Source organism: Actinotalea ferrariae, assembly GCF_019733465.1.
Taxonomy (GTDB): Bacteria; Actinomycetota; Actinomycetes; order Actinomycetales; family Cellulomonadaceae; genus Actinotalea; species Actinotalea ferrariae_A.
In genome coordinates this window covers 1-55969 of the sequence record NZ_JACVQL010000019.1, presented here as the reverse complement: position 1 = coordinate 55969, position 55969 = coordinate 1, and the positions used below count along the sequence as shown (strand labels likewise).

At 73.5% G+C, this 55969-nt stretch carries 54 protein-coding genes, 1 other RNA gene and 2 pseudogenes (1 of these 57 cut by a window edge); 38 read left to right on the top strand and 19 right to left on the bottom strand.

What is annotated here, in order from left to right:
• The 3 genes from ICW40_RS01925 to ICW40_RS01915 all read right to left on the bottom strand — a co-directional run.
• Positions 1-310: the start of a carbohydrate ABC transporter permease gene (locus ICW40_RS01925; RefSeq protein WP_221652135.1), read on the bottom strand. 737 nt of this gene lie to the left of the window's left edge; only the first 310 of its 1047 coding nucleotides appear in the window; the start codon lies at positions 308-310; the stop codon falls past the left edge of the window.
• A 162-nt stretch (positions 311-472) separates the two neighbouring features.
• Positions 473-1780, bottom strand: coding sequence for an ABC transporter substrate-binding protein (locus ICW40_RS01920; protein ID WP_221652134.1), 1308 nt, complete (start codon positions 1778-1780; stop codon positions 473-475).
• A 177-nt stretch (positions 1781-1957) separates the two neighbouring features.
• Positions 1958-4540, bottom strand: coding sequence for a glycoside hydrolase family 2 protein (locus ICW40_RS01915; protein ID WP_221652133.1), 2583 nt, complete (start codon positions 4538-4540; stop codon positions 1958-1960).
• A 108-nt stretch (positions 4541-4648) separates the two neighbouring features.
• On the opposite strand from ICW40_RS01915, the gene prfB reads away from it, so the two are divergent.
• The 7 genes from prfB (at position 4649) to ssrA (ending at position 10991) form a co-directional block, all read left to right on the top strand.
• Positions 4649-5761 carry a peptide chain release factor 2 gene (prfB, locus tag ICW40_RS01910; protein WP_221652132.1) on the top strand — a complete coding sequence of 371 codons (1113 nt, stop codon included), beginning with the start codon at positions 4649-4651 and terminating at the stop codon, positions 5759-5761.
• A gap of 173 nt (positions 5762-5934) precedes the next feature.
• Positions 5935-6624 (top strand): cell division ATP-binding protein FtsE, encoded by a 690-nt coding sequence (ftsE, locus tag ICW40_RS01905; RefSeq protein ID WP_221652131.1) that lies wholly within the window; start codon positions 5935-5937, stop codon positions 6622-6624.
• Between the two features lie 6 nt (positions 6625-6630).
• On the top strand, positions 6631-7545 hold the full coding sequence (ftsX, locus tag ICW40_RS01900) for a permease-like cell division protein FtsX (RefSeq protein ID WP_221652130.1): 915 nt from the start codon (positions 6631-6633) through the stop codon (positions 7543-7545).
• Between the two features lie 88 nt (positions 7546-7633).
• On the top strand, positions 7634-8902 hold the full coding sequence (locus ICW40_RS01895) for a M23 family metallopeptidase (RefSeq protein WP_221652129.1): 1269 nt from the start codon (positions 7634-7636) through the stop codon (positions 8900-8902).
• A 45-nt stretch (positions 8903-8947) separates the two neighbouring features.
• Complete coding sequence (gene smpB / locus ICW40_RS01890; protein ID WP_221652128.1) at positions 8948-9418, top strand: SsrA-binding protein SmpB; 471 nt, start codon at positions 8948-8950, stop codon at positions 9416-9418.
• Between the two features lie 126 nt (positions 9419-9544).
• A complete protein-coding gene (locus tag ICW40_RS21345) occupies positions 9545-10477 on the top strand; it encodes a GGDEF domain-containing protein (protein WP_221652127.1) in 933 nt (310 codons plus the stop codon).
• 146 nt (positions 10478-10623) lie between these two features.
• Positions 10624-10991: a transfer-messenger RNA gene (ssrA, locus tag ICW40_RS01880) on the top strand.
• Between the two features lie 192 nt (positions 10992-11183).
• On the opposite strand, the gene ICW40_RS01875 is transcribed toward ssrA, so the two are convergent.
• Together ICW40_RS01875 and ggt are read right to left on the bottom strand one after the other, a co-directional pair.
• The gene (locus ICW40_RS01875) at positions 11184-12062 is read right to left on the bottom strand and encodes an alpha/beta fold hydrolase (RefSeq protein ID WP_221652126.1); all 879 of its coding nucleotides are present in this window, start codon (positions 12060-12062) and stop codon (positions 11184-11186) included.
• A gap of 90 nt (positions 12063-12152) precedes the next feature.
• Positions 12153-13943 (bottom strand): gamma-glutamyltransferase, encoded by a 1791-nt coding sequence (gene ggt, locus ICW40_RS01870; protein WP_221652125.1) that lies wholly within the window; start codon positions 13941-13943, stop codon positions 12153-12155.
• A gap of 216 nt (positions 13944-14159) precedes the next feature.
• Here ggt and ICW40_RS01865 point away from each other — a divergent pair, with 216 nt between their 5' ends.
• The 7 genes and pseudogenes from ICW40_RS01865 to ICW40_RS01835 all read left to right on the top strand — a co-directional run bounded on the left by ICW40_RS01865 (position 14160) and on the right by ICW40_RS01835 (position 22262).
• Positions 14160-15650 carry a peroxidase family protein gene (locus tag ICW40_RS01865; RefSeq protein WP_221652124.1) on the top strand — a complete coding sequence of 497 codons (1491 nt, stop codon included), beginning with the start codon at positions 14160-14162 and terminating at the stop codon, positions 15648-15650.
• A gap of 104 nt (positions 15651-15754) precedes the next feature.
• Complete coding sequence (locus ICW40_RS01860) at positions 15755-16738, top strand: hypothetical protein (protein ID WP_221652123.1); 984 nt, start codon at positions 15755-15757, stop codon at positions 16736-16738.
• A gap of 106 nt (positions 16739-16844) precedes the next feature.
• Positions 16845-17723: an alpha/beta hydrolase gene (locus ICW40_RS01855; protein ID WP_221652122.1), complete on the top strand. Its 879-nt coding sequence runs from the start codon at positions 16845-16847 to the stop codon at positions 17721-17723.
• Between the two features lie 76 nt (positions 17724-17799).
• Complete coding sequence (locus ICW40_RS01850) at positions 17800-19446, top strand: helix-turn-helix transcriptional regulator (protein WP_221652121.1); 1647 nt, start codon at positions 17800-17802, stop codon at positions 19444-19446.
• Positions 19443-20156, top strand: a pseudogene (locus ICW40_RS21730) (FAD-binding oxidoreductase); the annotation flags it as partial. The gene ICW40_RS01850 and the pseudogene ICW40_RS21730, both read left to right, overlap by 4 nt.
• Before the next feature lie 427 nt (positions 20157-20583).
• Positions 20584-21090 (top strand): BBE domain-containing protein, encoded by a 507-nt coding sequence (locus ICW40_RS01840; RefSeq protein WP_221652120.1) that lies wholly within the window; start codon positions 20584-20586, stop codon positions 21088-21090.
• Positions 21087-22262 carry an FAD-dependent oxidoreductase gene (locus ICW40_RS01835; protein ID WP_221652149.1) on the top strand — a complete coding sequence of 392 codons (1176 nt, stop codon included), beginning with the start codon at positions 21087-21089 and terminating at the stop codon, positions 22260-22262. Before ICW40_RS01840 ends, ICW40_RS01835 begins: the two co-directional genes overlap by 4 nt.
• Positions 22263-22276: 14 nt before the next feature.
• On the opposite strand, the gene ICW40_RS01830 is transcribed toward ICW40_RS01835, so the two are convergent.
• Positions 22277-22957: an alpha/beta fold hydrolase gene (locus ICW40_RS01830; protein WP_221652119.1), complete on the bottom strand. Its 681-nt coding sequence runs from the start codon at positions 22955-22957 to the stop codon at positions 22277-22279.
• A gap of 258 nt (positions 22958-23215) precedes the next feature.
• Between ICW40_RS01830 and ICW40_RS01825 the strand changes: the two genes are divergently transcribed.
• The 6 genes from ICW40_RS01825 (at position 23216) to ICW40_RS01800 (ending at position 28245) form a co-directional block, all read left to right on the top strand.
• The gene (locus tag ICW40_RS01825; protein ID WP_221652118.1) at positions 23216-24424 is read left to right on the top strand and encodes an SHOCT domain-containing protein; all 1209 of its coding nucleotides are present in this window, start codon (positions 23216-23218) and stop codon (positions 24422-24424) included.
• 8 nt (positions 24425-24432) lie between these two features.
• Positions 24433-25680, top strand: a complete 1248-nt coding sequence (locus tag ICW40_RS01820) for a TFIIB-type zinc ribbon-containing protein (protein ID WP_260458633.1) — start codon at positions 24433-24435, stop codon at positions 25678-25680.
• Positions 25673-26002 carry a hypothetical protein gene (locus ICW40_RS01815; RefSeq protein ID WP_221652117.1) on the top strand — a complete coding sequence of 110 codons (330 nt, stop codon included), beginning with the start codon at positions 25673-25675 and terminating at the stop codon, positions 26000-26002. Before ICW40_RS01820 ends, ICW40_RS01815 begins: the two co-directional genes overlap by 8 nt.
• 61 nt (positions 26003-26063) lie before the next feature.
• Entirely contained in the window at positions 26064-26486 is a 423-nt protein-coding gene (locus ICW40_RS01810) for a hypothetical protein (protein ID WP_221652116.1), read from the top strand.
• A 120-nt stretch (positions 26487-26606) separates the two neighbouring features.
• The gene (locus ICW40_RS01805) at positions 26607-27719 is read left to right on the top strand and encodes a pirin family protein (protein ID WP_221652147.1); all 1113 of its coding nucleotides are present in this window, start codon (positions 26607-26609) and stop codon (positions 27717-27719) included.
• Positions 27720-27783: 64 nt separating this feature from the next.
• Positions 27784-28245 carry a hypothetical protein gene (locus tag ICW40_RS01800; protein ID WP_221652115.1) on the top strand — a complete coding sequence of 154 codons (462 nt, stop codon included), beginning with the start codon at positions 27784-27786 and terminating at the stop codon, positions 28243-28245.
• Between the two features lie 10 nt (positions 28246-28255).
• On the opposite strand, the gene ICW40_RS01795 is transcribed toward ICW40_RS01800, so the two are convergent.
• Positions 28256-29137, bottom strand: a complete 882-nt coding sequence (locus tag ICW40_RS01795) for a class I SAM-dependent methyltransferase (protein ID WP_221652114.1) — start codon at positions 29135-29137, stop codon at positions 28256-28258.
• A gap of 165 nt (positions 29138-29302) precedes the next feature.
• Here ICW40_RS01795 and ICW40_RS01790 point away from each other — a divergent pair, with 165 nt between their 5' ends.
• A complete protein-coding gene (locus ICW40_RS01790; protein ID WP_221652113.1) occupies positions 29303-30004 on the top strand; it encodes a winged helix-turn-helix transcriptional regulator in 702 nt (233 codons plus the stop codon).
• Between the two features lie 213 nt (positions 30005-30217).
• On the top strand, positions 30218-30808 hold the full coding sequence (locus ICW40_RS01785; RefSeq protein WP_221652112.1) for a dienelactone hydrolase family protein: 591 nt from the start codon (positions 30218-30220) through the stop codon (positions 30806-30808).
• Between the two features lie 72 nt (positions 30809-30880).
• On the opposite strand, the gene ICW40_RS01780 is transcribed toward ICW40_RS01785, so the two are convergent.
• The 4 genes from ICW40_RS01780 to ICW40_RS01765 all read right to left on the bottom strand — a co-directional run bounded on the left by ICW40_RS01780 (position 30881) and on the right by ICW40_RS01765 (position 35358).
• Positions 30881-31741 (bottom strand): SDR family NAD(P)-dependent oxidoreductase, encoded by an 861-nt coding sequence (locus ICW40_RS01780; protein ID WP_221652111.1) that lies wholly within the window; start codon positions 31739-31741, stop codon positions 30881-30883.
• A 111-nt stretch (positions 31742-31852) separates the two neighbouring features.
• Positions 31853-33064 carry a DNA polymerase IV gene (gene dinB / locus ICW40_RS01775; protein WP_221652110.1) on the bottom strand — a complete coding sequence of 404 codons (1212 nt, stop codon included), beginning with the start codon at positions 33062-33064 and terminating at the stop codon, positions 31853-31855.
• 35 nt (positions 33065-33099) lie between these two features.
• Entirely contained in the window at positions 33100-34260 is a 1161-nt protein-coding gene (locus tag ICW40_RS01770; RefSeq protein ID WP_308121565.1) for a winged helix DNA-binding domain-containing protein, read from the bottom strand.
• A gap of 39 nt (positions 34261-34299) precedes the next feature.
• Complete coding sequence (locus ICW40_RS01765) at positions 34300-35358, bottom strand: Gfo/Idh/MocA family protein (protein ID WP_221652109.1); 1059 nt, start codon at positions 35356-35358, stop codon at positions 34300-34302.
• 113 nt (positions 35359-35471) lie between these two features.
• Here ICW40_RS01765 and ICW40_RS01760 point away from each other — a divergent pair, with 113 nt between their 5' ends.
• The 4 genes from ICW40_RS01760 (at position 35472) to ICW40_RS01745 (ending at position 38722) form a co-directional block, all read left to right on the top strand.
• Positions 35472-35915, top strand: a complete 444-nt coding sequence (locus tag ICW40_RS01760; RefSeq protein ID WP_308121564.1) for an SRPBCC domain-containing protein — start codon at positions 35472-35474, stop codon at positions 35913-35915.
• Positions 35912-36499, top strand: coding sequence for a GNAT family N-acetyltransferase (locus ICW40_RS01755; protein ID WP_308121563.1), 588 nt, complete (start codon positions 35912-35914; stop codon positions 36497-36499). The genes ICW40_RS01760 and ICW40_RS01755 overlap by 4 nt, the downstream gene beginning before the upstream one ends.
• A gap of 50 nt (positions 36500-36549) precedes the next feature.
• Entirely contained in the window at positions 36550-37200 is a 651-nt protein-coding gene (locus tag ICW40_RS01750) for an MBL fold metallo-hydrolase (protein ID WP_221652107.1), read from the top strand.
• Positions 37201-37264: 64 nt separating this feature from the next.
• Positions 37265-38722, top strand: a complete 1458-nt coding sequence (locus tag ICW40_RS01745) for an alanine/glycine:cation symporter family protein (RefSeq protein ID WP_221652106.1) — start codon at positions 37265-37267, stop codon at positions 38720-38722.
• Positions 38723-38726: 4 nt separating this feature from the next.
• Here the strand turns inward: ICW40_RS01745 and ICW40_RS01740 are convergent, their stop codons facing one another.
• Together ICW40_RS01740 and ICW40_RS01735 are read right to left on the bottom strand one after the other, a co-directional pair.
• On the bottom strand, positions 38727-39503 hold the full coding sequence (locus ICW40_RS01740) for a PIG-L deacetylase family protein (RefSeq protein ID WP_221652105.1): 777 nt from the start codon (positions 39501-39503) through the stop codon (positions 38727-38729).
• A 66-nt stretch (positions 39504-39569) separates the two neighbouring features.
• A complete protein-coding gene (locus tag ICW40_RS01735) occupies positions 39570-39926 on the bottom strand; it encodes a DUF3140 domain-containing protein (RefSeq protein WP_221652104.1) in 357 nt (118 codons plus the stop codon).
• A gap of 145 nt (positions 39927-40071) precedes the next feature.
• Here ICW40_RS01735 and ICW40_RS01730 point away from each other — a divergent pair, with 145 nt between their 5' ends.
• From ICW40_RS01730 to ICW40_RS01705, 6 genes are all read left to right on the top strand, one after another.
• Positions 40072-41037 (top strand): S1C family serine protease, encoded by a 966-nt coding sequence (locus ICW40_RS01730; protein WP_221652103.1) that lies wholly within the window; start codon positions 40072-40074, stop codon positions 41035-41037.
• Positions 41038-41195: 158 nt separating this feature from the next.
• Positions 41196-42245 (top strand): spore photoproduct lyase family protein, encoded by a 1050-nt coding sequence (locus ICW40_RS01725; RefSeq protein ID WP_221652144.1) that lies wholly within the window; start codon positions 41196-41198, stop codon positions 42243-42245.
• Between the two features lie 119 nt (positions 42246-42364).
• Positions 42365-43441, top strand: coding sequence for a glycosyltransferase family 4 protein (locus tag ICW40_RS21340; RefSeq protein ID WP_221652102.1), 1077 nt, complete (start codon positions 42365-42367; stop codon positions 43439-43441).
• An 11-nt stretch (positions 43442-43452) separates the two neighbouring features.
• On the top strand, positions 43453-44616 hold the full coding sequence (gene rlmC / locus ICW40_RS01715; protein WP_221652101.1) for a 23S rRNA (uracil(747)-C(5))-methyltransferase RlmC: 1164 nt from the start codon (positions 43453-43455) through the stop codon (positions 44614-44616).
• Entirely contained in the window at positions 44613-44948 is a 336-nt protein-coding gene (locus tag ICW40_RS01710; RefSeq protein WP_221652100.1) for a DUF1905 domain-containing protein, read from the top strand. Before rlmC ends, ICW40_RS01710 begins: the two co-directional genes overlap by 4 nt.
• Positions 44949-44988: 40 nt before the next feature.
• Positions 44989-45777, top strand: coding sequence for a class I SAM-dependent methyltransferase (locus ICW40_RS01705; protein WP_221652099.1), 789 nt, complete (start codon positions 44989-44991; stop codon positions 45775-45777).
• An 8-nt stretch (positions 45778-45785) separates the two neighbouring features.
• Here the strand turns inward: ICW40_RS01705 and ICW40_RS01700 are convergent, their stop codons facing one another.
• Positions 45786-46067 carry a hypothetical protein gene (locus ICW40_RS01700; RefSeq protein WP_221652098.1) on the bottom strand — a complete coding sequence of 94 codons (282 nt, stop codon included), beginning with the start codon at positions 46065-46067 and terminating at the stop codon, positions 45786-45788.
• A 75-nt stretch (positions 46068-46142) separates the two neighbouring features.
• On the opposite strand from ICW40_RS01700, the gene ICW40_RS01695 reads away from it, so the two are divergent.
• From ICW40_RS01695 to ICW40_RS01680, 4 genes are read left to right on the top strand one after another with little or no spacing between them, the layout of a single operon-like run.
• Positions 46143-46529, top strand: coding sequence for a bleomycin resistance protein (locus tag ICW40_RS01695; protein ID WP_221652097.1), 387 nt, complete (start codon positions 46143-46145; stop codon positions 46527-46529).
• Between the two features lie 9 nt (positions 46530-46538).
• A complete protein-coding gene (locus tag ICW40_RS01690) occupies positions 46539-47831 on the top strand; it encodes an MFS transporter (protein WP_221652096.1) in 1293 nt (430 codons plus the stop codon).
• A gap of 55 nt (positions 47832-47886) precedes the next feature.
• The gene (locus ICW40_RS01685; RefSeq protein WP_221652095.1) at positions 47887-49107 is read left to right on the top strand and encodes a M20 metallopeptidase family protein; all 1221 of its coding nucleotides are present in this window, start codon (positions 47887-47889) and stop codon (positions 49105-49107) included.
• A 3-nt stretch (positions 49108-49110) separates the two neighbouring features.
• Positions 49111-49866, top strand: coding sequence for a trimeric intracellular cation channel family protein (locus ICW40_RS01680; protein WP_221652094.1), 756 nt, complete (start codon positions 49111-49113; stop codon positions 49864-49866).
• A gap of 12 nt (positions 49867-49878) precedes the next feature.
• On the opposite strand, the gene ICW40_RS01675 is transcribed toward ICW40_RS01680, so the two are convergent.
• The 3 genes from ICW40_RS01675 to ICW40_RS01665 form a co-directional block, all read right to left on the bottom strand.
• A complete protein-coding gene (locus ICW40_RS01675; protein WP_221652093.1) occupies positions 49879-50499 on the bottom strand; it encodes a DUF998 domain-containing protein in 621 nt (206 codons plus the stop codon).
• Positions 50496-51338, bottom strand: a complete 843-nt coding sequence (locus ICW40_RS01670; protein ID WP_221652092.1) for an SMP-30/gluconolactonase/LRE family protein — start codon at positions 51336-51338, stop codon at positions 50496-50498. Before ICW40_RS01670 ends, ICW40_RS01675 begins: the two co-directional genes overlap by 4 nt.
• 71 nt (positions 51339-51409) lie before the next feature.
• Positions 51410-51763 carry a VOC family protein gene (locus tag ICW40_RS01665; RefSeq protein ID WP_221652091.1) on the bottom strand — a complete coding sequence of 118 codons (354 nt, stop codon included), beginning with the start codon at positions 51761-51763 and terminating at the stop codon, positions 51410-51412.
• Between the two features lie 159 nt (positions 51764-51922).
• On the opposite strand from ICW40_RS01665, the gene ICW40_RS01660 reads away from it, so the two are divergent.
• Positions 51923-53356, top strand: a complete 1434-nt coding sequence (locus tag ICW40_RS01660; protein WP_221652090.1) for an HNH endonuclease signature motif containing protein — start codon at positions 51923-51925, stop codon at positions 53354-53356.
• A 94-nt stretch (positions 53357-53450) separates the two neighbouring features.
• On the opposite strand, the gene ICW40_RS01655 is transcribed toward ICW40_RS01660, so the two are convergent.
• Entirely contained in the window at positions 53451-54101 is a 651-nt protein-coding gene (locus ICW40_RS01655) for a helix-turn-helix domain-containing protein (protein ID WP_221652089.1), read from the bottom strand.
• 88 nt (positions 54102-54189) lie between these two features.
• Between ICW40_RS01655 and ICW40_RS01650 the strand changes: the two genes are divergently transcribed.
• Positions 54190-55224, top strand: a complete 1035-nt coding sequence (locus tag ICW40_RS01650; RefSeq protein ID WP_260458632.1) for an NAD(P)/FAD-dependent oxidoreductase — start codon at positions 54190-54192, stop codon at positions 55222-55224.
• Between the two features lie 6 nt (positions 55225-55230).
• Here ICW40_RS01650 and ICW40_RS01645 read toward each other — a convergent pair.
• Positions 55231-55969 (bottom strand): annotated as a pseudogene (locus tag ICW40_RS01645) (hypothetical protein); the annotation flags it as partial.

The following is a 55969-nucleotide window of genomic DNA, read 5'->3' as shown; positions in this document are numbered from 1 at the left end:
ACTTGTCGTCCTCGAGCAGCCTCGCGAAGTTGGCGAAGCCCGCCCACCCGTCGTTCGCGGGGTCGAGGAGGCTCCAGTTCCGGAAGGCCACGACGCCGTTGTAGAGCAGCGGGAAGAGGCCGAACACGGCGAACAGGATGAAGAACGGCGAGATGAGCAGGTAGGGCACGACCTTGTGGTCGAACCGCCCCCAGAACCGGTGCCATCCGCCGACGTCGTGCGACGGCGGGGTCGGGCTGCTGCTCCTGCTCTCGCTCCCGGTGGTGCGCGGGGCGACGGCCGTCGCCTTCACGCCACTGGTGGCGGACATGGGACCTCCTGAAGGGACCGGTCGAGGCAACCGGCTGCTGCGGGCTGGTGTCGGTGCGGCCGCGGTGGACCCGGTGAGGTCCGCGCGGCGCTGGGCGGGACGGGCACGAGACCCGTCCCGCCCAGCGGCTGCGTGCGCGTCAGGGTCGACGCGCGGGCTGCGTCAGCCCTGTGCGGCGAGCTCGGCCTCGGAGACCGCGCGCTCCCAGGCCTCGGCACCCGTCGAGAGGTTGCCCGCCTGGATGTCGTTCAGGACGTTCTCCACGGCGACCCGGACCGGACCGTTGCGCTTGCCCAGGTACTGGGGCTCCAGCTCGAGCGCGGTCTTCGAGAAGATCTGACCCGTCGGGGCGTTGTTGAAGAACTCGTCGACCCGCTCCTGGATCTTCGGGTCCTCGTAGAGCGCCGGCTGCGAGGGCAGGTTGCCGACCGTCTCGAAGACGGCGATCTGCTGCTCGGGCTGCACGAGCCAGGAGAGGAGCTTCCACGCCTCCTCCTGGTTCTCGCTCTGCTCGGGGATCGTCAGGAACGAGCCACCCCAGTTGCCGCCGCCGCCGGGGATGGCGGCGATGTCCCAGAGGCCTGCCTTGTCGGGCGCCTGGTTGCGGATGTGGCCGGTCATCCAGGCCGGGCAGGCGAGGACGGCGAACGCGTCGTTCGCGAAGCCCGCGTTCCACTCGTCGGACCAGGCGGCGATGTTGGCCGACAGGCCCGCGTCGATGACCTGCTCGGTGATCTCGAAGGCGGCCTTCGGGCCGGGCTCCGGCGTGAGCTCCTCGTTCTCGTTGAAGAAGCTGTGCTCCTGCTGCGCCAGGGCCGGGCTGAAGATCTGTGTGGCGTTGTCGACGAACTTCTTGCCCGAGTTGGCGACGTAGGTCTCGCCCGCGGCGATGAAGCCGTCCCAGCCCTCGTCGTCCCAGAGCGCCGAGACCTCGTCGCGGTCGGTCGGGAGACCGGCGGCCGCGAACAGGTCGTGGCGGTAGCACATGGCCTGGCCGCCCACGTCGGTGCCCAGGCCGATCTGCGTCGCGCCGTCGGCCGAGAGCGACTGCTGCCACTTCCAGGGGAGGTAGCGCTCCTCGTAGTCGGCCGCGCCGAGGTCGAGGAGGTTGACGAACTTGTCGGGCTGGTTGCGGAACTGGACGATGAAGCCCTCGTCGATCGCGACGATGTCCGCGGCGCCCGAGCCGGCGATGAGCTGCTGCTGGAGCGCCTCGTGCTGGGCGTTGAACTCGCCCTCGACGAGCGTGATGGTGACGCCCGGGTTCTCCTCCTCGTACTGCTCGGCGAGCTGGGTGAAGCCCATGTCGCCCCAGAAGTGGATGGAGAGGTCGACGGACTCGGAGCCGCCGTCGCCGTCGTCGCCCTCACCGGGCTCGGTGCCGCCGCCCGTGCTGCAGGCGGTGAGCAGAAGAGCAGATGCTGCGCCGGCCGCGAGGAAGCTCGCCGACCGGGATCGAGACCACTTCATGCCATATCCCCTTTGGTGGCTGTGGGTGCGCTCCCACGTTGGAGCGTTCCCACAATGTAGTGCGGGTCACATGCCACGGACAGAGCCCGCGGTCACGAGTTGATTACGATCGGATGACGAAGTAAGTCCCACCGTGACCTGGTTCGGGCGCGGTCACCGTCGTCCGGCCGGCGCCGGTCACCCGACCGGCGCAGCGCCCGCCCGCGACCCGGTGACGAGGGCGTTCGCGCTCCGCAGCACCCGCGGGTCGAGGAACGCCGACCCGTCGCCGGCGAGCTTGCTCCTGACCCGCAGGACGCGCGTCTCCCCTGGTAGGAGCGTCACGAGCTGGTCGTCGACCTGTGCAAGCGCGTCCACCTTGTCGACGAGCAGTGCCACGTCCCGGACCAGGGACCGCGCGGTGAGCGTGACGGCGAAGCCGCCCTCGACGGGCTCGACCGAGACGTCCAGCACGTCGTCCTCGTAGGCCAGCTCCGTGTCCTCCACCCAGGTGTGCACCGCCCGGACCTCGCGTCCGTCGCCCGCCGGGCCTGCGTCACCCACTCGGACCACGAGGACCTCGCGCGACGGGTGCGCCACCGCGAGCACGTCGTCGGGCAAGTGGAGCACCGTCACCGAGCGAGGTTCCACGCGCAGTTCGATGGAAGCGCTCGCATGCACCCGGCCGTCGAGGCCCGTGCGGGTCGCGACCGCGACGCCCGTCCACTCCGCGTCCGTGTCGTTGACCGCCACGGCGGCAGCCCGTCCGTCACGCGGCTGGACCGTCAGCAGCCGGTCCGCGTAGGCGGCGCGCAGCGCGAACCACAGGGGCTTGGGCCGCTCGTCGCCGTCGATCGCCGCCCACGACGTCACGGGCCAGCAGTCGTTGAGCTGCCACACGATGCTGCCCGCCGTCCGCGGCCACCACGACCGGTAGTGCTCGACGGCGAACGCGACGGCGCGCGCCTGGTTGAGCGAGGTCGCCCAGTGCCAGTCCTCGAAGTCCTCGGGCACGGGCAGGTGCGGCTCGAGCCCGCGGTCGAGCTTGCCGTTGCCGTCCTCCGCCTTCTGGTGGAGCAGGAAGGCCTCCGACTCCTTGACCAGTGCGTCCGCCGGCAGGGCTCGCGCGAGCGTCGCCCAGGTGGCGGGGCCCTGCCAGCCGAACTCCGAGCAGAACCGCGGCACGTCGTCGCGGTAGTGGACGTAGTCGCGCCGGTTCCAGCACTCCCACTCGTGGTGGGTCCCGTGGTCGGGATGGTTGGGGTGCGTGCCCTCCGCGTCGGACCCGGGCGTGTACGGGCTGTTCATGGAGTACGGGCGCGTGGGGTCGAGGTCGGCGACGACGCCGGGCAGCAGCTCGGTGTAGTAGCCGAGGCCCCACGTGCGCCCCTCGAGCTGCTCGGGCCAGCCCCAGTCGCGGTAGCCCCAGACGTTCTCGTTGGCGCCGTTCCACAGCACGAGCGACGGGTGGCTCATGAGCCGCACGACGTTCTCGCGCGCCTCCGCCTCGACCTCGCCGCGGATCGGCTCCTCCTCCGCGTACGCCGCGCACGCGAAGAGGAAGTCCTGCCAGACGAGGACCCCGGCCTCGTCGCACACGTCGTAGAAGTCGTGCTGCTCGTAGATCCCGCCGCCCCAGATCCGGAGCAGGTTGATGTTCGCGTCGGTCGCCTGCGTCACGCGCCGGGCGTACCGGTCGCGGTCCACGCGCGTGAGGAGGTGGTCGTCGGGGATCCAGTTCGCGCCCCGGACGAACACCGGGCGCCCGTTGACGACGACGGTGAAGGACGTGCCGTGCTCGTCGGGCGTGCGGTCGACCTCGACGGTGCGGAAGCCGATCCGGCGCTCGACCCGGGCGAGCACCTCACCACCCGGCCGAGCCAGCTCGACGACCAGGTCGTACAGCGGCTGCTGGCCGTACCCGCGCGGCCACCACAGGTCGACGTCGGGCACCGTCACCTCGACGACCGCGCTCACGTCGCTGCCGCCCACCTCGCGGCCGCTGCCGCCCCGCGGCACGACGACCTCGGCCGAGCGGCCCGCGACCTCCGCGCGCAGCACGAGGTCGACGTCGTCGTCCCCGAGGCCCGAGCGCTCGACCTCCACGTGGACCCGCACGACGCCCGCGGTGCCGTCCACGGTGACGAGCGGACGCACCTGGGCGAGGCGCGCGACGCGCCACCGCTCGAGCGCGACGGGGCGCCAGATCCCCGCGGTCTGCAGGTCGGGGCCCCAGTCCCAGCCGAAGGAGCACGCCATCTTGCGCACCATGTTGAACGGGTGCGGGTACACGTGGTCCCGCCGGCCGAGGTCGCGCTCGACCTCCTCCGCGTGCTCGAGGGCCGAGCGGATGTCGACGGTCAGGGCGTTCTCGCCGTCGGCGACGAGCTCACGCACGTCGACCCGGTAGCTGCGGTGCTGGTTGGCGGTGCGCGCGACCTCGGTGCCGTTGAGGTCCACGGTCGCGACCGTGTCCAGTCCCTGCAGCACGAGGTCCACCCGCTCGTCCGGGGCGGCGGCGGTCGTCGTGAAGGCAGTCGTCCAGCGCCAGTCCGTGCGGTGCGCCCACGCGAGAGCCGTCTCGTTGCGGTCGAGGTACGGGTCGGGGATGAGGCCGGCGGCGAGGAGGTCCGTGTGGGCGCTGCCCGGGACCGTCGCGGGCACGGTCCGGTCGACCAGCTCCGGCGGCACAGGTCCGTCCACCGCCTGGAGCGACCATCCGTCGTGGAGGTGCTCGGAGGCCGGCACCACGGTGCCCGGGACATGGGTGCGGTCGGTCATCTCGTTCGTCCTCGACTCGAGTACGGCCGGGCGGGACACGACTTTGTTCGCCCGCCGAAGATCCTAGTGGTGCGCCCGGCCCGCACGCCTCGGATAGCCTGGACCGTCGTGGCAGCCACCGACTTCCCCTCCGAGATCGCCGCCCTGCGGTCCACGCTCGGCACCATCAGCGCGGTCAGCGATCCCGAGGCGCTGCGTGCCCGCATCGCCGACCTGTCCGAGAAGGCCTCCGCCCCGGACCTGTGGGACGACGCCGACGCGGCGCAGAAGGTCACCTCGGCGCTCTCGCACGCGCAGTCGGAGCTCGACCGCATCGCCGAGCTCGAGCAGCGGCTCGAGGACCTCGAGACGCTCGTCGAGATGGCGCAGGAGGAGGACGACGCCGACACGCTCGCCGACGCCGAGGCCGAGCTCACCTCGCTGCGCAAGGACCTCGGCGCGCTCGAGGTCCGCACGCTCCTCAACGGCGAGTACGACTCGCGCGAGGCCGTCGTGACGATCCGCGCGGGCGCCGGCGGCGTCGACGCGGCGGACTTCGCGGAGATGCTGCTGCGCATGTACCTGCGCTGGGCCGAGCGCCACGGCTACCCCACCTCGGTCCTCGACACCTCGTACGCGGAGGAGGCCGGTCTCAAGTCGGCGACCTTCGAGGTCAAGGTGCCCTATGCCTTCGGGAACCTCTCGGTCGAGGCCGGGACGCACCGGCTCGTCCGCATCTCGCCGTTCGACAACCAGGGCCGCCGTCAGACGTCGTTCGCCGCCGTCGAGGTCGTCCCCCTCATCGAGCAGACGGACCACATCGACATCCCGGAGAACGAGCTCAAGGTCGACGTCTTCCGCTCGTCCGGCCCCGGCGGCCAGTCGGTCAACACGACCGACTCGGCGGTGCGCCTCACCCACCTGCCGACCGGGACCGTCGTCTCGATGCAGAACGAGAAGAGCCAGATCCAGAACCGCGCCGCCGCGCTGCGCGTCCTCCAGTCGCGCCTCCTCCTGCTGCGCCAGGCCGAGGAGAAGGCCACGCAGAAGGAGCTCGCGGGCGACATCAAGGCGAGCTGGGGCGACCAGATGCGCTCGTACGTGCTGCAGCCGTACCAGATGGTCAAGGACCTGCGGACGGAGCACGAGGTCGGCAACCCGGCGGCGGTCTTCGACGGCGACATCGACGACTTCATCGAGGCCGGCATCCGCTGGCGTCGCCGGGGCGGCGCGGACGCGTGATGTCCGGTTCGTCCCGGTCGGAGGCGTGCGCAGCGGCCTGACCAGCCCTCTGGTCGCGCGACGGCGGCGTGTCCCGCCCTGGCCCGCGGCAGGGCCTGCCTAGTCTCGAAACGGTGCGGTCGTCTGCCGACGGCCGGCGTGTCCCCCGACCCCGACGACTTGGCCTCAACGCTGTGATCCGATTCGAGAACGTCACCAAGGTCTACGCGCGCGGCGCCCGTCCGGCGCTCGACGCCGTCGACCTCGAGGTCGAGCGAGGTGAGTTCGTCTTCCTCGTCGGCGCGTCCGGCTCCGGGAAGTCGACCTTCCTGCGGCTGGTCCTGCGCGAGGAGCGCCCGACCGCGGGCAAGGTCTTCGTCGCCGGCCGCGACCTGTCGACCCTCTCGACGTGGAAGGTGCCCCACCTGCGCCGGCAGATCGGCGCCGTCTTCCAGGACTTCCGCCTGCTGCCCAACAAGACCGTGTTCGAGAACGTGGCGTTCGCGCTCCAGGTCATCGGCAAGCCGCGGCACCACATCATGACCACGGTGCCCGACACCCTCGAGCTGGTCGGCCTGGGGGGCAAGGAGAAGCGTCGCCCGCACGAGCTCTCCGGCGGTGAGCAGCAGCGCGTCGCGATCGCGCGCGCCTTCGTCAACCGGCCGTCGATCCTGCTGTGCGACGAGCCCACCGGGAACCTGGACCCGACCACGTCGGTCGGCATCATGCGCCTGCTCGACCGCATCAACCGGACGGGCACCACCGTGGTGATGGCCACGCACGACGACGAGATCGTCGACCAGATGCGCAAGCGCGTCATCGAGCTGGACAACGGGCAGCTCGTCCGGGACCAGTCGCGCGGCGTCTACGGATCGACCCGCTGAGGAACCATGCGACTCCAGTTCATCCTGTCCGAGATCGGTCTCGGGCTGCGCCGCAACCTGTCGATGACGATCTCCGTCGTCCTCGTGACCTTCGTGTCGCTCACGTTCGTCGGCGCCGCCGGCCTCCTCCAGCTGCAGATCGACCAGATGAAGGACGACTGGTACGACAAGGTCGAGGTCTCGATCTTCCTGTGCCCGAGCGACTCCGACGCACCCACGTGCGTGGGCGGCGAGGCGACCGCGGATCAGACCGAGGCGCTCCGCGAGCAGCTCGAGTCCGAGGCCCTGGAGCCCTACGTCGAGCAGGTGTTCTACGAGAGCAAGGACGACGCGTACGTCGCCTTCCAGGAACGGTTCGCCGACGAGTGGTGGGCGCAGGGCGTCACCGCCGACCAGCTGCAGGCCTCGTTCCGCGTCGCGCTCGTGGACCCCGAGCAGTACCAGGTGGTCTCCGACGCCTTCACGGGCGTGACCGGCGTGGAGGAGGTGCGTGACCAGCGCCAGGTGATCGAGCCGCTGATCCTCGTCCTCAACCGCTCGAGCCTCGTCGCTGCCGGGCTCGCCGCCGTGATGCTCCTCGCCGCCGTGCTGCTCATCACGACGACGATCCGCCTGTCGGCGATGAGCCGGCGCCGCGAGACCGGCATCATGCGCCTCGTCGGCGCCTCGAACCTCTTCATCCAGCTGCCGTTCATGCTCGAGGGCGCGATCGCCGCGACCATCGGCGCTGCCCTGTCGGTCGCAGGCCTGTGGTTCGGCGTGCGCTACCTGGTCGAGGACTGGCTGGCCGGCGAGGTGCAGTTCGTCCAGTACATCGGCACCGACGCCGTCTGGACGATCGCCCCGATCCTGCTCGTCGTCGCGATCGGGCTGGCCGCGGTGTCAAGCGTCGTGACCCTGAGCCGATACACGAAGGTATGAGCACCATGGCGACCTCGCTCCCCCGGCGGCCGCGCCGAGCCGCGCCGCGTTCGCAGCCCTGCTCGTCGTCGTCCTCGCGGCCTCGTCGATGCCGGCCTCGGCCGACGAGCTCGACGACCGCCGTGCGCAGAACGCGGCCAACCAGGCCGCCGTCGACGCCGCGCTCGAGGCCCTGCAGACCGAGCTCGAGCACAACGACGCCGCGCTGGTCCAGGCGTACGCCGAGCTCCAGGGCATCCAGGCCCAGATCCCCGTGGCGGAGCAGCAGCTCGCCACGGCGGAGGAGACCCTCGCCCGCCTCCAGCGCGAGGCGCAGCTCATCGCCGAGCGCCTGACGGTCGCGGAGACCGAGGAGTCGACGATCACGACCCAGATCGCGACGAACACCGAGCGGGCCGACCAGACCCGCATCGCCATCGGGCAGATGGCGCGCGACGCCTACAAGGGCAACATGACCCAGTCGTCGCTCTCGGCGGTGCTCGACGCGAAGAGCAGCGACGAGTTCGTCGAGCAGTCGGCGCTCGCGTCCACCGCGCTGCGCACCCAGACCCAGGCGCTGCGCGAGCTCGAGCAGATCAACGGCGTGAACCGGAACCGCCAGGTGCGGCTCACTGCCGTCCGCGAGGAGATCACGGCGCTCAAGGCGGAGGCGGACGCGAAGGTCGTCGAGGCCGAGGCGGCACGTGCCGCGGCGGAGGCCCGCAAGCTCGAGCTCGAGGACCTGCAGGCCCAGGCCACGGCGAAGGCCGCGGAGATCGAGGCCGCCAAGGCCTCGATGCTCGCGCAGGAGCAGGCGCTCGCGAGCCAGCAGGCCGCGCTCGAGGCCGACCTCCAGGCGATCGTGGCGGCGCAGGAGCAGAAGCGTCGCGAGGAGGCCGCCGCTGCTGCGGCCGCAGCCGCCGCCGCGGGCCGTCCCGCACCCGCTCCGCCGCAGGGCTCGACCGCGGCGCGACCCTTCATCAACCCGAGCTCCGTCAACCCGATGGTGGTGACGTCCGACTACGGTCAGCGCTTCCACCCGATCCTGCACTACTGGCGCCTGCACGCCGGCACGGACATCCGCACCTGGTGCGGCACGCCGCTCTACGCGGGGGCGAGCGGCACGGTCGAGTGGGCCCGCTCGCGCAGCGGCTTCGGCAACCAGGTGATGATCAACCACGGCTACTGGCAGGGCAGCTCGCTCATGTCGAGCTACAACCACATGACGAGCTTCGCCGTCTCGGGCGGGCAGCACGTCTCCCAGGGCCAGCTCATCGGCTACGCGGGCAACACCGGGACGTCGGCGGCGTGCCACCTCCACTTCGAGGTGTACGTCAACGGCAGCACGGTCAACCCGCGCCCGCTGATCAACGGCTGAGGAATCGAGGCGCTGCGCGTCGCACCCATCCCCTAGCCTGGAGCCATGGCCAAGGAGACGGGACGCAAGCTCGTCGCGTCGAACAAGAAGGCGCGGCACGACTACCACATCGACGACACGTTCGAGGCGGGCCTCGTGCTGACCGGGACCGAGGTCAAGGCGCTCCGCGCAGGTCGGGCGTCCCTCGTCGACGGGTTCGCGAGCATCGACCGCGGCGAGGCGTGGCTCGAGGGCGTGCACATCCCCGAGTACACCGAGGGGACGTGGACCAACCACGCCCCGCGCCGCAAGCGCAAGCTCCTGCTGCACCGCCGCCAGATCGAGGAGCTCGAGCGCGAGAGCCAGGCCAAGGGCCGCACGATCGTGCCGCTCGCGCTGTACTTCGTCGACGGCCGCGCCAAGGTCGAGATCGCGCTCGCGCGGGGCAAGAAGGAGTACGACAAGCGGCACGCGCTGCGCGAGCGGCAGGAGAACCGCGAGGCGCAGGCCGCGATGAGCCTGCGCAAGAACGGCTGACCGCACCGGTTCGTTCGTCCGGCTCCGAAGGGCCCGCTGCCCGGCCCGCGAACCGCTCACGGACCCGTCGGCGGTGCCGATGATCAGTCCGTGAGGGCCGCACCGGCGGCCCCGAGGAGGGTCGCCGTGGGCGCACGCGGGCAGGGTCGTCTGACCCGCCGGGACGAGTCACGCATCCTCGCCCTCGCCTACCTGATCGCCGGCCTCGTCGTGGGCGTCACGGCCCTCGTGCCGTTCAGCCCGACCGCACCGCGTGCGCTCGCGGCGGTGCTCGCCGTCGTCGGCGTGGGCCTCACCGCAGCGCTGCGCCGCGGCGGCGACGCGCTGCGTGGCTGGCACCTGCACGCCGGTCTCGGTCTCGCGACCGCCCTCATCGGGACGTGCGTGGGCGCGTCGACGACGCCGAGCGGCACGGTGCTCACCGCGGTGTCCTTCCTGTGGATCGGCGTCTTCAGCGCGACCTTCCACCGGCGCCGCGTGCTGCTCCGCCACCTGGCCGGGGTCGGCGCCGCGCTGGCGGCGGGCCTGTGGGGCGCCGCCGCCGAGTCGGCACCGCAGACGTGGTTCTTCCTCATGGCGACCATCGGGTGCATCAGCCTCGTGCTCAACGGCCGGATCGTCGACCTGCGGCTCGAGGCCACGACCGACGAGCTCACGGGTGTGCTGTCCCGGCGCGCCTTCCGCGTCGCGGCCGAGCTCGAGATGGCGCGCGCCGCGCGGACGGGCCAGCCGCTCACGCTCGCCGTCGTGGACCTCGACGACTTCAAGCGGATCAACGACGAGCGCGGTCACGCCGCGGGTGACGCCGTGCTCGCGGGCCTCGCACGCAGCTGGCGGCGCACGCTGCGCGCCGACGACGTCGTCGGGCGGTTCGGCGGTGACGAGTTCATCCTGCTCCTGCCGCACACCGACCCGCCGTCGGCCACGACCGTCCTCGGGCGGCTGCAGGCCGACCTGTGCGCCTGGTCGGCGGGCGTCGCGGCCTGGCGCGGGCAGGACTTCGACGAGTGGTTCCGCGCCGCGGACCACGACCTCTACCGGGTCAAGGCGGCGGCCTGACTCGACGCTGGGCCGTCGGCGGCCTGACCTCGGGGAATACCGAGGACGACGACGCCGTTGTGCCGTAGGCTTGACCTGCTCGGCGTGCGGACCAGCGGTACCGGTGACGGTGCTGGTCCGATCGGCGGGTGATTGACAACTGCACAGGGGGTGATCGGTTTCGACGATGGTTGTCGTTCCAGGAGAAGCGGGCCGAGGATGCAGGGTTATCTCGTTAACGCTCCTTGCAAACCCATAGGTGCCGATTCCAAGCGCACCGACTTCGCACTCGCCGCCTGAGCGAGTCCTGAAGTCCGTCAGCCTGAGCTAGCTTCCGACTCAGTGTCTGGCGTCATCTAGGAAGCCACTGCTCGCAGCGTTCGCCGTCGGCGCTGCGGGGACTTTCAGACGGCTGAGCCCGTCAGCGACTCGTCTGCGTGATCGCTGGGGCTGAGAAAATCATCAGCAGACTGCGCCCGGAGAAGACCTGTTTCACTGCCATCGGACGCGGGTTCGATTCCCGCCACCTCCACCATCCGTGCTCCCGTCCGCGGGAGCCGGGCGACATCGAGGCCGTCGTCCCTCTCGCCGGGGACGGCGGCCTTCGTGTGCTGACCGAGCCTCCGCGAGCGGCCCAGGCCGCTGAAACCGCGATTGGCGCGTGGGTCTGGCCACGTTCGGGGCGGCTGAGACCAGTGCCTCGGTCGTGCATTTTTGCGCGAAGGACTCAGCCCGAAGGAGCGCTGAGCCAGCCGTAGATCGCTGCGAGATCGCCTTCGCCGAGGAGATGTCCTCCGGACATCTCGTGCATCCGCGCGCCCGGGATCGACATTTGCAGATACTCGTGGTGTCCCCGGGCCACCAGCACGTCGGCGGGCCCGTACCAGATGCTGGTCGGGACTGTGATCGCTGACAGCTCGAAGCCCCATGGGCGGGTCAGCGCGATGGTGTCATCGATCCATCCATCCACGCCCTGCCGATAGGTCAGTTCCATCCGCTCGAGGTAGCCGTCCTCCTGGTGCCGGGCTGCGAGTCCCCGTCGATCACTCGCCGGAAGCTCATAGTCGCCGACCACCTGCAGGCCGCCAGCCTCGACACTGCTCATGGCGTCGGCGGCGAGCTGCTGCACGATGGGGCGGTAGGCGGCCTCGCCTTGCGCTGCGGCATGGAACTCCTTGACGTTGCCTGGTGACATCTCGGCGTACCAGTCCAGACCAGGGGCATCGTGGGGAGCCAGGCCGACCACACTCGCACAGGCGGTGACCCGATCTGGTAGCTCGGCGGCGATCGCCAACGCGTGTGGCGCGCCGCCCGAACCGCCCCACAGTGCGAACTGGTCCCAGTTCAGTTCGTCAAGCACGGTCTGGACGTCGTCAACGACGTCCACCACTCGACGACCTGGCCGCCGACTCGTCCTCCCGTAGCCGGGCCTGTCGATCACCAGGAGCTCGCAGTCCGCGGACCGAGCCGCAGCGACGAGCGCTGGCGAAAGCCGCCGAGTCCCTGGAGTCCCGTACTGAAAGATAACCCGTCGAGCCGCCCCCTTGCTGTAGAGGCAGTACTCGACACGTCGAAGACCGACGCGGACGTCGGCATCACGGACCATGCCTCAACCTAGCGACGCGCCGATCGGGCGCCAGTAGCAGGACATCGGTGTGCGGCGATCCGGGCGACGCGCGGCACGGCGCGTGGTCTGTCATCCTCCGTGGACGACCGCCGCGCTGCCCCCGCCGCGACGAGCTGGTTCCGCCACCGCCAGGAGCGCGCCGCCGGGGAGGAACTCGATCGCGGTGGCCGCACCGATCTCCGGGTTGTCGGTGAACACGTGGCCGAGGGCCTGCAACGCCGTCCGGTCGAAGCCGGGCTCAGCCTGGACCGCGGCGGTGTTGCGCTGGGTGGCGCGGGGCGCTGCGACGGCGGCCGGCAGATCCATCCCGAGATCCAGGCGGTTCACGAGGATCTGGAGCACCGTCGTGATGATCGTGGACCCACCCGGGGAGCCGAGCGCCAGGTACGGCTTGCCGTCCGCCAGGACGATGGTCGGCGCCATCGAGCTGCGCGGCCGCTTGCCGGGGCCGGGCAGGTTCGGGTCGCTGCCGCCCTGGGTTTCGGTGAAGTTGAAGTCGGTCAGCTCGTTGTTGAGCAGGAAGCCGCGGCCCGGCACCACGATCCCGTTGCCGCCGAGCGACTCGATGGTCAGGGTGTACGCCACCACGTTGCCCCAGCGGTCCGCCGTGGTGAGGTGCGTCGTGGACTGCCCGTCCGACACCTCCGTGCCGACCGTCGCCGGTTCGCAGGCGGCATAGTCGCCGTCCGGCGCCCCGGGCGCCACCGGCTTGACCAGAGCGACGGCCGGGTCGATCAGGCACGCGCGCTCCGCCGCGAACCCGTCCGAGAGCAGCTGCTCCAGGGGCACGTCGACGAACGACGGGTCGCCGACGTACCGGTTGCGGTCGGCGAACGCCAGCGCGCTCGCCTCGAGGTACCCGTGCAGGGTCTGGGTCGCGTCGAAGGGTCCGCCGGGACGCGCCTCGAGGATGTTCAGGGCCTCGCCGACGGTCGAGCCGCCGGACGACGGTGGCGCCATGCCGTAGACGTCGAACCCTCGGTACGACACGAGCGTGGGTGCGCGCAGAGGTGCCTCGTAGGACGCGAGGTCGCTCAGCTCCAAGAGGCCCGGGCGGACGACGAGCGGGCTGCGCCGGCTGACCGGCGGCCTCTGGGCCGTGCGGACGATCTCCCGGGCGAGCCTGCCGGTGTAGAACGCGTAAACCCCGCGATAGGCGAGCACGTCGTAGGTCTCGGCGAGGTCGCGGTTGCGGAAGACCGACCCGACCGCGGGGGGTGCACCGTGCCGCAGGAAGAGGTCCGCCGACGACCGGAAGGCGGCGAACCGCGCGGCGTTCGCGGTGGTCTGGTCCACGAACGTCTGGTCCACGACGAATCCCCGCCGCGCCACCTCGGTGGCCCCCCTCAGGGCCTGCCGCAGGTCCAGGGAACCCCACCGGTCGAGAGCCGTCGCCCACGTCCGCGGCGTGCCGGGCACGCCCACGGACAGGCCCGACGTCACCGCCTCCGCGAAGGGGATCGGCACGCCGTCCTCCACGAACGCGTCGCTCTGCATGGTCATCGGCGCGGTCTCACGCCCGTCGATGGTGTGGACCTGGCCGGTCGCCGCGTCGTAGTACACGAAGAACCCGCCGCCCCCGATGCCTGCCGAGAACGGCTCGGTCACGCCGAGCGTCGCCGCGGCCGCGACGGCGGCATCCACCGCGTTCCCGCCCCGGCGCAGCACGTCGAGTCCCACCCGGGTCGCGTCCGCGTCGACCGTGGTGACCGCCCCGCCGTACCCGGTGGCGACCGGGACCTTCTCGCTGTGACCCGGGCGCGGCGGGTGCGCCGAGGCGGGCGCGACGCCCATGCCCAGTGCGAGGGCGACGGCGGCGACGAGCGCCACCCGCGAGCCGATCTGCCGGGTCGATCGCATCAGATGTCCTCGGGCCAGAGGCGGTAGGTCCCGTCCTACCACCTGCTGGCGGGGGCGTCGAGGAGATGTGCGTACGTACCGCGACCCACCCCCTGCCGAGCGCCGCTCGGGGCGAGCACACTGGCTCCGTCGGCGCTCTCGCACCGACATCCGTGACGAGCCTGGTCGACGCCGCCGGGAACGTGAGACGCCGCCCAGCGAGACAAGGGGTCGGCCATGCCACATGGACACGCAGAGCTCGGCGTCACGACGCCGCGGTCCACGTTCTACGACCAGGGCCGCTTCGGGCGGCTCTTCCCCACGCTTCCGCCGTTCGCAGCAGACACCCCGACGATGCGCGGGGCTCTGACCGAGCTCGGCGCCGCAGGCGGCCCGATGGACGCCCGGGACGACCTGAGCGACCCCATCGCCCTGATCACGGACCCGGACCTCGCGGCTCGCAACCGCGACAACCCCAGGATGGCGGCTGGGATGACCTTCCTCGGTCAGTTCCTCGACCACGACATGACCTTCGACGCGACGTCGAGCCTCGCGCGACGCCAGGACCCCGAGTCGCTGCGCAACTTCCGGATCCCCGCACTCGACCTGGACAGCGTCTACGGCAGCGGCCCGGTCGCAAGCCCGCACCTGTACGACCAGACGGTCGACCACGGCCGCACCACCCTGCTCGTCGAGGAGATCTCCGGCGCCGACGGCGTCTCGGTCCCGGGGGCGATGCGCTACGACCTCCCCCGCAACACCCAGCTGGTCGCGCTCATCGGCGATCCGCGCAACGACGAGAACCTCGTGATCTCCCAGCTCCACCTCGCGCTGCTGCGTTTCCACAACCGGGTGGTCCAGGACGTGAAGGACGACGCCGCCGGGTTGACCCTCGGTGAGACGTTCGCCGAAGCCCAGCGGATCGTCCGCTGGCACTACCAGTGGATCGTGCTCCACGAGTTCCTGGAGAGGACCGTGGGGCAGGACGTCGTCGACGACGTCCTCAGCCACGGGCGCCGGCACTTCTCCTGGCGCAACGCTCCCTACATCCCGGTCGAGTTCTCCGTGGGCGCCTACCGGGCCGGCCACTCCCAGATCCGCCCCAGCTACCGCGCGAACTTCGGCACCACCGCCACCGATCCGTCCACGCACTTCTTCGGGCTGCTGTTCGACGCCACACTGGCGGCCGACCCCGACCCGGCCGACCTGCGTGGCGGCTGCCGGGCGCCGCGCCGGTTCATCGACTGGCAGACGTTCTTCGACTTCGGCGACGACCGGGCTCGGCGCAACAAGCTCATCGACACGACCCTCTCCAGCGTCCTGTTCTCGCTGCCCGGGCAACCGGCGGGCGAGGAGGTGTCGCTGGCGTCGCGCAACCTGCTGCGGAGCCTCGCTCTGGGGGTCCCGTCGGGGCAGCGGATCGCGGCCGCGATGCAGTTTCCCGCGCTCTCCGGCGCCGACCTCGAGGACCTGCAGGAGTACCACCTGGAGAACCGGACGCCGCTGTGGTTCTACGTGCTGCGCGAGGCCGAGGTGCAGCACGGCGGCCGTCAGCTCGGTTCGGTCGGCGGACGGATCGTCGCCGAGGTGATCGTCGGCCTGCTCCAAGGCGACTCGCAGTCCTACCTCAACCAGGACCCGGACTGGGAGCCGACGTACGGCACGGGTGACGGCTTCGCCACGACCGACCTGCTGACGGCGGCCGGGGTGGTCGCGGCGCTGGCCTGACGAACCGGTCACCGACCCGAGCAGCCACGGCGTTGCGCGGGCCGCTCGTCAGCGACTCGTCCCGATAGGTTGCACGACAGCACGCCCCGACGCGAGAGGCCCGCATGAACCGCATCCCCCGCCGGACCGTGAGCGTCGCCGGTTGCGCCCTCCTCGTCGTCCTCACGGGCTGCGGAGGTTCGGCAGGCGGTGGAGGTGCTGAGGGCGGAGGTGGTGAGAGCGTCCCGGAGGACCTGCCCCAGGGCGTCATCGACGAGATCCTCGACGAGGCCTACGCCGACGACGACGAGGAGGTGGCGCACGCGCGGATGACGGAGGTCGAGAACCGCGTCGCCGCGTGCATGGCGGAGCTGGGGTTCGAGTACACCCCGGTCGACTACCTGAGCACGCACGGCACCGGCGCCGCGGCCGAGCTCGGCGTCGAGTGGGGCACCCTCGAGTTCGCGGAGCAGTTCGGCTACGCGGCGACGACCCGCCCGTTCGGCGAGGACCAGTTCGTCGACCCGAACGAAGTCAGGTACGAGAGCATGTCGCAGCAGGAACTGCAGGCCTGGTCCGAGGCGCTGTGGGGCCCTCGCAGCCAGGGCGGCGACGAGCCGGAGGCGTACGACTGGCAGACCGCCGGCTGCCAGGGGAGCGCGCAGCACGAGGTGGACGTCGAGAACGGCCTGGCCGGGGGCGCGTACGAGGCGCTCGAGGACGAGCTGGACGCCATGTGGGCGGCCATCGCGAGCGACCCGCGGACGAGCGAGCTCGACGCCGAGTGGGCGTCGTGCATGGCCGGTGCCGGCTACGCGGGCCTCGAGACGCCGGCCGACGCCGAGGCGTTCATCTACGACAAGGCGGCTGCGGTCTACAACGTGAGCCCCGCCGAGGCCGAGGACGAGTCGTTCGACGACCAGCAGGAGGCGCGCCTCGCTGCTGTGACGGACGAGGAGATCGCGACGGCCGTCGCCGACTTCACGTGCCGCGAGGAGGTCGACCTCGCGCGCCGGCAGGCCGAGATCGGCGTCGAGCACCAGCAGGAGTTCTACGACACCCACAAGGCCGAGGTCGACGCGTGGCGGGACTCGCTCGCCGAAGGGTGAGCCTGCTCCGCGGTCAGGCGACCCGATGAGTTCCGGGGCGGCCGCGGGTCACTCCACCAGTGGCCGGGGACCCACCCGGCGCCCGGACGACAGGAGGGGACGACCCATGACGACCACACCCGCAGTCCAGGAGACGCTCGAGGTCCCGGGCGCCACCATCGCGTTCGACGTGCACGGACCGGCCCCGGCCCCCGGCCTCCCCCGGCCGCTGCTGCTGATCGGTCAGCCGATGACCGCCGAGGGCTTCGGGACGCTGGCCTCCCACTTCCCCGACCGCACCGTCCTCACCTACGACCCGCGCGGTCTCGGTCGCAGCACCCGGGACGACGGCAGCACCGAGCACCGCCCGGAGCAGCAGGCCGACGACCTGCACCGTCTGATCGAGCACCTCGGTGGCGGTCCCGTCGACGTCTTCGGCAGCAGCGGCGGCGCGGTCGCCGGCCTCGCGCTCGTCGCCGCGCACCCCGAGGACGTCGCGACGCTCGTGGCGCACGAGCCGCCCGTCCTGCCCCTGCTGCCCGACGCCGACGTCGTGCTCGCCGTGAGCCGCAAGGTCACGGAGGTCTACCACGAGCGCGGGTGGGGTGCCGGCATGGCGGCGTTCATCGCGATGACGTCGGTCGAGGGCGAGCTGCCCGCCGACTTCGTCCTCGAGGTACCCGACCCCGCAGCGTTCGGCCTGCCGACGGAGGACGACGGCTCGAGGGACGACCCCCTCCTCTCCGGCGTCTCCGCGCCCGTGAGCGGGTACCGCCCCGACGTCGCCGCGCTGCGGGCGGCCGGGACCCGCCTCGTCGTCGCGGTCGGTGCGGCGAGCGGCCACTCGATGACGGCGCGAGCGACGGTGGCGGTCGCGGAGGCCCTGGGGGTCGAGGTCACCGAGTTCCCCGGCGACCACGGCGGCTTCCTCGGCGGCGAGTTCGGCCAGACGGGCGAGCCCGACGCGTTCGCCGCGCGGCTGCGCGAGGTGCTCGGGACGACCTGACGCGGGCGTTCTCCGGGTCCTGCGCGGGCAGTACGGTGGGGACGGCGCCTGTGCCCGGTGCCGCGGAGATGAGTCGATGGTCACCGCCGAGGTCCTCGCGCGCGGACGCGAGTCGGTCCGCCGGCTGGCATGGGCCGACGCCTTCGCGCAGCTCAGCGCTGCCGACGAGGCGGAGCCCTTGGAGCCCGTCGACCTCGAGCGCCTGGCGACGGCGGCCTACCTCGTCGGCCGGGAGGACGACGCCACGCGCCTGCGCGAGCGGCTGCACCGCGAGCACGCCCGCCGCGGTGAGCCCCGTGGCGCGGCCCGGGCTGCAGCCTGGCTCGCTCTGACCTTCTGGCTGCGCGGTGACCTCGCGCGGAGCAGCGGCTGGCTCGCCCGCGCCCGCACGCTCCTCGACGGCGTCGACGACGCGGCGGTCGACTGCGTCGAACGGGGGTACCTGCTGGTCCCCGAGGCGCTCGACAGCCTCGCGCGCGGTGACGCCGAGACCGCCTACGCCACGTTCGCGCGTGCCGGCGTGATCGGCGAGCGCTTCGCGGAGGCCGACCTCCAGGCGTTCTCGCTGCTCGGGCGTGGGCAGGCGCTCATCGCGTCGCTGCGTGTCGCCGAGGGCCTGACGCTGCTCGACGAGGTGATGGTCGCGGTCACGACGGGCGAGGTGTCGCCGATGGCCGCGGGACTCGTCTACTGCGCCGTGATCGAGGCGTGCCGGGACACCTTCGACGCGCGGCGCGCCCGGGAGTGGACGGCCGCCCTCAGCCAGTGGTGCGACGCGCAGCCGGGCCTGGTCTCCTACCGCGGGCAGTGCCTCGTGCACCGGTCCGAGGTCCTCCAGCTGCGCGGCGCGTGGTCGGAGGCGCTCGCCGAGGCCCGCGTCGCGGTCCGGCGACTGTCCGACCCTCCCGGCCAGCCGGCGCTGAGCCTGGCTGCCCATCAGGAGGCCGACCTCCTCAGACTCCGCGGGCAGTACGCCCGCGCCGAGGGGCTCTACCGCGAGGCGGCCCGCTGGGGCACGGTCCCCCAGCCGGGGTGGTCCCTGCTGCAGCTGTCGCAGGGCAGGACCGCGGCGGCCCTCCGCTCGATCGACGTGGCGCTCGACGAGACGACCGACGCGCTCGCGCGGTGCCGGCTGCTCCCGGCGGCCGCAGAGATCCGCCTCGCAGCGGACGACGTCGCCGGGGCTCGTTCCGCGGTCGACGAGCTGAGGTCGACCGTGGCCGACGTCGGGTCCGCGCTGCTGGACGCGGCGGCCGGCCGCGTGCACGCGCTGGTGCTCCTGGCCGAGGGCGACGCGCGCGCCGCGCTCTCCGCTGCCCGAGCCTCGTGGCGCGTCTGGCGCGAGCTCGGTGCCCCCTACGAGGCCGCGCGTGCCCGGGAGGTCGCCGCGACAGCCTGTCGCGCGCTGGGCGACGACGACGCCGCGGCCCTCGAGATCGACGCCGTGCGCGCCGTGTTCCAGGACCTGGGCGCGGCGCCGGACGTCCGGAGGGTCGGCCCGCCCGGCATCCGGCCGCCGACGGGCGGTGGCGCGGCGCTCACGACGCGCGAGGCGGAGGTGCTGCGGCTCGTCGCCTCGGGGAGGACCAACCGGGCGATCGCCGCCGAGCTCTGGCTCAGCGAGCGGACCGTCGCGCACCACGTGAGCAGCATCCTGGCCAAGCTCGGCGTGCGCTCCCGCGCCGCCGCCACCTCGTACGCCTACGAGCACGACCTCGCATGAGCCCGGGAGCCCGCGGCCATGGGCAGAACTGCCCAGCCGTCGCCCCTCCCGACCGGGCCGACCGACCGATGCGGGGCGCACGGCGACCTCCGTACGTTCGGGGAAATCCTGGACGAGCACGAGGAGCGTGCGCCATGACCGATGACCTCACCCGGCGCCGCGGCGCGCGCAGGCACGCAGCCGTCGACGACCCCGCCGTCGACGACACCACCGTCGACGACACCACCGCCGCCGGCGGGCACGTCGCCGTCGGTCCGGCGCAGGTCGACGCGCTCACGGCCGCGATCGACGGCGCGGTCCTGCGCGCGGGCGACCCGGGCTGGGACGACGCCGTCGGGCTCTGGAACGGCATGGTGCAGGCGGTCCCCGCCCTGGTCGTCCAGCCCGTTTCCCCCGCCGACGTGGCGACCGTCGTGACGTTCGCGCGCGACGGTGGGCTGCTGCTCGGAGTCAAGGGCCGGGGGCACCACATCGCCGGCACCTCGATCCCCCACGGAGGCCTGCTGCTCGACATGGCGCGGATGACGCAGGTCACCGTCGACCCCGTGGGCCGGGTCGCGCACGTCGGCCCGGGGTGCCGCCTCGGGGACGTGGACGAGGCCACCCAGGAGCACGGACTCGCGACGGTGCTCGGCTTCATCTCGGACGTCGGCGTCGCGGGTCTGACGCTCGGCGGCGGGCTGGGCTACCTCAGCCGCCGGTTCGGCTGGACCGCGGACAACCTGGTCGAGGTCGAGATCGTCACGGCCGACGGCGTGCTGCGTCGCGCGTCTCGCGACGAGCACCCGGACCTCTTCTGGGCGGTACGCGGGGCGGGGGCGAACGTCGGCGTCGTGACCCGCCTCAGCCTCCGCCTCCACGAGGTCGGACCGGACGTCGTCGGCGGCCTGATCGCCTGGCCGTTCGACCGGGCTCCCGAGGTGCTCCGCGCCTACCGGACCCTGACCACCCGTGCGCCGCGGGAGCTCGCGGTGTGGCTCCTGCTCCTCCACGCGCCACCCGAGCCGTTCGTCCCCGAGGAGTGGCACGGTCGCAAGCTCTGCGCGATGGCCGTGTGCTACACCGGCGATCACCCGGAGGACGCCCTGGCCCCCCTTCCGAGCGATCGGCGGGCCCGTGGTCGACCTCCTCGAGCCGATGCCGTACACCGCCGTGCAGAGCTACCTCGACGACGGCGAGCCCCGCGGGATGCACTACTACTGGCGGACCACCTACCACGCGGACCTCACCGACGAGCTGCTCGACCGTGCCCGCGCGGTGTTCGCGGACTGCGAGATCCCCGGGGCCGAGGTGGGGTTCCTCCACGTCGGCGGCGCGCTCAACGAGCACGCCGAGGACGACGGGGCGGTCGGCAACCGCGACACGTGCTACGTCAGCGGGGTCAACGGCATGTGGGCGCCGGACGAGCCGCGCGCGGACGAGTTCCGGCACTGGGTACGCGCTGCGGGCCGTGCCCTGGAACCCCTCGGCACGGGGCGGTCCTACATCAACTTCCAGACGGCGGACGAGGGCGAGGAGCGCGTCCGCGCGACGTACGGCCCGAACTACGACCGGCTCGCGGCCGTGAAGGCGCGGTACGACCCGGGCAACCTCTTCCGCAGCAACCGGAACGTGCGCCCGGCGCGCACGGGCGGCGCTCCGTGACGCCCGGCCGGGTCGGCGCGATCGGCGTCGTCGGCGGAGGCATCGCGGGTTCGGCCCTCGCTCGCGCGCTCTCGCTCCGCGGCGTGGCCTGCACCGTGCTGGAGCGGTCGTCCGGCCCGTCGGCCGAGGGGCTAAAGATCAACCTGCCGGGGAACGCCGTGCGGGCGCTCGCGGCGCTCGGCGTCGCCGACGAGACGATGGACCGCGGCATCCGCGTCCGGCGCAGGGAGTACCGCAACGGTGCGGGCCGTCTGCTGTTCGCGGTGGACGAGGAGCGGTTCTGGGGGTCCGGGCAGCCGTCCGTCTGCCTGCGCCGGGGCATCCTCCTCGAGGTCCTCCGTCGGGACGTCGCCCTGGCGGACGTCAGGTGGGCTGCGCCGGTGGACGAGGTGACGACGAGCACCTCCGGTGCGTCCGTGCGCGTGCCGCCGGCCGGGCCCGAACGCTTCGACCTGGTCGTCGGCGCGGACGGGGTGCGGTCGCGCGTGCGTGCCGCGATCGCTGCGGCCGCCGGGGGCCCGGCCGCGCCTGCGCAGGGGTCGCTGATGACCGAGACCAGCTGGCGGTTCGTGGTGGCGAACCCGGGAGTCGACTGCTGGACGGTGTGGTCCGGCAGCCGCGGCACGCTCCTGCTCATCCCGGTCGACGACGCGCACGTGTACGGGTACGCGTCCGCGACACGAGGTGGCCCGGCCGGCTCGGGGCGCGACTGGCTGCGCACGACGTTCGCCGCCTTCCCGGCGCCCGTCGTCGAGGCGACCGTCGCCGCGCTGGCACCCGGTGCCGAGCTGTACCACTCGCCGGTCGACGAGGTGCGGGGCCGGCGCTGGAACGCCGGTCGACTGGTCCTGATCGGCGACGCCGCGCACGCCGTCGCACCCGTGTGGGCCCAGGGAGCCGCTCTCGCCCTCGAGGACGCCGTCGTGCTCGCGGCGCTCGTCGCGGCCGGCGGCGACTGGTCCCGGCTCGGGAGCGACCTGGAGCGGGCGCGTCGCCCGCGCGTCGAGCACGTGCAGCGCATGACGGACCGGATGAGCCGGATCGCGCGGGTGCCTCCGCTGCTGCGGGACCTCACCGCCCCGTCGGTCGGCCCGCGGGCGTACGCGTCCGCGTACGCCCCGCTGCGCGAGCCCGCCGACCCGTCGCCCGGTCGTCCGGCGCACCCGTCCTGACGTGCGTCCGCGCGTCAGCCGGCGAGGTAGCGCTCGAGCTGCTCCGCGACCTCCGTCGGGTGGCTGAGGGCGACGCAGTGGCAACCGGGGATCTCGTCGGCGACCACGCCGAGGCGCTCGGCCGCGACCCGGCGCTGCAGGTCGGGCGGGAAGAAGTGGTCGTCGCTGCACAGGACGACCCTGGTCGGCACGTCGGGCTGGTGATCGAGCGGCCACGGGTGGTCGTACGACGCGCTCGACTGGCCGCGCGCGCGGCTCATCGCCTCCTCGGCGAGCGGCCTCGGGACGCCGTTGTAGTAGGCGACGAACGGGTCGTCGTTGCCGGTGAGGCCGCCGTCCTCCGCCGCCCGGGCCGCGACGGCCTCCCCGTAGCCCGTGGCGTCCCACCAGTCGGCGGGCGGCTCGCCCGGTGCGGGGACCATCCCGGCGAGGTAGACCAGCGCACGGACCGGCAGCCGGTCGGCGACCAGCGAGGCCGTGAACCCGCCGAAGGAGTGGCCGACGACGACGACGTCACGGCGGTCGCCGATCGCCTCGACGACCGTGTCCGCCGTCTCCGCGAGGCCCTTCGTCTCGTCCTCGCACGGCAGGTCCGGGGCGACGACGTCGTGCCCGCGCGCCCGCAGCTCGGCCTCGACCAGGTGCCAGGACCAGCCGACGTCGCCACCCCCGTGGATCAGGACGAACGTGGCCACGACGACCTCCTCGGTGCGGTCCCGCCCGCACGGACCTCGGTGCGACGTCCGTCCCGGACGGCGGCGTCCGCCGGTCGGGTGAGCCGCGCGCGAGGTCCCCCGGCGGCGGCCTCCCCTGCCGATAGAGTGCCACGGACGTCGGCCCGACCCTCCCCCGGGGCAGGTGCGGGGCCGCGGCTCGGTACAGGGCTGTTCGACGACGCGGCGCTCGACGCCGCGGCGCACGGCCGGACGGCTCGTCACAGTTGGAGGATTTCGATGGGATTCATCAAGGCCTTCTCCGGCGCGATCGGCGGCATGCTCGCGGACCAGTGGAAGGACTTCCTGGCTCCCCCGGCGAACCTGCCGCCCACGGCCGCGCTCTTCCCCGCGGTGCCCCAGGGCCAGAACGCCGGCCGCGGCTCGAACACGCGGGGCTCCGAGAACATCATCACCAACGGCAGCCGGATCCTCGTGCCCGAGGGCTTCGGGCTCCTCACCTTCCAGGACGGCCAGCTCACGGGCCTCGTCGCCGAGCCGGGCGGCTTCGTCTTCACCTCCGACGACCCGAACTCGCAGTCGGTCTTCGCGGGCAACGACCTGCTGAGCTCGACGGTCACGATGTCCTGGGAGCGGTTCAAGTTCGGCGGCCGTCCCGGCACCCAGCAGCTCGCGTTCTACGTGAACCTCAAGGAGATCCCGAACAACCGGTTCGGCACGCAGTCGGAGATCTACTGGGACGACGCCTACCTGGGTGCCCAGGTGGGCGCCATCACCCGGGGCTCGTACTCGCTGCGCATCGTCGACCCGATCCTCCTCGTCAAGCAGTTCGTCCCGCTGACGTACCTGACCGCGGGCGCGCGGGTGTTCGACTTCACGGACCTCGACAACGACGCCGCGAGCCAGCTGTTCAACGAGGTCGTCGGGTCGCTCGCCGCGGCGTTCTCGAACTACACGAACGACCCCGCCAAGGGGAACCGGATCGCCCGCATCCAGGGCGACGCCGTCGGGTTCGCACAGTCGCTCACGTACGCCGTCGAAGAGGGCTACCAGTGGACGACCGCGCGCGGCATCACGATCGTCAAGGTCGCGATCCAGTCGATCGAGTACGACGAGGACACGCGCGCGCTCCTCAGTGACGTCAAGAAGGCCGATGCGCTGGGCGGTGCACGCGGCAACTCGTTCATGCAGCAGGCCGCGGCGCGGGGCTTCCAGGCGGCGGGCGAGTCGGGCGGCGGCGGCGCCGGGATGGCCGTCCTCGGCATGGGCGTCAACGCCGCGGCCGGCGCGGCCGGGGCGTTCCAGCAGCCGAACGTCCCGCCCGCCCACCAGCAGCAGGCGGCCACGCCGCCGCCCCCGCCGCCGCCCGCGGCCCCGGCGCCGGAGGACCCCGTCGCGAAGCTCACCCAGCTCAAGGCGATGCTCGACCAGGGCCTGATCACCGACGCCGACTACGAGGCCGCCAAGGCCAAGGTCCTCGGCCTCTGACCTCGACCATGGACCGCCAGGACCCGATCGGCGCGGCCCCGCCGCCGCCGCCGCCCCCTCCACCGCCACCCCCTCCGCCGCCGCCCGGACCACAGGTCGTCCGGACGGACGAGGGCGCCAAGGACGGGCTGACCAAGTGCGTCCGCTGCGGCGCGACGGAGATCTCGCTCAACGTCGCGACGGGCATGCTGCGCTGCGCCTACTGCCGCTTCGAGTGGCAGAGCGCCGGCGCGATGCAGACCTTCGGCCTGGACAGCGCGATCGGGGACCTCACCGGGGTCGTCATCGGGTCCGGTTCGGCGGACATCATCCCGTCGACGGCGGAGGTGCTGACGTTCAAGTGCACGGCGTGCGGCGCCGAGGTGGTGGTCGACACCAACGAGAGCACCCAGGCCCGCTGCCACTGGTGCCGCAACACGCTGTCGATGAACCAGCAGATCCCGAACGGCGCCGTCCCCGACATGGTCCTGCCGTTCCGGCTGACCAAGCAGGACGCCGTCACGCGCATCGCCGAGTTCGTGAAGAAGCGGACCTTCTTCGCCCACCCCCGGTTCAAGCAGGAGTTCAACCCCGAGAACGTCATGGGCGTGTACCTGCCGTACATGGTGGTGGACGTCAACGCGCACGCCGTGCTCGTCGGGCAGGGCGAGCACGAGACGCGGTCCTACACGGTGAAGAGCGGCGACAGCCGACGCCGGGTCTACGACGCGGACGTCTACGACGTCGCGCGCGAGTTCGACATCCACATCGACGACCTCACGGTGGAGTCCTCTCGCGAGCGGCTCGACCAGAGCACGTCGCGCAACTCCAACAACATCATCAACTCGGTCCTGCCGTTCGACGTCGAGAACGCGGTCCGCTACGACTCCAACTACCTCGCGGGCTTCGCGTCCGAGCGTCGTGACAGCAACATCGGCGACCTGACGCCGATCGCGACCGTGCAGGCGGAGGACGTCGCGCGGCACAAGGCCAACGAGACGCTCGAGTTCTACGACCGGGGCGTGCGCTGGGACCAGGAGCACGTGCAGGTCAAGGGGCAGCGCTGGGTGTCCGCGTACCTGCCCGTCTGGCTGTACAGCTACCAGCAGAAGAAGTCCGGCGACCGCTCGTTCCTCCACTACGTCGCCGTCAACGCCCGGACGGGCGAGACCATGGGCAGCGTCCCCGTGAACCAGCCCAGGCTCCTGCTGGTGTCCGCGGGCGTGCAGGTGGTCGGCACGGTCCTGTTCGCGATCGTCATGCTGGTGGGTGGGTGAGATGGTCCTCAGCGCGTGGATGGCGTCGGGGTACCAGGTGCTCGCGTCCGGCTCGTCGGACGGCGACGCGACCGGCTGGGCCTGGTTCCTGCTCCTCGCCGGGCCGATCTTCTACGGGGCGATGTTCGTCAGGTACCGGAACACCGACAAGCGCCACAAGCACGAGTCCGAGACGAGGGCGACGATGCACGACGTCCGTGGCTCGGACCAGTACCACCGCTCGCTCAAGGGCGTCTCGCACTCCTCGATGAAGGGCGCCAACAACGAGGAGGTCCGCGGCGCCCGGGTCGGGATCGCCCGGTCGCTGGGTCTCGGGGACTGACGCCGCGGGCGCGTCCTGTGGACAGCGGCCGCGCGGCGTCGGCGGCCGCGAGGCTCGGCGCATGACGACACCCTCGCTGCCCACCACCGTCCGCTCGCAGGCCGACCTCGAGCTGTTCTGGCGCACGGCCATGGAGCCGCTCGGCTTCTCACGCCCGGCCCTCTGGATCACGTTCATCCGCGACGGCGAGCCGTCCGGCGTGCTGATCGAGATCACCGACCTGCCCCGCACGCCCCAGGTGGAGGACCTGGACGGCTTCGCGGCCATGCTCGACGGCATCGCGGCCGAGCACCCCGGTGCCTCGGCGGCGATCCTCCTCGCGCGGCCGGGACGTGGCGGCGTGACCGGTCGCGACCGCACCTGGGCCGCAGGCCTGCGCGCGGCCGCGGAGCGCGCCCACGTCGCGTTCGAGCCCGTGCACCTGGCGACCGACGACACGCTCGTGCCCGTCACGCCCGACGACCTCGCGGGCGTGACCGCCTGACGACCGCGGCGCGCAGCGGTCCGTCGCCACCCGTCCACGTCCGGGGCTAGCCTCGACGTGGCGGCCGCGACGGCCGCGGAGGTCGCCGTGCGCACGCCGGCGCCGGCCCTGGAGGACGTGATGACGAACCTCGAAGCGGTCGCCGTGGAGCACGACGGCGTACCGGTGGGCTGCGGCGACGACGTCTCGGTGCTCGAGCCTCGTGACGTGCCGCTCGGCGGCATCCGGGCGATGACCGTGCGCCGCACGCTCCCCCAGCGCGCCCGGTCCTTCATCGGCGCGTGGTGCTTCCTCGACCACTACGGGCCCGACGACGTCGCGGTCACCGGCGGGATGCGCGTCCCGCCGCACCCGCACACCGGGCTGCAGACGGTGAGCTGGTTGTTCTCGGGCGAGGTCGAGCACCGCGACAGCCTCGGGACGCACGCGTTCGTGCGACCGGGCGAGCTCAACCTCATGACCGCCGGGCACGGCATCAGCCACTCGGAGGACTCGACCGACGCGACCCGGGTGCTGCACGGGGTCCAGCTGTGGACCGTGCTCCCGGAGCGGCACCGCGACACGGCGCCGCGGTTCGACCACCACGTACCGCCGGCCGTGCCCCTCGAGGACGGCGTCGTGCGCGTGTTCCTCGGCACGCTCGCAGGTTCGACGTCGCCGGTGCCGACCTTCTCGCCGCTCGTCGGCGCGGAGGTGGTGCTCGGCGGCGGGTACAGCCACACGTTCGACGTCGACCCGTCGTTCGAGCACGGGGTCCTCGTCGACACGGGGACGGTCGAGGTGAGCGGCACGCCCGCCCGGGACGAGGGCGGGGCGGCCACGGCAGTGGGCAGGGACCACCTCGCCTACCTCCCGCCGGGCGCGGGCAGGCTGACGCTGCGCGCCGTGGGCGCCGACGCCCGCGTCGTGCTCATCGGTGGCCTGCCCCTCGACGAGCGCATCGTCATGTGGTGGAACTTCATCGGGCGCGACCACGACGAGGTCGTCGCCGCGCGCACGCAGTGGCAGACGGAGATCGGCGCCGACGAGACGGCGATCCGGGCCGACGGCGACCCCCTCGCCGGGGACACCCGCGGCGCGGACCTCGCGGCACCCCAGGGCATCCCTGCGGGCGCGGTGCCGTCACCGTCGTCCGGCGCGCCGACCGGCCGGTTCGGCACGGTCGCCGGTCACCCGCACCCGCCGCTGCCCGCACCCCCGATCCCCCAGCACCGCCTCAAGCCGCGCGGCTGACCGGACGGAGGACCGTCGGCCACTACGCTCCCCCCGACGACCAGCCAGCCGCCCGGGAGACCCGATGTCCGCGAAGTCCGACCTGCTCGACCACGTCGCGCCCCTGCTCGCCGACGGCGAGCGCGTCGTGGCCCTCACCACCGTGCAGGTGAAGGGCGGCGCGAAGCGCGACTTCGCGAAGAAGACCCTGGCAGGCGCCGCAGCCTCGATGGCGACGCTCGCCGCGACAGGCGGGACCGTGGGTCTGCTCGTGACCGTGGTCCCGCCCGCTGCATGGTTCGTCGGCACGACCGAGCGCGTGATGCTCGTCGAGCGCACCGCGATGGGCGCCGGGATCGGACGCACCATCTTCATGGCGCCGCGGGCCGCGCTCCAGGTCCGGCTGAAGTCGCTCCTGCTCAACGAGATCACGCTGGCCGACCCGAGCGACGGGCAGTCCCTCGTCCGGCTCAACGTCGGCGTGAAGAAGGGCGCCGCCAAGCAGATCGTCGCGGCCGTCGAGGGCACGGCCGACGGGTCCCTCTGAGCCGGCGCCCTCAGCTGCGGCGAGCGGTCACGAGGAGGTACTCCCAGTCCGTGACCGTGCTCCCGCTGCCGCGGTCGAAGCGGCGGACGAGGTCGGCGAGCTCGCGGTCGAGCTCGGCCGTCCGCGCGGCGTCGTCGGCGAGGCCGCGGTAGGCGGCGATCGTCGGGCCGTACCGCGCCTTGAAGTAGTCGCGGAGGTCCTCCGGACGGTCGAAGCGGTCGACGACGAGCTCGCGCCGCACCGCCCGCAGGTCCGTGACCCGGTCGCCGAGCAGCGACCGCACGTGGTCCTCGTCGCCCCACAGCGGGGGCGGCTGCACACCCGCGGGCGGCGGCGGCACGAACGCCTTCATCGTGGCGAACATCTGCCCGAGGAACCCGCTCGGCGTCCAGGCGATCAGCGCGAGGGTGCCGCCCGGCCGCAGCACACGGATCATCTCGTCCGCGGTGCGCTGGTGGTGCGGCGCGAACATCGCCCCGACGCACGAGACGACGGCGTCGAAGGTGCCGTCCTCGAAGGGCAGCGCCTCGGCGTCCGCCTCGCGCCACTCGAGCTCCACGCCGCTGCGAGCGGCGGCCGCTCGGCCCACGTCCAGCAGCTCGGGCGTGAGGTCGGACGCGACGACCTGGGCGCCGGCGAGCGCCGCCGGGATCGCCGCGTTGCCCGAGCCGGCGGCCACGTCGAGCACGCGGTCACCGGGCCCGATCGCCGCCGCCCGCACGAGCACGTGCCCGAGCTCCGGGATGAGCTCCGTCGCGACGGACGGGTAGTCGCCCAGCGCCCACATGGTGCGGTGCCTGGCCTTGAGGGCCCTGTCCTGGTCGGCAGCGGAGGGCCGGCTCGCCGGGGCCGGGGCCTCCGGCGTCGGCTCGGCCTGCGTCTGTGCAGTCATGGTCTGATCCTTCGTCGGGGGCGCGGTGGAGGTTCTCCCACCACCGCCGAACGTAGGAACCACGCGGTCGCGCGACGAGTACACGATCTGTACCCCGGCGGTACACGATCTGTACCGCCCGCACCCGGTCTTACCGGCGGCACGGGCGAGGGCTAGCCTGCGGTGATGGGGTCGCCGTACCACCAGTTCTGCCCGGTCGCGAAGACCATGGAGCTGCTCGACGAGCGGTGGACGATCCTGGTCCTCCGCGAGCTCATGGCGGGCAGCGAGCACTTCAACGACCTCCGCCGGGGCCTCCCGCGGATGTCGCCCACCCTGCTCTCGAAGCGGCTGCACCGCCTCGTCGCCGGTGGGGTCGTGCTGCGCACCGCGGACGCCGGCGAGATCCGCTACCGGTTGACCGCCGCCGGCGAGGAGCTGCGCCCGGTCGTCGAGGCGCTGGGCGCATGGGGCACCCGCTGGATCCCCGAGCTGGCCGACGCCGACCTCGACCCGCGGCTTCTCATGTGGGACCTCCACCGCCGCGTCGAGGCGGCGAACGTCCCGGCCGGCCGGACGGTCGTCCGCTTCACGTTCCCCGCCCTGCACGGCCGGGAGCGCGACTGGTGGGTCGTCATCACGCCGCCCACCGCGGACGTGTGCGACGTCGACCCCGGCTTCGACGTCACGGTCACCGTCACGGCGGAGCTGCGCGCCCTCGTCCTGGTCTGGCGCGGCGACCTGGCGTGGGGCGAGGCCATGCGCTCGGGCGGGGTCGCGCTCGACGGCCCGCAGGACGCCCGCCGCGCCCTCCCCCGCTGGTTCGCGCTCTCCCCGTTCGCCCAGGTGCCGCGCGTCGCCGCCGAGCCCGTCGGCGCAGGCGCCTGAGCACCGTCGAGGTCGGCTCGTCCCCATCGCGCGACCGTGTCGGGCGCTCGGCCCCGGTCGCGCGTCGGGCAGGGGCGGGACGTCGGATCGGTCGTGCCCGCGATGATGCCGTGGACCCGATCACCGGCCCACCGCCTGGGCATCTCGGTGGCGGTGGCGGCCCGCCCTAGTGTTGGTGGTCCGTTCGAACATCGTCGTCCAAGGAGTCTAGAGATGGCCGAGGTCGTGCTCTTCCACCACGTGCAGGGACTCACCGACGGGGTCCGGGCCTTCGCCGACGCCCTGCGCGCGGGCGGCCACACGGTGCACACGCCCGACCTCTTCGACGGGGCGCTGCCCGAGACGGTCGAGGAGGGCGTCGCCGCGGTCCAGGCCATCGGCGGCGACGTCCTGGACACGCGCGCGGACGACGTCGTGGCCGCCCTGCCCGACGCCGTCGTGTACGCCGGCTTCTCGTGGGGCGGGGCGACCGCCCAGCGACTCGCGCAGACCCGGGCCGGGGCGCGCGGCGCCCTGCTGTACGAGACCTGCGTCTCGCTGACGGCCGAGTGGTCCTTCGGCCCCTGGCCGGACGGCGTCCCCGTCCAGGTCCACGGGATGGACCAGGACCCGTTCTTCGCGCTCGAGGGCGACCTCGACGCCGCGCGCGAGCTCGTGGCGACCGTCGGGCCGGAGCTCGCGGAGCTCTTCGTCTACCCCGGCGACCGCCATCTCTTCACGGACGGCTCGCTGCCGTCCTACGACGCGGACGCGACCTCGCTCGTCGTCGAGCGCTCGCTCTCCTTCCTCGACCGCCTGGGCTGAACGACTCGGTCGAGCGGTCCGTGCCGGCGTCCGGACGCCCGCCCCGCGGCCGCGTGCGGCCGACCGGGCTCGTCACCCGTCCGACTCGGCGCCCTCACCACGCGGCTTGCTCAGCGCACCGTGCATCGCGGCGCTCGCCGTCTCGGGCAGCACGCGCGACATCGCCGTCTGGCTCTTGCCCTTGCCGCCGACGACGACGCGCGCCTTGCCCTTCATGAGCGCCTTGTAGCCCTTCTTCGCGGCCTTGCTCGCCGGGTCCTTCGGACCCTTGCCGAGCAGCGAGTCCTCGAGCCCGCCGCGCTCGAAGAACTCCGTGTCGGTGGGGCCCGGCTGGAGCGCCGTGACCGACACCCCGACGTCCTTGAGCTCGCGCCGGATGGCCTCGGTGAAGGACTGCACGAAGGCCTTGGACGCGGCGTAGGTCGCGTTGTACGGGGCCGGCATCGACGCCGCGACCGACGACGTGACGAGGACCTTGCCGTCGCCGCGCGCGACCATGGCCGGCAGCAGCCGGTGCGCGAGGTGGACGACCGATCGCACGTTGAGGTCGACGAGCCGCAGCTGGTCCTCGACGGGCGCGCCCAGGAACGGCCCGCCGACGCCGACGCCGGCGTTGAGGACCAGGACGTCGATCGAGCGACCCAGGGCGAGGGTCTCGCGGACGACGTGCTCGACGCCGTCGGCCGTGGCGAGGTCCGCGCGGACCTCGACGACCGTCATGCCCGAGGAGCGCAGCTGCAGCGCGGCGTCGGTCAGCTCCGCGTCCTCGGCGACCGCGACGAGGTCGTGGCCGTCGCGCACCAGCAGCCGCGCCAGCTCGAGGCCGATGCCGCTCGACGCGCCGGTGACCAGCGCCAGCGGCCGGTCGGCCGTGGCTGCGGGGTCTGCCGTCGTGGCCGTCGCGTCAGGGGTGGGGGTGCTCGTCTCGCTCATGCTTCCTCCGGGTCCGGACGCGTCCCGTGTCGTCCGGGCTCGCCGCCTCAGGGTGCGTCCGCTCCCCGGGCCCGGCAACCGGACGGCCCGACCCGCACCCCCCGCACGTCCTCACGTCCCGTCACCGTCGGGCAGGAGCGGCACCGCGATGCCCTCGCCGCCGCTCAGCAGGCTCGCGCGGGTCACCGCGCGGCTGCCGAAGCGGGCCGCGACGGCGTCGACCGCCTGGTCCAGGCCCGAGCGGTCCGGCGCGTCGAGCTCGAGCACGGGCTGCACCACGGCGTCGGACTCGAGCCCGGAGAGCGCCACGCCGACGAGCGTGAGCCCTCGCTCGCGGACGAGCGGCCCCGACGCGTCCAGCAGGCGCAGGGCCACGGCCGCGACGTCCCGCCCCGTGCCGGTCCCGTGCCGGAACGAGTGCGACCGCGTCGCGCGCGTGTAGTCCGCGAACCGCAGGCGCAGCGTGACCGTGCGCGTCGTGCGGTGCGCGGCGCGCAGGCGCCGGCACACGCGGTCGACGAGGCCCAGCAACGCCGCGCGGACGAACGCGTCGTCGTGCGGACCGCGTCCCAGTGCCCGCTGCGCGCCGATCGACCCGCGCGAGCGACCGGTCACCACGTGCTCCGACGCCCGGCCGTGCACGACGGCGTGCAGGTGGTGCCCGGCCGCGGGCCCGAGCAGCCCGACCAGGACCTGCTGGGACAGCGCGGCGACGTCGCCGGCCGTCGTCAGCCCGTACCCGCGCAGGCGGCCCGCGGTGACGTCGCCGACGCCCCACAAGAGCTCGACCGGCAGGGGGTGCAGGAACGCGTCCTCCTCGTCGGGCGGCACGACCATGAGACCGTCCGGCTTCGCGACCCGGCTCGCGACCTTGGCGAGGAACGGCGTGCGCGCGACGCCGACCGTGATCGGCAGGCCCACCTCGTCGCGCACCTGCGCGCGCAGGCGCGCCGCGATCGCCGCCGGCGCGACGTCGATCCGGTGCAGGCCCGCGACGTCGAGGAACGCCTCGTCGATCGAGACGCCCTGCACCTGCGGCGTCGTCCGGTGGAAGATCTCGAAGACCGCCCGGCTCGCCTCGACGTACGCGTCGAACCGGGGCGGGACGACGACGAGGTCCGGGCAGAGTGCGCGCGCCTGCCGGCCGCCCATCGCGGTCTGCACGCCGCGCCACTTGGCCTCGTACGACGCGGCGAGCACCACCCCGCCGCCGACGGCGACCGGGCGCCCGCGCAGGCGGGGGTCGTCGCGCTGCTCGACGGCCGCGTAGAACGCGTCGAGGTCCGCGTGCAGGATCGCCGCCCGGCGCGGCTGGTCGGTCACGGGGTCATCGTGCGCCCGGGGTCCGACACGCGCCCTCAGGCCGGGAGCACCTGCACGTGCGCCCCGTCGAACGCGCCCCCGCCCTTGGCCCACCAGTGCCCGTACCGGCCGTACAGGCCCGGCTCGCGCGGGGCGAGCAGGGCGCACAGGTCACGCGCCTCGCCGGCGAGCGCTGTCCAGGCGTCGTCGGGCAGGGCGTGGAAGGCGCTCACCTCGATCCCCTCCCCGACCGGCCGCCACACGCCCGCGACCCGGCCGTCCACGAGGACCGTCGGCAGGACGTCGCCGTTGACCCGGACCACGGTGGAGCGGTACTCGAGCGGCAGCATCCGGGCCCCGTCCGCGTAGGCGAGCAGCGTGCTGTCCCACATCGCCATGAGCCGCGGCGGGGCGGGCGTGTCCTCCGACGGTCGCGGGGCGCCCGGGACGTCGACCAACGCAGCCCCGTCGCGGCCGACGAGCGTCTCGAGCGCGTCCCCTAGCCCGGCGACCGCGGCCCGGACGCGTGCACGCCCGACCAGCGTGAACCGCGCGACGTCGAGCACCGAGGCCGGACCGAAGCCCTCGAGGTAGCGGCGGACGAGCACCCGGAGCCCCTCCTCCTCCGCCGCCGGGTCGGGCCGACCGGCGGGCAGGCCCGACGCGACGTACGCGGGGCGGTCGCCGAAGGACCACGGCCCGCCCGTCGGTGCGTGCCGCAGGGGCGCGAACATCCGCAGGGCCCTCAGCACGGTCTTGGGCGGTGCGTCCGTCCGGCTCGCGATCCACGCCTCGAGCTCGGCGTTCGAGCGCCCCGTGCCGAGGTGCTCGAGCAGCGCAGGGACCAGGCCCTCCGCCACGGGGAGCGTGGAGCCGGCCGTCCGCACGTCCGCGGCCCGGTCCTCGACGCGCGGCCCGCGCAGCGTGGGCTGGAGCGCCGCGTACACCGCGCCGTGGTCCTCGCGGTGCACGGCGTGGAGCGTGGCGCGCATCAGGGTCGCCTTGACCACCGTGCCGTCGGCGAACGCCTCGTCGAGCTCGGCGGGGTCGAACCCGGCGACGCGGTTCCACAGCGCCAGGTAGGGCGAGGCGGGCTGCTGCGCCTGGACGGCGACGACGCGTCGGACGGCGTCCGCGACGCCGATCGGCTCGCGGCGCAGCAGCAGCTGACGCGCGAGCGTCGCACGGTTGAGCGCCCGCACGCTGATCCGCGTCACGCGGTCATCCTGCCCGACGGCGTCGGCCGTGGGGAGACGTCAGCCGGCGCGCGGCGGCAGCTGCGGGACGCGGACGACCGCCCGCTCGCGCGCGGCGGTGAGCATCGACTCGACGAACGCTGCCGCCGCGGCACCGGCCCGGCCGGGCGCGGGGTTCTCCGTCCGGCCGGCGACCACGTCGGCGAGGACCCTGGCCGGCAGCCAGGTGCGCGGCGGGTCCTCCTCCTCCGGCCCGCGCAGCTCGACGACGACGCCGTCACCGCGACGCCACGTCGCACGGCCCGTGAGCATGTCCTGGTCCACGACGCCGTGCGTGCCGAGATAGCGGATCCTGTGCTGCTCGCCGCCCGACTCCCCCGCCGTGCCCGTCGACGTGACGACCCCCGTGGCGCCGCCGGCGAACCGGAACGACGCCGCGTCGTCCACGTCCACCTCCTGGCCGCGGTGGTTCGTGAAGGCCGCGACCTCGGCGACCTCGACGCCGGTCATCCAGCACACCATCCCCATGACGTGGGTCAGCTGCGTGTGCGCCTGGCCGCCGCCCTGATCGGCGCCGTAGGTGCCGGGATGCTGGTCCTCCGCGGCGCCCTCGCCGTCGTCGTCCTGCTCGGCGGCCGCGAAGAGACCCTGCGTGCCCGAGCTGAACTCGGCGATGACCTGGACGAGCTCGCCGATGCCCTCCTGCACCGCGTCCCGCACGAGGCGGGAGACCGGCGCGTACTGGTCGGTGTAGCCGACGGCGAGCGGCACACCCCGGCGCTCGGACCGCGCGACCAGGTCGAACGCGTCGGCGGCCGTCGTCGTCAGCGGCTTCTCGACGAGGACCGCGACCCCCGCGTCGAGCGCGGCGGACGCGATCTCGTGGTGCGTCACGTGCGGCGTCGCGACGACGACGCCGTCGGGCCGCAGGTCGAGCAGGTCGGCGACGTCGGCGACGACGCGGACACCGCCGTGGCGCTCGGCGACCTCACGCGCCCGGTCGGTCCGCGGGTCGCACAGCGCGACGAGCTCGGCGCCCTCGTAGGCCGCGAGGGACGGGATGTGGTGGTTGGCGGCCCACCAGCCGGTGCCGACGACGGCGATCCGCGGCGCGTCCATGGCGTGACGGTACGTGCGCGCCTCACGCGATGCTCGACGAGCGGCGGGGTGTGGTGCGACTCTCGGGTGTCGGCCCCGACGGCCGGCGCGGCACGACGACGAGGAGCGGTCCCGTGCGCGGTCACGTGGCGACGGTCGAGACGAGGGTCGCGGCGCGCCGCGACGACGTGTGGCGGGTCCTCACCGCCCCGGGATCACGGCCCGAGATCATGTTCGGCGCAGAGACCGTGACCGACTGGCAGGTCGGCAGCCCGGTGGTCTGGCGGGGCGAGTGGGACGGCAAGGCGTTCGAGGACAAGGGCCAGGTGCTCGAGGTGGACGCCGGTCGCCGCCTCGTGGTGACCCACTGGAGCCCCCTCAGCGGCGCACCCGACGTCCCCGAGAGCTACCACACCCTCACCTGGACCCTCGAGGACGACGGCGCGGGCACCGTCGTGCGGCTCGAGCAGGACAACAACGCCTCGCCCGAGGAGGCGGAGCACTCGGCCGCGAACTGGCGCACGATGGTCGACGGCCTGCGCACCGTCGCCGAGGGCGAGCACGGGGCACGCCGGTGAGCGCGCGCTCGGTGCGGACGACGCGGCTCGACCTCGTGGACTTCGCCGCGGACGACGTCGACCTCCTCGTCGAGCTCGACTCGGACGCGGAGGTCATGCATCACGTCACGGGCGGGCTGCCGACGCCCCGCGACGAGATCGTGGACGACGTGCTGCCCGCGTTCCTCGCCTACGCGGATCGCTACCCGCAGGGGTACGGCTTCTGGAAGGCGGTGGAGCGCTCGACCGGCGAGGTCGTCGGCTGGTTCCACCTGCGACCGGGCGACGGGCACCCGGCCGACGAGCCGGAGCTGGGCTACCGGCTGCGACGCAGCGCCTGGGGTCGCGGCCTGGCGACCGAGGGGTCGATCGCGCTCGTCGAGGCGGCGTTCCGGCGGATGGGCGCACGACGCGTCGTCGCCGAGACCATGGTCGTCCACACGGCGTCCCGCCGCGTCATGGAGAAGGCGGGGCTGCGGCTCGTGCGGACGTTCCACCAGCCGTGGCCCTACCCGATTCCCGGCGACGAGGAGGGTGACGTGGAGTACGCGATCACCCGCGACGAGTGGATGGCGCGCGCGTCCGAGCCGCCGCCGGGCGCCTGATCCGGCCGACGCCTCTGGCGGGCGCACCCCGGCCGGACGAGGATGCCGTCATGCGCCTGATCAAGCACGTGCACTCGTGCGTCGCGCTCGAGCACGACGGCCGCCGCCTCGTCGTCGACCCGGGCAGCTTCGGCTCGCCCGAGGCGCTCGACGGCGCCCATGCCGTCCTGGTCACGCACGGCCACGTCGACCACCTCGACGCCGACGCGCTGCGCGCGGCGCTCGCGGCCGACCCGCTCCTCGCGGTGCGCACGACCGCGGAGGTCGCGGAGGCTCTCGCCACGCCCGACCAGGTCCACGTGGTCGGCCCCGGTGAGACGTTCACCGTCGCGGGCTTCGACGTGCGGACGGCCGGGGCGGAGCACGCGCCCATCCACCCCGACGTCGCCACGCCCGCCAACGTGGGCTTCCTCGTGACGGCGGGCGGTACGACCGTGTTCCACCCGGGCGACGCGCTGACGGTGCCCGAGGAGCCGGTCGACGTGCTGCTCGTGCCGGTCTTCGCGCCGTGGAGCCGGCTGGGCGACGTCGTCGACTGGATCCGCGCCGTCCGCCCACGCCGGGCGATCGCGGTCCACGACGCCGGCCTCAACGACGGCGTCGGGCAGGCGATGGTGACCGGCTTCCTCGGCGAGCGCGGCCCGGGCACGGGCGTGCCGTTCGAGCGCGTCCCGCCCGGGACCGTGGTGTCCCTGCCCTGAGCCCGGGCTCTCGACCTCCCGCGCAGGGCGGACCTGTGCGATCGTGCCGGACGAGGGGGACACCATGGACGCGTTCCAGCAGTACGTCATCGACCCGGTCTCGAACTTCCTGTGGACCTACGTGCTCGTCTACGTGCTGCTCGGCGTCGGCGTGTACTTCGGCATCCGGACCCGCTTCGTGCAGGTGCGCCTCCTGGGCCGGATGGTGCGCCAGGTCGCGGCCTCCCGGTCTGGGTCGGAGGGCGGCATCTCGTCCTTCCAGGCGTTCTGCGTCGGCCTCGCGTCCCGGGTCGGCACCGGCAACATCGCCGGCGTCGCCATCGCGCTGACGCTCGGCGGCCCGGGGGCCATCTTCTGGATGTGGGTCGTCGCGCTCGTCGGCATGGCCACCGCCGTCATCGAGGCGACGCTCGCCCAGCTGTTCAAGGTGCCCGGCCCCGACGGCAGCTTCCGCGGCGGTCCGGCGTTCTACATCGAGCGGGGACTCGGGTCCCGCCGCGGCGGGATCCTCTTCGCGGTCCTGCTGATCTTCACGTTCGGCATCGCGTTCAACATGGTCCAGGCGAACACCATCGCGGACGTGCTGGACAGCGCCCACGGCGTCGACCCGGCCTGGTCCGCGATCGGGCTCATGGCCCTCACGGCGCCCGTCGTCTTCGGCGGCGTGCGCCGGATCGCGCGCGTGGCCGAGTTCGTGCTGCCGGCGATGGCGCTCGGCTACGTCCTGCTCGCCCTCGTCATCATCGCGCTCAACATCGGCGCGGTCGGCACGGTGCTGGGCACGATCGTCACGGCGGCGTTCGGCGTGGGCGAGGCGGCCGCCGGCATCACCGGGGGGCTCGTCGCGGCGCTCCTCAACGGCGCCAAGCGCGGCCTTTTCTCGAACGAGGCCGGCATGGGCAGCGCACCGAACGCCGCGGCGACGGCGACGACGAGCCACCCCGTGAAGCAGGGGCTCATCCAGTCGCTCGGCGTCTTCGTCGACACGATCATCGTGTGCTCCGCGACGGCCTTCATCATCCTGTTCGCCGGGCCGGACGTGTACTCCCCCGGCGAGACGACCGAGGGCGCGTCGCTCACCCAGGAGGCCGTCGCGCACGAGCTGGGCGCCGGCCTCGCACCCGTCATGACGGTGCTCATCTTCGTGTTCGCGTTCTCGTCGGTGCTCGGCAACTACTCGTACGCCGAGGTCAACATGTCCTTCCTGCGCGCACGGCGGGTCGCCCTGCTCGTCTTCCGCGTCGTGGTCGTCGCGGTCGTCGGGCTGGGAGCCGTGCTCGACCTCGTGGTGGTGTGGGCGCTGGCGGACGTGGCGATGGGCCTCATGGCGCTCGTCAACCTCGTCGCGATCGTCATGCTGGGCCGGTGGGCGCTCGGGGCTCTGCGGGACTTCGAGCGCCAGCTGCGCGCGGGCCAGGACCCGGTGTTCCGCACCGACGACAACCCGGACCTCCCCGGTCCGGTCGTCGACAGCGTGTGGTCGGACTCCTCGGAGCACCGACCCGCCCCGACCACCGTCTGAGGGCTCAGGCGCCGTCGTCGAACGACGGCGGGGCCTGGAGGTCCCACACGCGGAACGCGACGGCGTTGGCGGTGCCGAGCAGGCGGCCGTGCGCGCCGGTGATCCCCTCGACGACGGCCCTGGCCGGCGGGTGCGAGGCGATGGACGCGAGGTAGGCGCCGTGGGCCTCGAGCGAGCGCACGGCCGCCTCGGTCGGCGGGCCCGTGACGTCCACGGCGTGCGTCGGCCGCGGGTTCCCCGACGCGAGCACCCAGCGCACCGACCACGGCTCGAGCCCCTCGTCCAGCAGGTCGCGGAACACCCAGCGGTTGCCCGCGTCGCGCACGGCGTCGAGCGCCGCCAGGCCGGCCACGCGGTGGTCCGCCTGGTTGAGGCCCGCGACGAACTCGATCTCCCACGAGGTGAGCACCACCGCGTCGGGTCGTGTCCTGCGGACCGCGCGCGCGATGTCGCGTCGCAGCGCGAGCGAGTACTCGAGCACGCCGTCGGGGTGGCGGAGGATCTCGACGTCCTCGACGCCCACCTCACGTCCGGCCGCGAGCTGCTCCGCGTGACGCAGCGGCGCCGCCTCCTCGGGCGCGGTGCCGTCCATGCCCGCCTCGCCGCGCGTCAGCAGGAGGTAGGACACGTCGACGCCCCGGGCGGTCCACACGGCGACCGCGGCCGAGGTCCCGTACTCGACGTCGTCCGGGTGCGCGACGACGCACAGGACGCGGCGGAACGCCTCGTCGGGCAGGTGCGGCAGGCGCGGTCCCCCGCGCGGTGCTGACGGCTGCGACATGGTCGTCCTCCGGTCGGCCGGGTGGTTGCCTGTCCCCTGGCGAGGGTATGCACCCGGCCGGCCGCGTCACCCCAGCGGGTCGTGACCCCAGTTCATGAGCGACCACCGCCACGGCGTCTCCGTGACGTCGCCGTCGGGCCGCTGTGCGAGGTGCCGGTGGACGTACCCCACGACCTTGCGCATGTGCGCCGCGTCGTCGGCCGTCAGGTCGGTCTTGTTGCTCCGCAGGATCTCGACGATCCGCCGACCCGACGCGTGACCCGTGGACTCGCCGTCGCCGTGGGTGTCCCCCACCGACCGGGACTCGTCCGTGGTGAGCCACCGCTCGAGAGCCGCCGGAGTCATGGTGACCGCCTCGCGCCACTCGTCCCACACCTCGGCGACCTCGGGTGCGGTACCCGTGCTCCCGTCGCCCTCGACCATGCAGACCGCCACCTCTCGCTCAGCCCCGACGGGCACGTCCTGGCAAGGCTCTGCGAGACCGCGGCCCCGCGCCACCCGGGGCCGTTCCCGTGCGCTGTCGGCGAACGTGCGTGCCCGACGTCCCCGTCGCGCGTTCTCATGGGTCATGGCACCCGACCGGACGGATTCAGGTGACGCGGAGGCCCGCGGCGATGCGCTCGACGCGCTCGACGCGTACTCCGCGGCGGTGGTCCGGGTCGCCGAGCGCGTGCTCCCCTCGGTCGCGAGCCTCGAGGTCCGCACGCGTCGCGGCTCGGGCAGCGGGAGCGCCTCGATCGTGACCGCGGACGGCTACCTCCTCACCAGCGCGCACGTCGTCGCAGGCGCGGAGCACGCGGAGGCCACCTTCGCGGACGGGAGCAGCACGCGCGCCGACGTCGTCGGACGTGACGTGCTCTCCGACCTCGCCGTGCTCCTCGCGCGCGGCAGCACACCGCCTCCGGTCGAGCTCGGCGACGCCGCGCGCCTGCGGGTCGGCCAGCTCGTCATCGCGCTCGGCAACCCGCTGGGCCTCGCGGGCAGCGTCACGGCCGGCGTCGTCTCCGGGCTCGGGCGCTCGCTGCCGACACGCGCGGGACGCGTGGTCGACGAGGTGATCCAGACCGATGCCGCGCTCAACCCCGGCAACAGCGGTGGCGTGCTCGCCGACAGCGTCGGCCGGATGGTGGGTGTAAGCACCGCGGTGGCCGGGGTCGGCGTGGGCCTGGCCGTGCCCGTGAACGCGACGACGCGCACGATCGTCGACGCGCTCATGACGAGCGGGCGCGTCCGCCGTGCCTGGCTCGGGGTGGTCGGAGCGCAGGCACCCCTGACGCCCGGGCTCGCGGCCCGGCTCGGGCGCACGCACGGGCTCCAGGTGTCCGCCGTCGTGCCCGGCAGCCCCGCCGCGGCTGCCGGGCTGCGGCCCGGCGACGTCGTCGTCGCGGTCGACGGCACCACCGTCGCCACGAGCACGGCGATCCAGCGCCTCATGGTCGAGGGGGCGATCGGCCGCGCGCTCGAGATCACGGTCTGGCGCAACGGCGCGCTCGTCGACGTCATTGCCGAGCCGCGCGAGCTCACGGACGCCTGAGCGCGGCGCCCCGATCGGTGACGCGTCTCACAGCTCCCGCGGCGTCCCTCGGGGAGGGAACCCACGTCCGGGCGCGTTCTTCCTGCGTGACCACGTCGACCGCCACGGACACCCCCGGACCCGGTGCGCCCCAGCGAGCTGAACGCGCCCCGCGACCCCTGCTCGACGTGCGCCGCATCTACGTCGAGCCCGAGGCGGCCGAGCTGCCGCGGGGCCGCGAGGTGCTCGCCCGCTGGCCCGACGCCGAGCGCGTCGAGGTCGCGTCGCACTGGAACATCCCGGAGCTGCACGGCGACGAGACGAACGTCGACCGGTGGGCCCGGATCAAGACCGAGGCGCTGGTCCTCGGCGTCAAGAAGTCGCTCGCCGCGCGGCCCAACGGGCGGTCGTCGAACTTCGTCGCGCCGTCGACGGCGAACGGGTGCGCCATGGCGTGCGCGTACTGCTACGTGCCGCGGCGCAAGGGCTACTCCAACCCGATCACCGTCTTCGCGAACATCGACCGCATCACCGGCTACCTCGCCCGGCACGTCGCACGCCAGGGCACCAAGCCGGCGCCGGACCAGTGCGACCCGCACGCGTGGGTGTACGACATCGGCGAGAACAGCGACTGCTCGGTGGACGCGACCGTGAGCGACAACGTGCGCGACCTGGTCGACCTCTTCCGCGGGCTGCCGAGCGCCAAGGCGACCTTCGCGACCAAGCACGTGAACCGCGACCTGCTGGACTGGGACCCGCAGGGACGCACCCGGATCCGGTTCTCGCTCATGCCCGACCGCATCTCGCGGCTCGTGGACGTGCGGACCGACCGTGTCGCCGACCGGATCGCGGCGATCGACGACTTCGTCGAGGCGGGCTACGAGGTGCACCTCAACCTCAGCCCCGTGATCGTCCACGACGGCTGGCTCGAGGACTGGGCGGAGCTCCTCGACCAGGTCGAGGCAGGCATCGGCGAGCGTGCCAAGGCGCAGCTCGCGGCCGAGGTGATCATGCTGACGCACAACGAGGCGCTGCACGAGGTCAACCTGGGCTGGCACCCGAAGGCCGAGGAGGTGCTGTGGCGTCCCGAGCTGCAGCAGCCCAAGACCTCGCAGACCGGTGGCCGCAACGTGCGCTACCGCACGGGCGCCAAGGGCCGCTACGTCGCCGCGCTGACGGACCTGCTGGCCGAGCGGCTGCCGTCGTGCCGCGTCCGCTACGCCTTCTGACACCCGCCGTCACCGCCGTTCCGACCGCCACCTACGGCGGACGGCGTACCCGGACGGGGATCAGCATCACCCGCACGTCTGACTCGGTGGGCCGTGGTCACCGCTTAGGCTTCCCAACCGTGAACACACGTGCACCGGGGCCGTCGCGCATCAACCACTTCTCCGAGAGCGTCTACACGGTCCAGGGGCACGGGGTGCACACCGCCTTCACGGACCTCGTCTCCGCGCAGCGGCGGCTCGGCCTCGAGGTCGGCGTCAACGAGGACTGGCGGGACGGCGTGCTGCACGTGCACACCGTCGGGCCGACGAGCCTCGGCCGGCTGCTGCGCCACCGGGGCCTCCGCGTCGTCTCGGCGCACGTGACGCCCGGCTCGCTCAAGGGCAGCCTCAACGGCGTCCGCCTCTACGGCGGCATCTTCACCACCTACCTGCGCCGCCTCTACGACGTCGCCGACGTCGTGATCGCGGTGAGCGACGGCGCCGCGGCCGAGGTCCGCGAGATGGGTGTCCGCACCCCCGTCGTCGTCGTGCCGAACGCCGTGGTCACCGAGACCTTCCGGCCGACGCCCGAGCGACGCGCGGAGGCCCGTGCGGCGCTCGGCCTGTCCGCGGACGACTTCGCGGTGCTCGGCGTGGGCCAGCTGCAGCCGCGCAAGGGCATCGAGGAGTTCGTCGAGTGCGCGCGGCGCATGCCGGACGTGCGGTTCATGTGGCTCGGCGACTGCCTCTTCGGCGCGATGTCGGACGGGCGTGCGCGCATGAAGCGCGTGGTCGCCGAGGCGCCCGCCAACATGGACTTCGCGGGCCAGAAGACCCGGGGTGAGGTCGCCCGGTACTGCTGGGCCTCCGACGTCTTCCTCTTCCCCTCCCGTCACGAGACCTTCGGCATGGCGCCCGTCGAGGCCGCCTTCGCGGGCCTGCCGCTCGTCATGCGCGACCTGCCCGTCTTCACCGGCGTCTTCGGCTCGGACCAGGCGTTCCTCGGCGCGCAGACCGTCGACGGCTTCGTCGACCACCTGACCGCCCTGCGCGACGACCCGGCGCAGCGACGGCTCGCGGCCGGCCGCGCGTCGTCGTCGGTCACGCGGTACGCCGGCGACGCGATCGCCGCCCGCATGGTCGACCTCTACGAGCACTGGACCGCCCACACGGCGCAGCGCTCGGGCGTCCTGCGGCGCGAGGTCGTGCGGGGCTGACCGTCACGACCGTGCGCTGCGACTACTTCGACGCGGCCGCGTGCCGCTCGTGCGCCCTCATGGGCCAGTCGTACGACGAGCAGCTCGCCGGCAAGGAGCGCCACTGCCGGCACCTGCTCCTCGAGCACCCCGGGATCGCCTGGCTGCCGCCCGTGCGCAGCCGCGAGGAGGGCTTCCGCAACAAGTCCAAGATGGTCGTCGGCGGGACGGCTGCCGCGCCGGTCGTCGGCATCCTCGACGCGACGGGTCGCACCGTGGACCTGCGCGCATGCGGCCTGCACACGCCGGCGATCCGCACGGCGCTCCCGCACCTCGCTGACTTCGTCACGCGCGCCGGGCTCACGCCGTACGACGTCGCGGCACGGCGGGGCGAGCTCAAGTACCTGCTCGTCACCGAGTCGCCCGACGGCGAGCTCATGGTCCGGTTCGTGCTGCGCTCGCAGGAGCCCGTCGCCCGGATCCGCAAGCACCTGCCGGCGCTGCTCGCCCTGCTCCCCCACCTGCGGGTTGCCTCAGTGAACCTCCAGCCCGAGCACAAGGCCGTCCTCGAGGGCGAGCGCGAGATCCTGCTGACCGCGGAGGGCGCGCTGCGCATGCGCCTCGACGACGTCGTCCTGCACCTGCGGCCGCAGAGCTTCTTCCAGACCAACACCGACGTCGCGCGCGCCGTGTACGCGCAGGCCCGCGCATGGGTCGACGAGCTGGCGCCCCGGTCCCTGTGGGACCTGTACTGCGGCGTGGGCGGGTTCGCGCTCACCTGCGCGACGGGACGGGCCGGCGAGCAGCGCGACGTCGTCGGCATCGAGACGAGCGTCGAGGCGATCGCCAGCGCCGAGCAGAGCCGCGCCGACGCGGACCTCGAGCGGGTCCGGTTCGAGGCCGGCGACGCGACCGCCTTCGCCCTGGCCTCGACGCGGCCGCCGGACCTCGTGGTCGTGAACCCGCCCCGCCGCGGGATCGGTCCGGAGCTCGCGGGCTGGCTCGAGGCGTCGCCCGTGCGGCACGTCGTCTACTCGAGCTGCAACGCCGAGTCCCTCGCGCGCGACCTGCGGGCGATGCCGTCGCTGGCGCCCGTCCGCGCGCGCGTGCTCGACATGTTCCCGCAGACCACCCACTACGAGGTCGTGACGCTGCTCGAACGCGTGTCGGACGCCGGCGCTACGGTGCGCGCGTGACCGATCGGACCGATCCCGCGGAGCGCGGGCCGAGATACGAGTTCGACGCCGCGCTCTACCTGTGGCAGGCACGGCAGGCCGACAGCTGGACGTTCGTGAACCTGCCGACCGACGTCGCCGACGAGATCCTGGACGTCGCCGGGCACGTCGCGCGCGGCTTCGGGTCGCTGCGCGTCGAGGTGCGGATCGGCACCACGGTGTGGCGCACGTCGATCTTCCCCGACAGCAAGGCGGCGACGTACGTGCTCCCCGTGAAGAAGGCCGTGCGCCGTGCGGAGGGCGTCGAGGCGGGTGACACCGCGCGCATCGCGCTCGTGCTGCTCGACGTCTGAGCCGACCCGGGCGCGCCCGGCCCCCGGCTACCGTGGCGGCATGGACCGACGACGCCTGGGGTGGCGCGCCTGCTACGAGCTGCTCGCGTCACGCGTTCGACGTCCCGAGTGGTCCTTCATGAACTACGGCTACGCGCCCGACGACGGCGAGACGCCGCTCGTCCTCGCACCCGAGGACGAGGCGGACCGCCTGTGCATCGGGCTCTACGCCCGCACCCTGGGCGACCTGCCGCTCGGCGGCCGCGACGTGCTCGAGGTGGGCTGCGGTCGCGGCGGCGGCGCCTCGTGGATCGCGCGGCAGCACCGTCCGCGGAGCACGGTCGGGCTCGACTTCTCGGCGGCCGCGGTCGACCTGTGCGCGCGCCACCGGCACGCACCGGGCCTCTCCTTCGTCCGCGGCGACGCCGAGGCGATGCCCTTCCCGGACGCGTCGTTCGACGTCGTGGTCAACGTCGAGTCCTCGCACTGCTACGGGTCCGTGCCGGCCTTCGCGGCGGAGGTGCAGCGGGTCCTGCGGCCGGGCGGCACGTTCGTGTGGGCCGACTTCCGCCCGGCCGAGCGGGTGGCCACGGCCCTGGGCGAGCTCGAGGCGCACGGCCTCCGGCTCGCCGCTCAGGAGGACGTCACCGGCAGGGTCGTCGCGGCGCTCCGGGCCGACGACGACCGCAAGGCACGCCTCATCCACGCCTGGGTCCCGAAGGTCGCGCACCCGCTCTTCCGCCGGTTCGCCGCGATGGAGGGGTCGCGCGGGTTCGAGGCGTTCGCCGCCGGGCGCACGCGCTACCTGGTCGCGCGCCTCGAGAAGCCCGCCTCCGTGCGGGCCGCCTGAGCGCCGGGTCAGGCGTCGTCGTACTCGGTCCGGACCCTCCGCGCGTCGGGCAGCTGCTCGTCGAGCGACCGCCGGTAGGCGATGCACCCGCGCAGGAACTCGGGCCACTCGGGCACCTCGGGCAGCGGGTCGGTCCGCTCGGGCAGCAGGCCCCAGAGCTCGGGGTGGTGCCACGACAGGTCGTGCAGGGTGCTGTCGCGGTGCCGGCGGATGCCCTCGCGCAGGCGCAGCACCTCGGCCACCAGGTCCGCGTGCGGCAGTGACGCGAGCTCGTCGTCGGTGGCGGTCATGGTGCCACTGTGCAGCGCGCTCCCGGGGCTGCCAAGGGGCTCCCGCTCGGGGCGTCGTCGGCCTACCGTGACGGGATGGCCGAGCACGCCGTCCCGATCCTCCCGAGCCGTGACCTGCGCGAGACGCTCGAGTTCTACGAGCGGCTCGGCTTCGAGAACCGCGGCGCACCGCCCGAGGAGTGGGACTACCTCATCCTCGGTCGCGGCGCGGCGACGCTGCACTTCACGACCGTGCCCGACGTCGACCCGCTGACGACCGCGGCGATGTGCTACCTGTACGTCGACGACGCCGACGCGGTGCACGACGCGTGGCGCGGCGCCGTCCGCCCGGACCCGGCGACGGGCAGCCGCCTCGTGCCCCCGGTCGACACGGACTACGGGATGCGCGAGATGGCCGTCGTGGACCCCAGTGGCAACCTCGTGCGCGTGGGGTCGTCCCTGCGACCGGGCGGGGACTCCTAGGCTGTGCCGGTGCACGAGGACGAGCGGCGGACGGGCCTGGGCCCGGCGTTCACGAACCTCTTCACCGCGAACCTCAGCTCGAGCCTCGGCGACGGCATCGCGCGGGTCGCCGCTCCCCTGCTCGCCGCCCGGCTCACCGACGACCCGCTGCTGGTCGCCGGCATCGCCGCCGTCGCGCTGCTGCCGTGGCTCTTCCTCGCGATCCCGGCCGGTGTCCTCATCGACCGGGTGGACCGCCGTCGCGCGCTGGGCGTCGCCAACGGCGTGCGCACGCTGCTCGCGCTCGCGCTCGTGCTGCTCGTCGCGACCGGCACGCTGACCATCTGGTGGCTCTACGTCGTCCTGTTCGTCTACGGCGCGTTCGAGACCGTGTACGACGGCGCGATCCGCGCCGTCGTCCCGAGCCTCGTCGGACGCGCGGACCTGCACCGCGCCAACTCGCGGATCGAGGCCGGCGAGCTGGTCGTGCAGAACTTCGTCGCCGCACCCCTGACGTCGTGGCTGTTCGCCGCGGCGGTGGTCATCCCGCTGGGCGTCAACGCCGTGGTGTTCGCCGTCGGCGCGGTGCTCGCGTTCCTGCTCCCCAGGGCCGCCGCCGGCGACCACAGCACCGCACCGTCCGGCGCGCCGCCGACCGCCTGGTACCGCCAGCTCGTCGACGGCTTCCGGTTCATCATGGCGAGCCGCATGCTGCGGACCCTGTGGTTCCTGAGCACGGTCACGGGGCTCTGCTACTCCGCGGGTCTCGCGACGTGGGTCCTGTTCGTGCTCGACCGGCTCGACGTGCCCGAGGCGTGGTTCGGCACGTTCATGCTCACGGGAGCCCTCGGCGGCATCCTCGGCACGGTCGTCGTCGGCCGCGCGAAGCGGGCCCTCGGGACCGGCACCGTCATGGCCGTCGCGAACCTCCTCGCCAACCTCGCGCTGCTCGCGGTCGGCGTCGTGCCGACGATCGGCGTGGCGGTCGCCGGGATGGTGCTCAGCTCGGGCGCCGTGACGGTGTGGAACGTCCTGGTCATGTCGCTGCGGCAGAGCGTCATCCCGAGCCGTCTGCTCGGCCGTGTCCACGGCACCTGGCGCACCCTCCTGTGGGGGACGATGCCGCTCGGCTCGCTCCTCGGTGGGCTGCTGGGTCGCGTCGACCTCGTGCTGCCCATGGTGGTGGGTGGCGGGGTGGCGACCGTCGCCGGCGTCGTCTGGTTCCGGTTCCTCAGGACACTGCCCGAGCCGGAGGACGCCGACGTCGAGCCCGGACCGGCACCGGAGGCGGAGACCGCGCCCGGCGCGACGCTGCCGGAGTAGCCCGATGGCCGACGACGGCGGGCCATGGCTCGCCGGGGCGCGCTAGCGTCGGGTCGTGACCGACCAGCCGACCGATCCCACCGCGCATCTCCTCGACGAGGCGCGGGCCCTCGGGCCCGAGCTCACGGAGCTCCGGCACGACCTCCACCGCATCCCGGAGCTGGGCCTCGACCTGCCGCTCACCCAGGCGCGCGTGCTCACGGCGCTCGAGGGCCTCGGGCTCGAGGTCACGACCGGCACCGCCCTGACGTCGGTCACCGCCGTGCTGCGCGGTGCGCGTCCGGGTCCCGCCGTGCTGCTGCGGGGCGACATGGACGCCCTGCCCGTGACCGAGGCGTCGGGCGAGCCGTTCACGAGCGAGCACGAGGGCCGCATGCACGCGTGCGGTCACGACCTGCACGTGGCGGGTCTGGTCGGGGCCGCCCGCCTGCTGGCCGCGCGCCGCGAGGAGATCGCCGGCTCCGTCGTGCTGATGTTCCAGCCCGGCGAGGAGGGGCAGCACGGCGCGCGCCTGATGATCGAGGACGGTGTGCTGGACGCGGCGGGCGAGCGGGTGGTCGCCGCCTACGGCGTCCACGTCATCTCCTCGCTCGTGCCGTCGGGGGTCGTCACCGGCAGGCCGGGACCCACGATGGCGGCCGCGGACCAGATGTACGTGACCGTGCGCGGCCGGGGCGGTCACGGGTCGACGCCGCACCACGCCGCGGACCCCGTGACGGTGGCGGCCGAGATCGTGCTCGCGCTGCAGACCGTCGTGACGCGCCAGTTCGACGCGCACGACCCCGTCGTCGTGTCCGTCGGACGGCTCGCGGCGGGCACGATCGACAACGTCATCCCGGAGACCGCCGAGCTGGACGCGACCATCCGGACCTTCTCGCCCCAGCACCACGCCGTCGTGCCCGAGCGCCTGACGCGCGTCGTCGAGCACCTGGCCGCCGCGCACGGCCTCACCGCCGACGTCCGCTACGTGCGGGGCTACCCCGTGACGGTCAACGACGCGGACGAGACGGATCGCGCCGCGCGCCTCACGGCCGCGCTGCTCGGCCCCGACGCGTGGCTCCCCGCGGCCCGGCCGGTCTCCGGCGCCGAGGACTTCTCGTACGTGCTCGAGCAGGTGCCCGGCGCCTTCGTGTTCGTCGGCGCGACGCCGCCGGACCTCGACCCGGCGACGGCGCCGTACAACCACAGCGCCTACGCGCGGTTCGACGACGACGCGCTCCCGGTCTCCGCCGCGCTGCTCGCGGCGCTCGCGCTGGACCGCCTCGCCCAGGGCTGAGCCGTGGACGTCGCCGAGCTCGGTGACCTGCTGCCCGGCCTGTTCCGGACGCTCGACCTGGTCGGCGTGTTCCTCAACGCCGTGCTCGGTGGCACGATCGCCCGCCAACGCCGCTTCGACCTCGTGGGCTTCGCGATCCTCGCGATCGTCTCGGCGCTCGGCGGCGGCATGCTGCGCGACACGCTGCTGCAGGCGGGGCCACCCGTCGCGCTGACGGACCCGCTCTACCTGGTCACCGCTCTCGTCGGCGCCCTCGTCGCCTTCGTCGTCCGGTTCGAGGGCCGCTGGTGGAACCGGATGTACCTCGTCGGCGACGCGCTCGTGCTCGGGTGCTGGGCCGCGACAGGGACGACGAAGGCGCTCGCGGCCGGGCTGGGCGCGCTGCCCGCGGTACTGCTCGGCGTCACGACCGCCGTGGGCGGCGGGATGATCCGCGACGTCGTCGTCGGGCAGGTCCCGACCATCTTCGGCGGCAACACGCTCTACGCGACGTCGGCCGTCTTCGCCTCCCTCACGGCGCTCGCGCTCGACGACGCCGGGTTCGAGTCGCTCGGGATGCTCGCCGCGATCGTCGTCGGCTCGGGTCTCAGCATCCTGGCGCGGTGGCGCCGGTGGACGCTGCCCGACGCCGACGCCGTCCGGTTCCGCCCGCGCCGCGGGCGGCACGAGGGGCATGGGGAGCGGGACCAGCACCGTGAGCACGACCAGCACCGTGAGCACGGCGAGCACGGGCGGCACGAGGAACACCCGCCCGGCTGAGGAGGCTCGCGCTCAGGCGCCGAGCGGGCCTGAGCGACGCGTACGGCGCAGGCCGAGCACGACGGCGAGCGGCCACAGCGCCTGAGCGCCCGCGAGCCAGCGCTCGGTCGCGCCCGTGGCCGCGCCGCCGTCGGGCGTGAGGCCCTGCAGCTCGAGCACGAAGAGCACGAGGAGGGCCAGGAGGACAACCGCGGCGGCCAGGCCCACGACGGGCCGCAGGACGACGGGGACGCGCTCGCCGCGCCGCCACGCGAACGCGGGCCACAGGGACAGGGCGACGAAGGCGATCCCGGCCGCGACGCCGTGCGCGCGGGAGGCGACGTCGACCGGGAGCGCCGCGACGGCGAGAGTGGCGAGACCCCCGACCGCGTGCAGCACCCGGCCGGGCCGCCGCGCCGCACGCAGCCCCGCGGCGGTCACGAGGTGAGCCAGACCCGTGCCCGCGAGCCCGGCCGTCATGATCCACGGCGCGGTCGCATCGGTCGCCGCGAGCGCGCTGATCGTCTCGCGCACCGGGTCGAAGCGCTCCTGGGCCGCGGCGGCGAGGGTCCAGCCCCCGATCATGGCGACCGGGGCCGCGGCTGCGGACGCGAGCGTCCAGGCGGGAGGGCCGAGGAGCTCCGCGCGGGTCATCCGCCGTAGGGCAGCACGGGGCGCCCGGGGACGTCGACGCGCAGGCGGAACACCGCACCGGCCTCCGGCTCGGGGTCGTCGAGGTTCTCCCGCGACGTCGTGACGTAGAGGTCGCGGAGGTCCGGACCGCCCAGCGTGCACGCGGTGACGAGCCGCACGGGCAGGTCGACGTCGGCCAGGATCTCCGCCGAGGGCGAGTAGCAGCGGACCCGGCCGACCCCGTTGAGCGCGACCCACACGTTCCCCGCCGAGTCGACCGTGAGGCCGTCGGGGCGGCCGTCGTCCCCGCTGTGGAAGACGCGTCGGTCGCGCAGCTCGCCGTCGACGACGTCGAAGACGTCCGTGGTGCCCGTCTCGGTGTCGTCGTAGTACGCGCGCGTGCCGTCCGGCGAGAAGTCGATGCCGTTCGAGACGGTGACGTGCGGCAGGACGACCGTGACGCCGCCGTCTGGCGCGATCCGCTGGAGGCTCGCGCCGCCCTCCGCGCGGTCGTAGCGCATGCTGCCGACGTAGAGGTTGCCGGCAGGGTCGCAGCCGCCCTCGTTCATGCGCAGGCCGGTGTCCGACCACATCTCGGGCAGCGCGCGCGGCGTCTCGTCGGGTGCGTCAGCGAGCCCGATCCCGCGCTCGAGACCCACCACCCAGCCGCCCGATCGGCGCGGGCGGACGAACGCCGCGACGTCGCCGACGTGGAGGCGGTCGACGGAGCCGTCGTCGCGCAGGGTGCAGACGTCACCGGCGAGCATGTCGACGAAGCGGAGCCCGCCCCAGGTCGGCGACCACACGGGCCCCTCCCCGTGGTAGGCGACGGCGTCCGTGACCTGCTCGAGCTGTGTCATGCGTCGATCGTGCCCGGTCGTCAGCACGGCGGCGACCTGTCCCACGGGGGACGCGCCGCCGGCACACGTGCTCAGCGGCGATGGCGCACGACGTTGATGACGTTGCCGTCCGGCGCCCGGACGAAGAACCGCCGCACCCCCCACGGCTCGGTCGTGAGCGGGTGCACGATCTCGTAGCCGAGCCGGCACGCCTCCTCGTACGCGCCGTCGACGTCGTCGGTGAGCACCGAGATGACAGGGTCCTCCGGTGCGGCCGCGTCACGCGTGACGAGCTGGACCTCCGCGCCGGATCCCGGCGCGGTGTACCGGGCGACCCAGCCCAGGTCGAAGTCCTCCGTGCTCAGCCCGAGGTAGTCGCTGTAGAAGCCCTTCGCGGCAGCGATGTCGGCGACGTGCAGGTCGGCGATGATGCGGTTGACGTGCATGGGACCCCCCGAGGCGATGACCACCACTGTGGCAGGTCGCGGAGACGCTCGGGTCGCTGTGGACGGCGCACCCGTCCCCAGGCCCTGCGGGCCCTCCAGGCGCCGTGTCAGTGGTCGTTCATACACTCGTTCGACGAGGACACGGGTGCGGAGGGTGCGGTGAGTGAGGCGGTGGCGAGGCTCGACGAGCTGGTCGCACGCCTGAGCGCGGATGCGGTCGAGCTCGCAGCCCTGACCCTGGACGAGCTCGACCCGGGTCGGGCGGCGGCGGCGCACCGGTCGCTGAGGCAGGCCGACGACAGGCTCCGGCTCGTCGCCTCGACCCTGCTCGCCAAGGTGGAGGCGGCGGGCGTGTGGGAGGCGTCCGGCGGTGCGCGGACGCTCCCCCAGTGGGCGGTCCAGCGCGACGGGGTCTCCTACGGGACAGCGCGTCGCGAGGTCACGCTCGGTCGCGCGATGGAGAGCACGCTGCCCGCGACCCGCGCCGCCGTCGCGGCAGGCGAGATCACGCTCGAGCACGCGCAGGTGCTCGCCGAGGTCGCGCCCACGTCGGACGCACGCCGCTCGGCGCTGACCGGCCCGCACGAGGACCGCAACGAGGGCTTCCTCCTCGCGGCGGCACGGCGGCTGGGTGTCGACGACTTCCGCAAGGTCGCTCGCCGGTGGGCCGTCGCGGTCGACGACGACGCGGCGCAGCGCGAGCACCGCGACGCAGCGGGCCGCGAGTACCTCACGGTCGCACGACGACGGGACGGGTTCGCGCTCACGGGGTTCCTCACGCACGAGAGCGGCACGCTCCTCACCACCGCACTCCGGGCGGTCGCAGGCGTGCCCGCGAAGGACGACGAGCGGTCGGCAGAGCAGCGGAGCGCCGCCGCGCTCACGAGCACCGCACGCCTGGTCCTCGACAAGGGTGTGGCCGGCGTCGGTGCCCAGGTCCGTCCGCATCTGAGCGTCCACGTGTCCTTCGAGACGCTCGAGCGCCTCGCCGCGGAGGCCGACGAGCGGGACCGTGCTGCTGGTGGCGATGGGCAGGGCCGGGCCGACGCCGAGACGCGCGAGGGCGCCGCACTGCTCGCGCCCGCTGAGCTCGAGTCGGGCGAGCCGCTCCCCCGGCGCCTGCTCCAGCGCATCGCGTGCGACTCCGAGGTGACCCGCATCGTCTTCGACGCGGAGGGGCAGGTGCTCGACGTCGGGCGGGCCCATCGCACCTATGCCAAGCAGCTCCGACGCGCGGTCATCGCGCGGGACCGGCACTGCCAGTACCCGGGGTGCTCGACGCCCCCCGAGCTCGGGGAGGTTCACCACATCGTCTGGTGGAGCCGCCGAGGACCTACCTCAGCCAAGAACGGGGTCCTGCTCTGCTGGTACCACCACGACCTCGTCCACGACCGCGACCTCCGGGTCGTCCGCCGCGCGCACGGCTTCGACGTGCTGCGCGCGGACGGCAGCCCGCTGCGGGACCCGGTCCGGACGGCCTCGGGTGATCCACCGCGTGGAATGCGGTCGGCATCTTCACCCACGGCGGCAGGCTCCGCCGGACCAACGCGCGCGGATCCGTCAACCGGGGTGCTCTTGGAGGAGGCCGGCTAGGTGTGCCTTTCGAGGGGACGGGTGAAGAGTGCCCTCCAAGACCCTCGGCCGAGCCTGGTGTCGTGGGACCGGCGACAAGCGGTCGTCCGGCGACTCACCCCTCGGGCGCGGTGTCGCCCTGGGTCGAGGAGCCGCTCCGCGCGCGGACGTGCATGCGCTCGCCCTGGGGGCCGAAGAGCGTGAGGACCTCGGCGTCGCCCGGGCCCGGGTTGCCGATCCAGTGCGGGAGCCGGGTGTCGAACTCCGCGACCTCACCGTCGCGGAGCACGAGGTCGTGGTCGCTGAGCACGAGGCGGATGCGGCCCGAGAGCACGTACAGCCACTCGTGCCCCTCGTGCGTGCGCAGGTGCGGCTCGTCCTTGGACGGCGGCACGATCATCTTGTACGCGCGCTGGCCGCCCGGTCGGCGCGTCAGCGGGACGAACGTGCGGCCGGCGCGGACGAACGGGCGCGCGTGGATCCGCGGATCGCCGGTGACGGGCGCGTCCACGAGCTCGTCGAGCTGCACGCCGTGCTCACGCGCGAGGGGCAGGAGGAGCTCGAGCGTCGGCCGCCGCAGGCCCGACTCGAGGCGGGACAGCGTGCTCACCGAGATGCCCGTGGCGGTCGAGAGCTCGGCCAACGTCACGTCGCGGCGCTGCCGCAGGGCCTTGAGACGCGGGCCGACGCCGCGCAGGACGTCCTCGAGCCCGTCGCCGGTGGTGGTGCCCGGCTCGTCGTGCCGCGGGTGTCGTGTCTGCGCCATGGCTCCATTTGCCGCTCTGGCAAGGATGATTGTCAAGTCGGCAGCGCCGTGGTGGTGTCTCACCATCACCCGCGACGAGGAGACGACCATGATCCAGACCAGCGACATCACCAGCACGGATCCGACCAGCAGCGAGGCGACGATGCCCGACGGGAACGCGACCCCGACCTACGACGTGGTGGTGGTCGGCGGCGGTGCCGCAGGGCTCAGCGGGGCACTCTGCCTCGCGCGGGCTCGGCGGTCCGTGCTCGTCGTCGACGACGGCAACCCGCGCAACGCGCCGGCCGGAGGTGTGCACAACTACCTGACGCGCGACGGGGTCCCGCCCGCCGAGCTCATCGCGGCCGGCCGCGCGGACGCCGCCACGTACGGCGCTCAGTTCAGGAAGGCCACCGTCACGGACGTCGACCGGCTCCCCGGAGCAGCGCAGTTCGGGCTCACGCTCTCCGACGGGTCACGCGTGCTCGCCCGGCGGCTGCTCGTCACGACCGGCGTCGTCGACGAGCTGCCCGACATCGCGGGCCTTCGTGACCACTGGGGCGGCGCCGTGCTGCACTGCCCCTACTGCCACGGGTGGGAGGTCCGCGACCAGCGGGTGGTCGTCGTCGCGACGGGTCCGCTGGCCGTCCACCAGGCCCAGATGTGGCGGCAGTGGACGTCCGAGCTCACCGTCGTGGGGCCCGTCGCGGACGACGCCCTCGAGGAGCTGCTGGCCCGCGGCATCACCGTCGTCCCCGGTGCGGTCGCCTCGGTCGTCGAGCGCGACGGAAGGCTCACCGGGCTCAGGCTCGCCGACGGCGACGTCGTGCCGTGCGACGCCGTCGTGGTCGCCTCCCGCGTCATCGCGCGCTCCGCCCTGCTCGAGCAGCTCGGGCTCAGGACCGTCGACACCGTGATGGCCGGCCAGCTGGTCGGCACCGGCGTGCCCGCCGACCCGTTCGGCGCGACCGAGGTCGACGGCGTGTGGGTCGCGGGCAACGTCACGAACCTGCGGGCCCAGGTCATCACCTCGGCCGCGGCCGGCCTCGACGCGGGCGCCGCGATCAACGGCGACCTCATCGCCGAGGAGACGCGGATCGCCGTCGAGGCCCGTCGCCGCGCCGCGGCGGCGGCGACCGCCTGACCGCCGTCAGCGCGACGGGGCGAGGCCTCCGCCGACCCAGGTACGGATCGCGGTGACGTCCGCGGCGCTCAGCACCATGCGGGCGCCGCGGCACAGCCCGACGACGTTGTCCGCCCACGTGTCGGCGATCTGCTCGGCGCTCGGTGCGGCGCTGAGGTCGAGACCCGCGAGCAGCACGCCCGCGATCACCGTGTTGACCGAGCTGCGGCCGATCGGCTGCCCGGCGGACTGGCAGGCGTCGTGCACCCGCCGTGCCGTCTCCGGACGGTCGAACGGGTGCGCGGCCACGTCGTCCGCGAGCGCCGTCAGGAGCACGCGGTACCGGTCCGTGGGCAGGTTGGGGATGTCGGTGACGTCCACGACCTGACGCTGCAGCGGTGGCAGCGCGACGGTCGCGCCCGGCAGGTCGGCTTCGCTGAAGCGCTCCGGGTCCCAGACGAACCCGGGCGCGGGCTCGGGCGACGCCGCGACCTCGGGGACCTCGCGCGCGATCCACGGGAAGAAGGCACCGGCGCCGGCCCAGCCGGACGCCGCGATCCCGGGCTCGGCGTTCTGCGCGGCGCGCGCGACGAGGCCGCCGCGCAGCGGACGGTCGGCCGACCGGACCTGCCGCAGCACCGCACGGCGCGCAGCCGACGCGGGGTGCGTCGGAGCCGCCGGCTCGTCGCTCGTCCCGAGGTCGTCCGCCGAGCCGTCGCGGGCCGCGTCGTCGTCCGGGTCGCCCGGCACCGCCCCCGCGTCGACC

Excerpts from the sequence above, each read along its gene's own strand:
- ICW40_RS01920 (WP_221652134.1), bottom strand. The coding sequence starts at position 1,780 with ATGAAGTGGTCTCGATCCCGGTCGGCGAGCTTCCTCGCGGCCGGCGCA.
- ICW40_RS01915 (WP_221652133.1), bottom strand. The coding sequence starts at position 4,540 with ATGACCGACCGCACCCATGTCCCGGGCACCGTGGTGCCGGCCTCCGAG.
- ftsX (WP_221652130.1), top strand. The coding sequence starts at position 6,631 with ATGCGACTCCAGTTCATCCTGTCCGAGATCGGTCTCGGGCTGCGCCGC.
- ICW40_RS01895 (WP_221652129.1), top strand. The coding sequence starts at position 7,634 with ATGCCGGCCTCGGCCGACGAGCTCGACGACCGCCGTGCGCAGAACGCG.
- smpB (WP_221652128.1), top strand. The coding sequence starts at position 8,948 with ATGGCCAAGGAGACGGGACGCAAGCTCGTCGCGTCGAACAAGAAGGCG.
- ICW40_RS01875 (WP_221652126.1), bottom strand. The coding sequence starts at position 12,062 with ATGGTCCGTGATGCCGACGTCCGCGTCGGTCTTCGACGTGTCGAGTAC.
- ggt (WP_221652125.1), bottom strand. The coding sequence starts at position 13,943 with ATGCGATCGACCCGGCAGATCGGCTCGCGGGTGGCGCTCGTCGCCGCC.
- ICW40_RS01865 (WP_221652124.1), top strand. The coding sequence starts at position 14,160 with ATGCCACATGGACACGCAGAGCTCGGCGTCACGACGCCGCGGTCCACG.
- ICW40_RS01860 (WP_221652123.1), top strand. The coding sequence starts at position 15,755 with ATGAACCGCATCCCCCGCCGGACCGTGAGCGTCGCCGGTTGCGCCCTC.
- ICW40_RS01855 (WP_221652122.1), top strand. The coding sequence starts at position 16,845 with ATGACGACCACACCCGCAGTCCAGGAGACGCTCGAGGTCCCGGGCGCC.
- ICW40_RS01850 (WP_221652121.1), top strand. The coding sequence starts at position 17,800 with ATGGTCACCGCCGAGGTCCTCGCGCGCGGACGCGAGTCGGTCCGCCGG.
- ICW40_RS01840 (WP_221652120.1), top strand. The coding sequence starts at position 20,584 with ATGCCGTACACCGCCGTGCAGAGCTACCTCGACGACGGCGAGCCCCGC.
- ICW40_RS01825 (WP_221652118.1), top strand. The coding sequence starts at position 23,216 with ATGGGATTCATCAAGGCCTTCTCCGGCGCGATCGGCGGCATGCTCGCG.
- ICW40_RS01820 (WP_260458633.1), top strand. The coding sequence starts at position 24,433 with ATGGACCGCCAGGACCCGATCGGCGCGGCCCCGCCGCCGCCGCCGCCC.
- ICW40_RS01810 (WP_221652116.1), top strand. The coding sequence starts at position 26,064 with ATGACGACACCCTCGCTGCCCACCACCGTCCGCTCGCAGGCCGACCTC.
- ICW40_RS01805 (WP_221652147.1), top strand. The coding sequence starts at position 26,607 with ATGACGAACCTCGAAGCGGTCGCCGTGGAGCACGACGGCGTACCGGTG.
- ICW40_RS01800 (WP_221652115.1), top strand. The coding sequence starts at position 27,784 with ATGTCCGCGAAGTCCGACCTGCTCGACCACGTCGCGCCCCTGCTCGCC.
- ICW40_RS01795 (WP_221652114.1), bottom strand. The coding sequence starts at position 29,137 with ATGACTGCACAGACGCAGGCCGAGCCGACGCCGGAGGCCCCGGCCCCG.
- ICW40_RS01790 (WP_221652113.1), top strand. The coding sequence starts at position 29,303 with ATGGGGTCGCCGTACCACCAGTTCTGCCCGGTCGCGAAGACCATGGAG.
- ICW40_RS01785 (WP_221652112.1), top strand. The coding sequence starts at position 30,218 with ATGGCCGAGGTCGTGCTCTTCCACCACGTGCAGGGACTCACCGACGGG.
- ICW40_RS01780 (WP_221652111.1), bottom strand. The coding sequence starts at position 31,741 with ATGAGCGAGACGAGCACCCCCACCCCTGACGCGACGGCCACGACGGCA.
- ICW40_RS01765 (WP_221652109.1), bottom strand. The coding sequence starts at position 35,358 with ATGGACGCGCCGCGGATCGCCGTCGTCGGCACCGGCTGGTGGGCCGCC.
- ICW40_RS01750 (WP_221652107.1), top strand. The coding sequence starts at position 36,550 with ATGCGCCTGATCAAGCACGTGCACTCGTGCGTCGCGCTCGAGCACGAC.
- ICW40_RS01745 (WP_221652106.1), top strand. The coding sequence starts at position 37,265 with ATGGACGCGTTCCAGCAGTACGTCATCGACCCGGTCTCGAACTTCCTG.
- ICW40_RS01740 (WP_221652105.1), bottom strand. The coding sequence starts at position 39,503 with ATGTCGCAGCCGTCAGCACCGCGCGGGGGACCGCGCCTGCCGCACCTG.
- ICW40_RS01735 (WP_221652104.1), bottom strand. The coding sequence starts at position 39,926 with ATGGTCGAGGGCGACGGGAGCACGGGTACCGCACCCGAGGTCGCCGAG.
- ICW40_RS01730 (WP_221652103.1), top strand. The coding sequence starts at position 40,072 with ATGGCACCCGACCGGACGGATTCAGGTGACGCGGAGGCCCGCGGCGAT.
- ICW40_RS01705 (WP_221652099.1), top strand. The coding sequence starts at position 44,989 with ATGGACCGACGACGCCTGGGGTGGCGCGCCTGCTACGAGCTGCTCGCG.
- ICW40_RS01700 (WP_221652098.1), bottom strand. The coding sequence starts at position 46,067 with ATGACCGCCACCGACGACGAGCTCGCGTCACTGCCGCACGCGGACCTG.
- ICW40_RS01695 (WP_221652097.1), top strand. The coding sequence starts at position 46,143 with ATGGCCGAGCACGCCGTCCCGATCCTCCCGAGCCGTGACCTGCGCGAG.
- ICW40_RS01675 (WP_221652093.1), bottom strand. The coding sequence starts at position 50,499 with ATGACCCGCGCGGAGCTCCTCGGCCCTCCCGCCTGGACGCTCGCGTCC.
- ICW40_RS01670 (WP_221652092.1), bottom strand. The coding sequence starts at position 51,338 with ATGACACAGCTCGAGCAGGTCACGGACGCCGTCGCCTACCACGGGGAG.
- ICW40_RS01665 (WP_221652091.1), bottom strand. The coding sequence starts at position 51,763 with ATGCACGTCAACCGCATCATCGCCGACCTGCACGTCGCCGACATCGCT.
- ICW40_RS01655 (WP_221652089.1), bottom strand. The coding sequence starts at position 54,101 with ATGGCGCAGACACGACACCCGCGGCACGACGAGCCGGGCACCACCACC.
- ICW40_RS01650 (WP_260458632.1), top strand. The coding sequence starts at position 54,190 with ATGATCCAGACCAGCGACATCACCAGCACGGATCCGACCAGCAGCGAG.